62 protein-coding genes and 4 tRNA genes (1 of these 66 only partly in view) are annotated in these 55,071 nt (G+C 57.2%); 52 read left to right on the plus strand and 14 right to left on the minus strand.

Going from position 1 to position 55,071, the window contains the following annotated elements:
* Positions 1-184: 184 nt before the first annotated feature.
* The 49 genes from birA to bfr all read left to right on the plus strand — a co-directional run bounded on the left by birA (position 185) and on the right by bfr (position 35,508).
* Complete coding sequence (birA, locus tag QRN50_RS22105) at positions 185-1,144, plus strand: bifunctional biotin--[acetyl-CoA-carboxylase] ligase/biotin operon repressor BirA (RefSeq protein ID WP_003400450.1); 960 nt, start codon at positions 185-187, stop codon at positions 1,142-1,144.
* Positions 1,134-1,883: a pantothenate kinase gene (locus QRN50_RS22110; protein WP_003400448.1), complete on the plus strand. Its 750-nt coding sequence runs from the start codon at positions 1,134-1,136 to the stop codon at positions 1,881-1,883. The genes birA and QRN50_RS22110 overlap by 11 nt, the downstream gene beginning before the upstream one ends.
* A 7-nt stretch (positions 1,884-1,890) precedes the next feature.
* Entirely contained in the window at positions 1,891-2,319 is a 429-nt protein-coding gene (locus tag QRN50_RS22115; protein ID WP_003400446.1) for a hypothetical protein, read from the plus strand.
* Between the two features lie 142 nt (positions 2,320-2,461).
* Positions 2,462-2,546: transfer RNA gene (locus QRN50_RS22120), tRNA-Tyr, on the plus strand.
* Positions 2,547-2,570: 24 nt separating this feature from the next.
* Positions 2,571-2,644, plus strand: a tRNA-Gly gene (locus tag QRN50_RS22125).
* A 26-nt stretch (positions 2,645-2,670) separates the two neighbouring features.
* Positions 2,671-2,746 (plus strand) — tRNA-Thr (locus QRN50_RS22130).
* Positions 2,747-2,911: 165 nt separating this feature from the next.
* Positions 2,912-2,987: transfer RNA gene (locus tag QRN50_RS22135), tRNA-Trp, on the plus strand.
* Between the two features lie 46 nt (positions 2,988-3,033).
* Positions 3,034-3,402: a preprotein translocase subunit SecE gene (gene secE / locus QRN50_RS22140; RefSeq protein WP_024642454.1), complete on the plus strand. Its 369-nt coding sequence runs from the start codon at positions 3,034-3,036 to the stop codon at positions 3,400-3,402.
* Between the two features lie 9 nt (positions 3,403-3,411).
* Positions 3,412-3,945, plus strand: a complete 534-nt coding sequence (gene nusG / locus QRN50_RS22145) for a transcription termination/antitermination protein NusG (RefSeq protein ID WP_003317113.1) — start codon at positions 3,412-3,414, stop codon at positions 3,943-3,945.
* 118 nt (positions 3,946-4,063) lie between these two features.
* Positions 4,064-4,495, plus strand: a complete 432-nt coding sequence (rplK, locus tag QRN50_RS22150; RefSeq protein WP_002555500.1) for a 50S ribosomal protein L11 — start codon at positions 4,064-4,066, stop codon at positions 4,493-4,495.
* Entirely contained in the window at positions 4,495-5,190 is a 696-nt protein-coding gene (rplA, locus tag QRN50_RS22155; RefSeq protein WP_003400443.1) for a 50S ribosomal protein L1, read from the plus strand. Before rplK ends, rplA begins: the two co-directional genes overlap by 1 nt.
* A gap of 202 nt (positions 5,191-5,392) precedes the next feature.
* Complete coding sequence (gene rplJ / locus QRN50_RS22160) at positions 5,393-5,893, plus strand: 50S ribosomal protein L10 (RefSeq protein WP_002555498.1); 501 nt, start codon at positions 5,393-5,395, stop codon at positions 5,891-5,893.
* A gap of 79 nt (positions 5,894-5,972) precedes the next feature.
* Positions 5,973-6,338, plus strand: coding sequence for a 50S ribosomal protein L7/L12 (gene rplL / locus QRN50_RS22165; RefSeq protein ID WP_003400441.1), 366 nt, complete (start codon positions 5,973-5,975; stop codon positions 6,336-6,338).
* Positions 6,339-6,559: 221 nt separating this feature from the next.
* A complete protein-coding gene (rpoB, locus tag QRN50_RS22170; protein ID WP_003317110.1) occupies positions 6,560-10,633 on the plus strand; it encodes a DNA-directed RNA polymerase subunit beta in 4,074 nt (1,357 codons plus the stop codon).
* Positions 10,634-10,697: 64 nt separating this feature from the next.
* Positions 10,698-14,897 (plus strand): DNA-directed RNA polymerase subunit beta', encoded by a 4,200-nt coding sequence (gene rpoC, locus QRN50_RS22175; protein WP_003431814.1) that lies wholly within the window; start codon positions 10,698-10,700, stop codon positions 14,895-14,897.
* 199 nt (positions 14,898-15,096) lie between these two features.
* Positions 15,097-15,468, plus strand: a complete 372-nt coding sequence (rpsL, locus tag QRN50_RS22180; RefSeq protein ID WP_002555494.1) for a 30S ribosomal protein S12 — start codon at positions 15,097-15,099, stop codon at positions 15,466-15,468.
* A gap of 122 nt (positions 15,469-15,590) precedes the next feature.
* The gene (rpsG, locus tag QRN50_RS22185; RefSeq protein WP_003400433.1) at positions 15,591-16,061 is read left to right on the plus strand and encodes a 30S ribosomal protein S7; all 471 of its coding nucleotides are present in this window, start codon (positions 15,591-15,593) and stop codon (positions 16,059-16,061) included.
* Between the two features lie 30 nt (positions 16,062-16,091).
* Positions 16,092-18,197, plus strand: a complete 2,106-nt coding sequence (gene fusA, locus QRN50_RS22190) for an elongation factor G (protein ID WP_003400432.1) — start codon at positions 16,092-16,094, stop codon at positions 18,195-18,197.
* 31 nt (positions 18,198-18,228) lie between these two features.
* Positions 18,229-19,422 carry an elongation factor Tu gene (gene tuf / locus QRN50_RS22195; protein ID WP_003344210.1) on the plus strand — a complete coding sequence of 398 codons (1,194 nt, stop codon included), beginning with the start codon at positions 18,229-18,231 and terminating at the stop codon, positions 19,420-19,422.
* Positions 19,423-19,563: 141 nt separating this feature from the next.
* Positions 19,564-19,875, plus strand: coding sequence for a 30S ribosomal protein S10 (rpsJ, locus tag QRN50_RS22200; protein WP_002555491.1), 312 nt, complete (start codon positions 19,564-19,566; stop codon positions 19,873-19,875).
* 81 nt (positions 19,876-19,956) lie between these two features.
* Positions 19,957-20,592, plus strand: coding sequence for a 50S ribosomal protein L3 (gene rplC, locus QRN50_RS22205; protein WP_002555490.1), 636 nt, complete (start codon positions 19,957-19,959; stop codon positions 20,590-20,592).
* A 12-nt stretch (positions 20,593-20,604) separates the two neighbouring features.
* Positions 20,605-21,207, plus strand: coding sequence for a 50S ribosomal protein L4 (rplD, locus tag QRN50_RS22210; protein WP_002555489.1), 603 nt, complete (start codon positions 20,605-20,607; stop codon positions 21,205-21,207).
* Entirely contained in the window at positions 21,204-21,503 is a 300-nt protein-coding gene (gene rplW / locus QRN50_RS22215; protein WP_002555488.1) for a 50S ribosomal protein L23, read from the plus strand. The genes rplD and rplW overlap by 4 nt, the downstream gene beginning before the upstream one ends.
* 14 nt (positions 21,504-21,517) lie before the next feature.
* On the plus strand, positions 21,518-22,342 hold the full coding sequence (rplB, locus tag QRN50_RS22220) for a 50S ribosomal protein L2 (protein ID WP_003317104.1): 825 nt from the start codon (positions 21,518-21,520) through the stop codon (positions 22,340-22,342).
* A 16-nt stretch (positions 22,343-22,358) separates the two neighbouring features.
* Entirely contained in the window at positions 22,359-22,634 is a 276-nt protein-coding gene (gene rpsS, locus QRN50_RS22225; protein ID WP_002555486.1) for a 30S ribosomal protein S19, read from the plus strand.
* 13 nt (positions 22,635-22,647) lie between these two features.
* The gene (rplV, locus tag QRN50_RS22230) at positions 22,648-22,980 is read left to right on the plus strand and encodes a 50S ribosomal protein L22 (protein WP_002555485.1); all 333 of its coding nucleotides are present in this window, start codon (positions 22,648-22,650) and stop codon (positions 22,978-22,980) included.
* A 13-nt stretch (positions 22,981-22,993) separates the two neighbouring features.
* Complete coding sequence (gene rpsC / locus QRN50_RS22235) at positions 22,994-23,680, plus strand: 30S ribosomal protein S3 (RefSeq protein WP_003176422.1); 687 nt, start codon at positions 22,994-22,996, stop codon at positions 23,678-23,680.
* 12 nt (positions 23,681-23,692) lie between these two features.
* Positions 23,693-24,106, plus strand: a complete 414-nt coding sequence (gene rplP / locus QRN50_RS22240) for a 50S ribosomal protein L16 (RefSeq protein WP_002555482.1) — start codon at positions 23,693-23,695, stop codon at positions 24,104-24,106.
* Positions 24,106-24,297 carry a 50S ribosomal protein L29 gene (rpmC, locus tag QRN50_RS22245; protein WP_002555481.1) on the plus strand — a complete coding sequence of 64 codons (192 nt, stop codon included), beginning with the start codon at positions 24,106-24,108 and terminating at the stop codon, positions 24,295-24,297. Before rplP ends, rpmC begins: the two co-directional genes overlap by 1 nt.
* Before the next feature lie 2 nt (positions 24,298-24,299).
* Positions 24,300-24,566: a 30S ribosomal protein S17 gene (gene rpsQ, locus QRN50_RS22250; protein ID WP_002555480.1), complete on the plus strand. Its 267-nt coding sequence runs from the start codon at positions 24,300-24,302 to the stop codon at positions 24,564-24,566.
* A 23-nt stretch (positions 24,567-24,589) separates the two neighbouring features.
* Positions 24,590-24,958, plus strand: coding sequence for a 50S ribosomal protein L14 (gene rplN / locus QRN50_RS22255; protein WP_002555479.1), 369 nt, complete (start codon positions 24,590-24,592; stop codon positions 24,956-24,958).
* 11 nt (positions 24,959-24,969) lie between these two features.
* Positions 24,970-25,284, plus strand: a complete 315-nt coding sequence (gene rplX, locus QRN50_RS22260) for a 50S ribosomal protein L24 (RefSeq protein WP_003317102.1) — start codon at positions 24,970-24,972, stop codon at positions 25,282-25,284.
* A gap of 20 nt (positions 25,285-25,304) precedes the next feature.
* A complete protein-coding gene (gene rplE / locus QRN50_RS22265) occupies positions 25,305-25,844 on the plus strand; it encodes a 50S ribosomal protein L5 (protein ID WP_002555477.1) in 540 nt (179 codons plus the stop codon).
* Positions 25,845-25,857: 13 nt separating this feature from the next.
* A complete protein-coding gene (rpsN, locus tag QRN50_RS22270; RefSeq protein WP_003400428.1) occupies positions 25,858-26,163 on the plus strand; it encodes a 30S ribosomal protein S14 in 306 nt (101 codons plus the stop codon).
* 214 nt (positions 26,164-26,377) lie between these two features.
* Positions 26,378-26,770, plus strand: a complete 393-nt coding sequence (gene rpsH, locus QRN50_RS22275; RefSeq protein WP_002555475.1) for a 30S ribosomal protein S8 — start codon at positions 26,378-26,380, stop codon at positions 26,768-26,770.
* Between the two features lie 12 nt (positions 26,771-26,782).
* Positions 26,783-27,316: a 50S ribosomal protein L6 gene (gene rplF / locus QRN50_RS22280; RefSeq protein WP_002555474.1), complete on the plus strand. Its 534-nt coding sequence runs from the start codon at positions 26,783-26,785 to the stop codon at positions 27,314-27,316.
* A 10-nt stretch (positions 27,317-27,326) separates the two neighbouring features.
* On the plus strand, positions 27,327-27,677 hold the full coding sequence (gene rplR, locus QRN50_RS22285; RefSeq protein WP_002555473.1) for a 50S ribosomal protein L18: 351 nt from the start codon (positions 27,327-27,329) through the stop codon (positions 27,675-27,677).
* A gap of 3 nt (positions 27,678-27,680) precedes the next feature.
* Entirely contained in the window at positions 27,681-28,181 is a 501-nt protein-coding gene (gene rpsE, locus QRN50_RS22290; protein ID WP_003317099.1) for a 30S ribosomal protein S5, read from the plus strand.
* 2 nt (positions 28,182-28,183) lie between these two features.
* A complete protein-coding gene (gene rpmD / locus QRN50_RS22295; protein WP_002555471.1) occupies positions 28,184-28,360 on the plus strand; it encodes a 50S ribosomal protein L30 in 177 nt (58 codons plus the stop codon).
* 3 nt (positions 28,361-28,363) lie between these two features.
* A complete protein-coding gene (rplO, locus tag QRN50_RS22300) occupies positions 28,364-28,798 on the plus strand; it encodes a 50S ribosomal protein L15 (RefSeq protein ID WP_002555470.1) in 435 nt (144 codons plus the stop codon).
* Positions 28,799-30,133, plus strand: coding sequence for a preprotein translocase subunit SecY (gene secY / locus QRN50_RS22305; protein WP_002555469.1), 1,335 nt, complete (start codon positions 28,799-28,801; stop codon positions 30,131-30,133).
* A 28-nt stretch (positions 30,134-30,161) separates the two neighbouring features.
* Complete coding sequence (gene rpmJ / locus QRN50_RS22310) at positions 30,162-30,278, plus strand: 50S ribosomal protein L36 (protein ID WP_002555468.1); 117 nt, start codon at positions 30,162-30,164, stop codon at positions 30,276-30,278.
* 130 nt (positions 30,279-30,408) lie between these two features.
* Positions 30,409-30,765 (plus strand): 30S ribosomal protein S13, encoded by a 357-nt coding sequence (rpsM, locus tag QRN50_RS22315; protein ID WP_002555467.1) that lies wholly within the window; start codon positions 30,409-30,411, stop codon positions 30,763-30,765.
* 30 nt (positions 30,766-30,795) lie between these two features.
* A complete protein-coding gene (rpsK, locus tag QRN50_RS22320) occupies positions 30,796-31,185 on the plus strand; it encodes a 30S ribosomal protein S11 (protein WP_002555466.1) in 390 nt (129 codons plus the stop codon).
* 18 nt (positions 31,186-31,203) lie between these two features.
* Positions 31,204-31,824, plus strand: coding sequence for a 30S ribosomal protein S4 (gene rpsD / locus QRN50_RS22325; RefSeq protein ID WP_002555465.1), 621 nt, complete (start codon positions 31,204-31,206; stop codon positions 31,822-31,824).
* Positions 31,825-31,846: 22 nt separating this feature from the next.
* Positions 31,847-32,848, plus strand: a complete 1,002-nt coding sequence (locus QRN50_RS22330) for a DNA-directed RNA polymerase subunit alpha (RefSeq protein ID WP_002555464.1) — start codon at positions 31,847-31,849, stop codon at positions 32,846-32,848.
* 41 nt (positions 32,849-32,889) lie between these two features.
* Positions 32,890-33,276 carry a 50S ribosomal protein L17 gene (gene rplQ, locus QRN50_RS22335; RefSeq protein ID WP_003317096.1) on the plus strand — a complete coding sequence of 129 codons (387 nt, stop codon included), beginning with the start codon at positions 32,890-32,892 and terminating at the stop codon, positions 33,274-33,276.
* 167 nt (positions 33,277-33,443) lie between these two features.
* Complete coding sequence (locus QRN50_RS22340; protein ID WP_011269092.1) at positions 33,444-34,889, plus strand: catalase; 1,446 nt, start codon at positions 33,444-33,446, stop codon at positions 34,887-34,889.
* A 154-nt stretch (positions 34,890-35,043) separates the two neighbouring features.
* A complete protein-coding gene (gene bfr, locus QRN50_RS22345) occupies positions 35,044-35,508 on the plus strand; it encodes a bacterioferritin (RefSeq protein ID WP_003317095.1) in 465 nt (154 codons plus the stop codon).
* A gap of 94 nt (positions 35,509-35,602) precedes the next feature.
* Here bfr and uvrA read toward each other — a convergent pair whose 3' ends face one another.
* Positions 35,603-38,437: an excinuclease ABC subunit UvrA gene (gene uvrA, locus QRN50_RS22350; protein ID WP_054091769.1), complete on the minus strand. Its 2,835-nt coding sequence runs from the start codon at positions 38,435-38,437 to the stop codon at positions 35,603-35,605.
* Positions 38,438-38,566: 129 nt separating this feature from the next.
* On the opposite strand from uvrA, the gene QRN50_RS22355 reads away from it, so the two are divergent.
* Positions 38,567-39,961, plus strand: coding sequence for an MFS transporter (locus QRN50_RS22355; protein ID WP_096127167.1), 1,395 nt, complete (start codon positions 38,567-38,569; stop codon positions 39,959-39,961).
* A gap of 9 nt (positions 39,962-39,970) precedes the next feature.
* A complete protein-coding gene (locus tag QRN50_RS22360; RefSeq protein ID WP_024659933.1) occupies positions 39,971-40,522 on the plus strand; it encodes a single-stranded DNA-binding protein in 552 nt (183 codons plus the stop codon).
* 131 nt (positions 40,523-40,653) lie between these two features.
* Here the strand turns inward: QRN50_RS22360 and QRN50_RS22365 are convergent, their stop codons facing one another.
* Genes QRN50_RS22365 through QRN50_RS22395 form a run of 7 tightly spaced genes read right to left on the minus strand, consistent with a single transcriptional unit; the run spans position 40,654 to position 47,476 of the window.
* Positions 40,654-41,766, minus strand: a complete 1,113-nt coding sequence (locus QRN50_RS22365; protein WP_096127166.1) for an endo-1,4-beta-xylanase — start codon at positions 41,764-41,766, stop codon at positions 40,654-40,656.
* Positions 41,766-42,509, minus strand: a complete 744-nt coding sequence (locus tag QRN50_RS22370; RefSeq protein ID WP_003400414.1) for an inositol monophosphatase family protein — start codon at positions 42,507-42,509, stop codon at positions 41,766-41,768. The genes QRN50_RS22365 and QRN50_RS22370 overlap by 1 nt, the downstream gene beginning before the upstream one ends.
* Complete coding sequence (locus QRN50_RS22375; protein ID WP_096127165.1) at positions 42,506-43,267, minus strand: glycerophosphoryl diester phosphodiesterase; 762 nt, start codon at positions 43,265-43,267, stop codon at positions 42,506-42,508. Before QRN50_RS22375 ends, QRN50_RS22370 begins: the two co-directional genes overlap by 4 nt.
* Positions 43,268-43,273: 6 nt before the next feature.
* The gene (locus QRN50_RS22380; RefSeq protein WP_003400409.1) at positions 43,274-44,380 is read right to left on the minus strand and encodes an ABC transporter ATP-binding protein; all 1,107 of its coding nucleotides are present in this window, start codon (positions 44,378-44,380) and stop codon (positions 43,274-43,276) included.
* Positions 44,377-45,270, minus strand: coding sequence for an ABC transporter permease subunit (locus QRN50_RS22385; protein ID WP_024642447.1), 894 nt, complete (start codon positions 45,268-45,270; stop codon positions 44,377-44,379). Before QRN50_RS22385 ends, QRN50_RS22380 begins: the two co-directional genes overlap by 4 nt.
* Positions 45,267-46,160, minus strand: coding sequence for a carbohydrate ABC transporter permease (locus tag QRN50_RS22390; RefSeq protein ID WP_024659935.1), 894 nt, complete (start codon positions 46,158-46,160; stop codon positions 45,267-45,269). The genes QRN50_RS22385 and QRN50_RS22390 overlap by 4 nt, the downstream gene beginning before the upstream one ends.
* Positions 46,157-47,476: an extracellular solute-binding protein gene (locus tag QRN50_RS22395; RefSeq protein WP_057458060.1), complete on the minus strand. Its 1,320-nt coding sequence runs from the start codon at positions 47,474-47,476 to the stop codon at positions 46,157-46,159. Before QRN50_RS22395 ends, QRN50_RS22390 begins: the two co-directional genes overlap by 4 nt.
* A gap of 164 nt (positions 47,477-47,640) precedes the next feature.
* Here QRN50_RS22395 and QRN50_RS22400 point away from each other — a divergent pair, with 164 nt between their 5' ends.
* On the plus strand, positions 47,641-48,771 hold the full coding sequence (locus QRN50_RS22400) for an ROK family transcriptional regulator (protein ID WP_024642444.1): 1,131 nt from the start codon (positions 47,641-47,643) through the stop codon (positions 48,769-48,771).
* A gap of 78 nt (positions 48,772-48,849) precedes the next feature.
* Here QRN50_RS22400 and QRN50_RS22405 read toward each other — a convergent pair whose 3' ends face one another.
* From QRN50_RS22405 to QRN50_RS22430, 6 genes are all read right to left on the minus strand, one after another.
* Positions 48,850-50,115, minus strand: coding sequence for a histidine-type phosphatase (locus QRN50_RS22405; RefSeq protein ID WP_192873902.1), 1,266 nt, complete (start codon positions 50,113-50,115; stop codon positions 48,850-48,852).
* A 7-nt stretch (positions 50,116-50,122) separates the two neighbouring features.
* Positions 50,123-52,243, minus strand: coding sequence for a TonB-dependent receptor (locus QRN50_RS22410; protein ID WP_096127163.1), 2,121 nt, complete (start codon positions 52,241-52,243; stop codon positions 50,123-50,125).
* A 113-nt stretch (positions 52,244-52,356) separates the two neighbouring features.
* Positions 52,357-52,782, minus strand: a complete 426-nt coding sequence (locus tag QRN50_RS22415) for an ExbD/TolR family protein (protein ID WP_011269072.1) — start codon at positions 52,780-52,782, stop codon at positions 52,357-52,359.
* A complete protein-coding gene (locus QRN50_RS22420; RefSeq protein WP_011269071.1) occupies positions 52,782-53,510 on the minus strand; it encodes a MotA/TolQ/ExbB proton channel family protein in 729 nt (242 codons plus the stop codon). Before QRN50_RS22420 ends, QRN50_RS22415 begins: the two co-directional genes overlap by 1 nt.
* 83 nt (positions 53,511-53,593) lie before the next feature.
* Positions 53,594-54,307, minus strand: a complete 714-nt coding sequence (locus tag QRN50_RS22425) for an energy transducer TonB (protein WP_096127162.1) — start codon at positions 54,305-54,307, stop codon at positions 53,594-53,596.
* A 145-nt stretch (positions 54,308-54,452) separates the two neighbouring features.
* Positions 54,453-55,071 carry the 3' portion of a serine hydrolase domain-containing protein gene (locus QRN50_RS22430; protein WP_060405914.1) on the minus strand. Its footprint extends 371 nt past the window's final position, so the window shows 619 of its 990 coding nt (coding positions 372-990); its start codon lies beyond the right edge, outside the window — the gene reads right to left on this strand; its stop codon occupies positions 54,453-54,455.

The following is a 55,071-nucleotide window of genomic DNA, read 5'->3' on the forward strand; positions in this document are numbered from 1 at the left end:
GGGGTTTCCCCATGTGAGAGTAGGTCATCGTCAAGATTGAATTCCAGAAACCCTCATCGCTTACGCGTTGAGGGTTTTTGTTTGTCTGGTATCTGCAAAAAACCAACGTGAAAACACGTTTTCGTTTCTATGCATCATGCCTCTGCGTGGCTATGATGCGTGCCTTATTGCCAGGCGATTCCAAATGCTGACCTTGTTAAAGCTTCTTGCTGATGGTGCATTTCATTCCGGGCAGGTATTAGGCGATGCCCTCGGCATAAGTCGCAGTGCGGTCTGGAAGCAGCTACAGCAGCTTGAGGCGGACCTGGGCATAGATGTCCACAAGGTGCGCGGTCGTGGTTATAGACTCGCAACGCCCATTTCTCTTCTAAGTCCTGCTGACATCATGCAGTCAGGCTTTCCTGCCGGCTGGTCTGTACGTACTTACGACTCTATCGACTCAACCAATGCTGAGGCTGCGCGCCTGATTGCTCAAGGCGTTCCCATGCCTTTGTTGGTGGTGGCCGAGCAGCAGACCTCCGGAAGAGGGCGACGTGGTCGAAAGTGGATAAGTCCATTTGCTGAAAACCTGTATTACAGCCTGGTCCTGCGCATCGATGGCGGGATGCGTCAGTTGGAAGGCCTCAGCTTGTTGGTGGGGCTTGCGGTGATGAATGTGCTGCGTGATATGGGTGTCCAGGACGCAGGTCTTAAATGGCCCAATGACGTGCTCGTTGGCAGGCAGAAGATCGCCGGTATTTTGCTCGAGCTGATTGGCGATCCGGCGGACGTGTGTCACGTGATCATCGGGATAGGGGTGAACGTAAACATGCGTTCCTCCAGCGAGGTCGATCAGCTGTGGACGTCGGTGAGGCTCGAAACAGGCGGGCTGGTTGATCGCAATCAGGTCGCTGCTCGTATAAGCACCCAGCTTGAGGCGCTCATGGCGGTTCATCGCAAGGAAGGCTTTGCAGCATTTCAGAAAGAGTGGGAGCGCGGGCATGTGTGGCAGGGTGCTGCGGTCAAGTTGCTCTCGGGGGTAGAGGTCGTGGAGGGACTGGTGTTGGGGGTTGACTCGCTTGGAGCGCTGCGGTTGGAAGTCAATGGTGTGGAAAAAAGCTTTAGCGGTGGTGAGCTGAGCCTGAGGTTGCGAGATGATTCTTGAACTCGATTGTGGCAACAGCTTCATCAAGTGGCGCATTACCACCAAGAGCGATGCAGCAGTGGTCAGCGTCGGCGTTGTGGACTCTGACGCAGCCTTGTTGGAGCACTTGCGTAATCTATCTGACACAACGTTCAGCGACTGCCGTCTGGTAAGTGTTCGCAGCGCTGAAGAAACGGCGCGTCTGGTTTCTGTGCTGACGAACGCGTTCTCCGTCACCCCCGTCTGCGCAGTGCCTGCCCGTGAGCTTGGAGGGGTGGTGAATGGCTATGACGATTTCGAGCGCCTTGGCCTGGATCGCTGGCTGGCTTTTGTAGGTGCATACCATCTCGTCAAGCGTGCATGCCTGGTGATTGATCTGGGTACCGCCGTGACATCTGATTTCGTCGATGCGGGCGGCGCACATCTTGGTGGTTTTATCTGTCCAGGGATGCCCTTGATGCGCAATCAGTTGCGCACCCATACCCGCCGCATCAGATATGACGACACCGAGGCCGAAAGGGCTTTGGTTCGTCTTGTTCCCGGGCGTGCAACCGCAGAAGCGGTAGAGCGCGGCTGCTCGCTGATGCTTCGTGGGTTCGCATTGACTCAGGTCGAAATAGCCCGTGGGTATTGGGGCGACGACTTTGCTATTTTTGTGACTGGCGGCGACGCTGCTCTGGTTGCGGATGTGCTCCCAGGGGCCCGTATCGTTCCTGATCTGGTCTTCGTGGGGCTGGCCCTGGCCTGCCCTTTGCGTTGAGGTCTTTATGCGTTGGTTATTTCTTCTGCTGTTGATGCTTAATGCCTTTTATTACATCTGGCATCAGCAGGAGGCTCCGATCAGGGCCAAAGAGTTCATGCCCCTGTCGTTGCACCGTACTACTCAGCAGGATATTCGTCTGCTCAGCGAGTCTGATGCCGGGCGGGTGTCCAGCGATCCCGGCGCCAGGTGTCTGTACGTCGGTGGCTTTGCCAGGCAAGAGGATGCGCGCCTGGTCGAGCAGCGATTGAACAGCCTTGATATCCAGTCTCAATTTCAGCCAATCCAATCCAGCGGGGCTACCGCCTACTGGCTGAAAATCGCCCCGGAAAGTCGACGCCTTGTCGAAGCGGGCTTGATCAGTCAGCTGAGTCAGGATTTTCCGCAATTAAAAAATCAAATAATGTCGTGCGAGGGCATTGCAACTGCTGATTAGTTTACATAGAATGGCGCCCGCTTCGCAGTGAGGTGAAAGTCTCACGAACGAAGTGGTAGTAGTCAACGCATGTAACCTCAGGTTTTTACTGAGAAAAAGGTTGACAGAAGGGTAGCATGAGTTGAGAATGCTGCCTCGCTTAGGAGGGGTTCCCGAGCGGCCAAAGGGATCAGACTGTAAATCTGACGTCTACGACTTCGAAGGTTCGAATCCTTCCCCCTCCACCAGATTTAGCGCGAGCTGCAAGTTGTGCGGGTATAGTTTAGTGGTAGAACCTCAGCCTTCCAAGCTGATGATGCGGGTTCGATTCCCGCTACCCGCTCCAGGCTTGTGGTTCATGCGCAGTGTTTTGCTCTTGTAGCTCAGTTGGTAGAGCACACCCTTGGTAAGGGTGAGGTCAGCGGTTCAAATCCGCTCAAGAGCTCCATTGATAAAGGCAGATATGAAAATATCTGCCTTTGTTTTAGGCGGTTCCGCGCTGTGTGCGCCGCCTGAAGGTTGTTCGGGGTGTGTCGCCTGTTAGGTGCGATTCGAATAAGGTGTTGAAAAACTCTCGTCAGGTCCGCATAATGGTCGGCCTGATTTTGCTTTTAGGTCAGTAGCTCAATTGGCAGAGCGACGGTCTCCAAAACCGTAGGTTGGGGGTTCGATTCCCTCCTGACCTGCCAGATTCCCTAGATGTAATCTGGCTTTCTTTTCACAGGATCTCCGTAGATGAATCCCAAGGCTGAAGCATCAGACTCTCGCTTTGATATGCTGAAGTGGCTCATGGTAGTCGTTTTGGTTGTCGTGGGTGTTGTCGGCAATCAGTATTATTCTGCTGAGCCGATCCTGTATCGCGTTCTCGCTCTCCTTGTGATTGCCGCAGCTGCTGCATTTGTAGCGCTGCAGACAGGCAAAGGTAAGGCCTTCTTCGTTTTGGCGAAAGAAGCCCGTGCCGAGATCCGTAAAGTCGTATGGCCTACTCGCCAAGAAACCACTCAAACCACGTTGATCGTTGTGGCTGTTGTGCTGGTTATGGCGTTGCTGTTGTGGGGGCTTGATTCCCTGCTCGGCTGGCTTGTTTCCTTGATAGTTGGCTAAGGGTGTCCCGTGGCTAAGCGTTGGTACGTAGTGCATGCTTACTCGGGTTACGAGAAGCATGTCATGCGCTCGTTGGTCGAGCGTGTGAAGCTGGCAGGCATGGAAGATGGCTTCGGCGAAATTCTGGTTCCCACTGAAGAAGTGGTTGAAATGCGTAATGGCCAGAAGCGCAAAAGCGAACGCAAGTTCTTCCCTGGTTATGTGCTTGTTCAGATGGACATGAATGAGGGTACTTGGCACTTGGTCAAGGATACCCCGCGTGTCATGGGCTTCATCGGCGGTACCGCTGACAAGCCTGCCCCCATCACTGATAAAGAGGCAGAAGCGATTCTGCGTCGCGTTGCTGACGGTAGCGACAAACCGAAGCCGAAAACGCTGTTCGAGCCAGGTGAGGTTGTTCGCGTCACCGACGGCCCGTTCGCCGATTTCAATGGCACGGTCGAAGAAGTTAACTACGAAAAGAGCCGGATTCAAGTGGCGGTGCTCATTTTCGGACGCTCTACTCCGGTAGAGCTGGAGTTCAGTCAGGTCGAAAAGGCATAACTGAGCTGGAATCCCATACCCCGCAGCCCAAGGCTGTGGGGTTTTTTCGTCACTGGGATATACGCGTAAGTAACCGGGGAGCCTTTATTGGCGCTTGAACCCGTAATTGGAGTGCCTCATGGCCAAGAAGATAACCGCATACATCAAGCTGCAAGTGAAAGCCGCTCAGGCTAACCCAAGCCCGCCAGTTGGTCCTGCTCTGGGTCAGCACGGTGTGAACATCATGGAATTCTGCAAAGCGTTCAACGCCCGTACTCAGGGTATTGAGCCAGGCCTGCCGACTCCAGTGATCATCACTGTATACAGCGACCGTAGCTTCACTTTCGAAACAAAAAGTACCCCTGCATCGGTTCTGCTGAAGAAAGCTGCAGGCTTGACCAGCGGCTCGGCTCGCCCGAACACCGTTAAAGTTGGCACCGTGACTCGTGCTCAGCTGGAAGATATCGCTAAAGCAAAAAATGCGGATCTGACTGCAGCTGACATGGAAGCGGCCGTGCGTACCATCGCCGGTTCCGCTCGTAGCATGGGCCTTAACGTGGAGGGTGTGTAATGGCTAAGCTGACCAAGCGTCAAAAGGCAATCGCCGAAAAAATCGAAGCTGGCAAGTCTTACAATTTTGTAGACGCCGCTGCGTTGCTCACCGAGCTGTCGACTGTCAAGTTCAGCGAGTCCATCGACGTCGCTGTCAACCTGGGTGTTGATCCTCGTAAATCCGACCAGGTCGTACGTAGCGCTACTGTACTGCCGCACGGTACTGGCAAGACTGTACGCGTTGCAGTATTCACCCAGGGTCCTGCTGCTGAAGCTGCTCTGGCTGCCGGTGCTGACCGCGTGGGTATGGACGATCTGGCCGCTGAAATGAAAGCTGGCGATCTGAACTACGACGTCGTTATCGCTTCCCCTGATGCAATGCGCGTTGTGGGTCAGCTGGGTCAGGTTCTCGGTCCTCGTGGTCTGATGCCTAACCCGAAAGTCGGCACCGTTACTCCTGACGTCGCTAACGCCGTCAAGAACGCCAAGGCTGGTCAGGTTCGTTATCGCACCGACAAAAACGGCATCATCCACACTTCCGTTGGCAAGGTCGGTTTCGACGCTGTCAAGCTGAAGGAAAACGTTGAAGCCCTGATCGCTGATCTGAAGCGTATCAAGCCTGCTTCTTCGAAAGGTATTTACGTCAAGCGCATCACCCTGAGCACCACTATGGGCCCAGGCCTGGTTATCGACCAGGGTTCGTTGGAAGCGTAAGACAAAACGGTACGGTGATCGATTGCCGTACCGTTTGAAAGATTGGGGTCCCTGCCTGGCGGGGGCTATCCAAGACCGTAGGCGACGCAAGTCTTAAACCTCAAGCCTACGCAGATGGTGCTCCCGGTTCCTTACCGAATCAGACACCAAAACGACATCTGGCTCCGGTCCGATGAAACGGTAACAAGCAGGAGTTAAACCCGTGGCAATTAAACTCGAAGACAAGAAGGCCATCGTCGCTGAAGTCAACGAGGCTGCCAAAGCTGGTCTGTCCGCTGTCGTGGCTGATGCCCGTGGTGTGACGGTTGGCGCAATGACCGGACTCCGTAAAGAGGCTCGTGAAGCTGGCGTTTACGTACGTGTTGTACGTAACACCCTGCTCAAGCGCGCTGTTGCTGACACTGAATTCAGTGTTCTCAACGACGTGTTCACCGGCCCGACCTTGATCGCGTTCTCCAACGAACATCCTGGCGCTGCTGCCCGTCTGTTCAAGGAATTCGCTAAAGGTCAGGACAAGTTCGAGATCAAGGCAGCTGCGTTCGAGGGCAAGTTCCTCGCAGCTAATCAGATCGATGTACTGGCAAGCCTGCCGACCCGTAACGAAGCAATTTCTCAGCTGATGAGCGTGATTCAAGGCGCTACCAGCAAGTTGGCTCGTACTCTGGCGGCTGTTCGCGACCAAAAAGAAGCAGCTGCAGCCTAAGGCTGAGTCAGATCTTTTCGCGTATTTTTGTTTATTTTGATGGTCGCGTAGGCCGTCCCCCAATTCAGGAAATTGAGTCATGTCCATCTCTCAAGACGATATCCTTAACGCCGTATCTGAAATGTCCGTTCTGCAGGTTGTAGAGCTGATCAAGGCGTTCGAAGAGAAGTTTGGCGTCACCGCTGCTGCCGGCTCTGCTGGTCCAGCTGTTGCTGCTGCTGTTGTTGAAGAACAAACTGAATTCAACGTCATGCTGCTGGAAGCTGGCGAGAAGAAAGTTAACGTGATCAAGGCAGTACGTGAACTGACCGGTCTGGGCCTGAAAGAAGCCAAGGCAGTCGTTGACGGCGCCCCAGCAATGGTTCTGGAAGCTGTTGCCAAAGACGCAGCTGACAAAGCCAAAGCTACTCTGGAAGAAGCAGGCGCTAAAGTCGAGCTGAAATAAGCATCGATTTTGAGTGTCCAGCCCACGCGTTTAGCGAAAGGCTGATGGCTGGTGGCTTTTGCCACCGGCCTTTTTCCGTTATAGACGATTGGCGCTGTCAACGTCTGTAACGTGTGGTATCCACCGATGGCGGTGGCGCAAACCAAGGGGTTTGCAAGATTTTCTGGCTGCTTCCGTCGGGAGGGAGCCAAACAAGCAGGTGACCAAGCTGGGGAACGCTGATGGCTTACTCATATACTGAGAAAAAACGTATCCGCAAGGACTTTAGCAAGTTGCCGGACGTAATGGATGTGCCGTATCTCTTGGCCATCCAGCTGGATTCGTATCGCGAATTCCTGCAGGCGGGAGCGACCAAAGATCAGTTCCGCGACGTCGGTCTGCATGCAGCCTTCAAATCCGTTTTCCCGATCATCAGCTACTCCGGCAATGCTGCGCTGGAGTATGTAGGTTATCGCTTGGGCGAACCGGCATTTGATGTCAAGGAATGCGTGCTGCGCGGTGTGACTTACGCAGTACCTCTGCGAGTCAAGGTCCGTCTGATCATTTTCGACAAAGAATCGTCGAACAAAGCGATCAAGGACATCAAAGAGCAAGAAGTCTACATGGGTGAAATCCCCCTGATGACTGAGAACGGTACCTTTGTAATCAACGGCACCGAGCGCGTTATCGTGTCTCAGCTTCACCGTTCGCCTGGCGTATTCTTCGACCACGACCGTGGCAAGACGCACAGCTCCGGTAAGCTGCTGTACTCCGCTCGTATCATTCCTTACCGCGGTTCGTGGCTGGACTTCGAGTTCGATCCGAAAGACTGCGTATTCGTCCGTATCGACCGTCGTCGCAAGCTACCTGCGTCCGTACTTCTGCGCGCTCTGGGTTACACCACCGAGCAAGTGCTCGATGCGTTCTACACCACCAACGTATTCCATGTGCGCGGTGAAAACCTGAGCCTGGAACTGGTGCCTCAGCGCCTGCGTGGTGAAATTGCCGTTCTGGACATCCTGGACGACAAGGGCAAGGTCATTGTCGAGCAGGGTCGTCGTATCACTGCTCGTCACATCAACCAGCTGGAAAAGGCCGGGATCAAAGAGTTGGAAGTGCCTCTGGACTACGTCCTGGGTCGCACTACAGCCAAGGTCATCGTGCATCCGGCAACCGGTGAGATCATTGCCGAGTGCAACACCGAGCTGAACACTGAAATCCTGGCCAAGATCGCCAAGGCTCAGGTTGTTCGTATCGAAACGTTGTACACCAACGACATCGATTGTGGTCCGTTCGTCTCCGACACACTGAAGATCGACTCCACCAGCAACCAACTGGAAGCGCTGGTCGAGATCTATCGCATGATGCGTCCTGGCGAGCCGCCAACCAAGGATGCCGCTGAAACACTGTTCAACAACCTGTTCTTCAGCCCTGAGCGTTATGACCTGTCCGCTGTAGGTCGTATGAAGTTCAACCGTCGTATCGGTCGTACCGAAATCGAAGGTTCGGGCGTGCTGTGCAAGGAAGACATCGTAGCGGTCCTCAAGACCCTCGTTGATATCCGTAACGGCAAAGGCATCGTCGATGACATCGACCACCTCGGTAACCGTCGCGTTCGTTGCGTAGGCGAGATGGCCGAGAACCAGTTCCGTGTTGGTCTGGTCCGTGTCGAGCGCGCTGTCAAAGAGCGTCTGTCCATGGCAGAAAGCGAAGGCCTGATGCCTCAGGACCTGATCAACGCCAAACCTGTTGCGGCGGCGGTCAAGGAGTTCTTCGGTTCCAGCCAGCTTTCCCAGTTCATGGACCAGAACAACCCGCTGTCCGAGATCACGCACAAGCGTCGTGTTTCCGCACTCGGCCCTGGCGGTCTGACGCGTGAGCGCGCCGGCTTTGAAGTTCGAGACGTTCACCCGACTCACTACGGCCGTGTGTGCCCGATCGAGACGCCTGAAGGTCCGAACATCGGTCTGATCAACTCCCTGGCGGCCTATGCCCGCACCAACCAGTACGGCTTCCTCGAGAGCCCGTACCGTGTGGTCAAGGAAGGTCTGGTCACCGAAGAGATCGTGTTCCTTTCAGCGATCGAAGAAGCGGACCACGTCATTGCCCAGGCTTCGGCCGCAATGAACGACAAGCAAGAGCTGATCGACGAACTGGTTGCTGTGCGTCACTTGAACGAATTCACCGTCAAGGCGCCAGCCGATGTCACCCTGATGGACGTTTCGCCCAAGCAGGTTGTCTCGGTAGCTGCATCGCTGATTCCGTTCCTCGAGCACGATGACGCCAACCGTGCGTTGATGGGTTCGAACATGCAGCGTCAGGCTGTTCCTACTCTGCGCGCCGACAAGCCGCTGGTAGGTACTGGCATGGAGCGCAACGTTGCTCGCGACTCCGGCGTTTGCGTCGTGGCTCGTCGCGGTGGTGTGATCGACTCGGTTGACGCCAGCCGTATCGTTGTTCGCGTTGCCGATGATGAAGTTGAAACAGGTGAGGCGGGTGTAGACATCTACAACCTGACCAAATACACCCGTTCGAACCAGAACACCTGCATCAACCAGCGTCCGCTGGTCAGCAAGGGTGACCGTGTTCAGCGTAGCGACATCATGGCCGACGGCCCGTCCACCGATATGGGTGAACTGGCGCTGGGTCAGAACATGCGCATCGCGTTCATGGCCTGGAACGGTTTCAACTTCGAAGACTCCATCTGTCTTTCTGAGCGTGTTGTTCAGGAAGACCGTTTCACCACGATCCACATTCAGGAACTGACCTGTGTGGCGCGTGATACCAAGCTTGGGCCAGAGGAAATCACAGCTGACATCCCTAACGTGGGTGAAGCGGCTCTGAACAAGCTGGACGAAGCGGGTATCGTTTATGTAGGTGCCGAAGTCGGCGCCGGCGACATCCTGGTCGGTAAGGTCACTCCGAAAGGCGAGACCCAGCTGACTCCGGAAGAAAAACTGTTGCGCGCGATCTTCGGTGAGAAGGCCAGCGACGTTAAAGACACCTCCCTGCGCGTACCAACCGGTACCAAAGGTACTGTCATTGACGTTCAGGTCTTCACCCGTGATGGTGTCGAGCGTGATGCGCGTGCCCTGTCCATCGAGAAGTCGCAACTCGACGAGATCCGCAAGGATCTGAACGAAGAGTTCCGTATTGTCGAAGGCGCTACTTTCGAACGTCTGCGCTCTGCGCTGGTGGGTCGTGTAGCTGAAGGCGGCGCTGGCCTCAAGAAGGGCCAGGAAATCACCAACGAAGTGCTCGATGGTCTTGAGCATGGTCAGTGGTTCAAGCTGCGCATGGCTGAAGATGCTCTCAACGAGCAGCTCGAAAAAGCTCAGGCTTACATCGTTGATCGTCGCCGTCTTCTGGATGACAAGTTCGAAGACAAGAAACGCAAACTGCAGCAGGGCGATGACCTGGCTCCAGGCGTTCTGAAAATCGTCAAGGTCTACCTGGCAATCCGTCGCCGCATCCAGCCGGGCGACAAGATGGCCGGTCGTCACGGTAACAAGGGTGTGGTCTCTGTGATCATGCCGGTTGAAGACATGCCGCACGATGCCAATGGCACGCCGGTTGATATCGTCCTCAACCCGCTGGGCGTACCTTCGCGTATGAACGTTGGTCAGATTCTCGAAACCCACCTGGGCCTCGCGGCCAAAGGTCTGGGCGAGAAGATCAACCGCATGCTCGAAGAGCAGCGTAAAGTTGCTGAGCTGCGCAAGTTCCTCAACGAGATCTATAACGAAATCGGCGGTCGTCAGGAATCTCTGGAAGACCTCACCGACAACGAGATTCTGGACCTCGCGAAGAACCTGCGTAACGGCGTACCGATGGCTACCCCGGTTTTCGACGGTGCCAAGGAAAGCGAAATCAAGGCAATGCTCAAGCTGGCAGATATGCCGGAAAGCGGCCAGATGCAGCTGTTCGACGGTCGTACCGGCAACAAGTTTGAACGTGCTGTAACGGTTGGCTACATGTACATGCTGAAGCTGAACCACTTGGTGGACGACAAGATGCACGCGCGTTCCACTGGTTCGTACAGCCTGGTTACCCAGCAGCCGCTGGGTGGTAAGGCACAGTTCGGTGGTCAGCGTTTCGGGGAGATGGAAGTGTGGGCGCTGGAAGCATACGGCGCGGCGTACACTCTGCAGGAAATGCTCACAGTGAAGTCGGACGATGTGAACGGTCGTACCAAGATGTACAAAAACATCGTGGACGGCGATCACCGTATGGAGCCGGGCATGCCCGAGTCTTTCAACGTGTTGATCAAAGAAATCCGTTCGCTCGGTATCGATATCGATCTGGAAACCGAATAACACGTGACGCGAATCGGGGGCAGGGCGGTATTGCCTGCTCCCTGCTCCGCCAGGAGGAAAAGCCTTGAAAGACCTACTGAATTTGCTGAAAAACCAGGGTCAAGTCGAAGAGTTCGACGCAATCCGTATCGGACTTGCATCGCCTGAGATGATCCGCTCTTGGTCGTTCGGTGAAGTTAAAAAGCCGGAAACCATCAACTACCGTACGTTCAAGCCTGAGCGTGACGGTCTGTTCTGCGCCAAGATCTTTGGCCCGGTAAAAGATTACGAGTGCCTGTGCGGTAAGTACAAGCGCCTGAAGCACCGCGGTGTCATCTGCGAAAAGTGCGGTGTTGAAGTAGCACTGGCCAAGGTTCGTCGCGAGCGCATGGCTCACATCGAACTGGCTTCGCCGGTTGCCCACATCTGGTTCCTGAAATCGCTGCCGTCCCGTATCGGTTTGCTGATGGACATGACCCTGCGTGATATCGAACGTGTTCTCTACTTCGAGAGCTATGTCGTTATCGATCCAGGCATGACCACCCTTGAAAAAGGTCAGCTGCTGAACGACGAGCAGTACTTCGAAGCGCTCGAAGAGTTCGGTGACGACTTCGACGCCCGCATGGGTGCCGAGGCTGTCCGCGAGCTGCTGCACGCTATTGATCTGGAGCACGAAATTGGCCGTCTGCGTGAAGAAATTCCGCAAACCAATTCCGAGACCAAAATCAAGAAGCTGTCCAAGCGTCTGAAATTGATGGAAGCCTTCCAGGGTTCCGGCAACCTTCCTGAGTGGATGGTGCTGACCGTTCTGCCGGTTCTGCCGCCAGATCTGCGTCCTCTGGTTCCGCTTGACGGTGGCCGTTTCGCGACGTCCGACCTCAACGATCTGTATCGTCGAGTGATCAACCGTAACAACCGTCTGAAGCGCCTGCTGGATCTGTCCGCTCCCGATATCATCGTGCGCAACGAAAAGCGCATGCTGCAGGAAGCGGTCGATGCACTGCTCGACAACGGTCGTCGCGGTCGCGCGATCACGGGTTCGAACAAGCGTCCTCTGAAATCCCTGGCTGACATGATCAAGGGTAAGCAGGGTCGTTTCCGTCAGAACTTGCTCGGTAAGCGTGTTGACTACTCGGGTCGTTCGGTAATTACCGTAGGTCCGACTCTGCGTCTGCACCAGTGCGGTCTGCCGAAGAAGATGGCTCTCGAGCTGTTCAAGCCGTTCATTTTCGGCAAGCTGGAAATGCGTGGCCTGGCTACGACCATCAAAGCTGCCAAGAAGATGGTCGAGCGCGAGCTGCCAGAGGTCTGGGACGTTCTCGCTGAGGTGATTCGCGAACACCCGGTGCTTCTGAACCGTGCGCCGACACTTCACCGTCTGGGCATCCAGGCGTTTGAACCGGTACTGATCGAAGGTAAGGCCATTCAGCTGCACCCATTGGTTTGTGCTGCGTACAACGCCGACTTCGACGGTGACCAGATGGCCGTTCACGTGCCTCTGACGCTGGAAGCTCAGCTCGAAGCGCGCGCGCTGATGATGTCGACCAACAACATTCTGTCGCCAGCCAACGGTGAGCCAATCATCGTTCCTTCGCAGGACGTTGTACTGGGTCTGTACTACATGACTCGCGAAGCGATCAACGCCAAGGGCGAAGGTCGTGTATTTGCGGACCTGCAGGAAGTCGACCGCGTATTCCGCGCCGGCGAAGCGGCTCTGCACGCCAAGGTCAAGGTGCGTATCCACGAAACGGTCAACGACCGTGATGGTGGCAGCGTCAAGAACACCCGTATCGTCGACACCACTGTCGGCCGTGCGCTGCTGTTCCAGGTGGTTCCGGCCGGCCTGTCCTACGACGTCGTCAACCAGCCAATGAAGAAGAAAGCGATCTCCAAGCTGATCAACCAGTGCTATCGCGTGGTCGGCCTGAAAGAGACCGTTATTTTCGCTGACCAGTTGATGTACACCGGTTTTGCCTACTCGACCATTTCGGGTGTTTCCATCGGCGTTAACGACTTCGTTATCCCTGATGAAAAAGCTCGCATCATCGACGCGGCCACCGAAGAAGTTAAAGAGATCGAAAGTCAGTACGCCTCCGGCCTGGTAACCCAGGGCGAGAAGTACAACAAGGTAATCGACCTTTGGTCCAAGGCGAACGACGAAGTCTCGAAAGCGATGATGTCGAACCTGTCCAAAGAACGCGTTATCGACCGTCACGGCGTCGAAGTTGATCAGGAATCCTTCAACTCGATGTACATGATGGCTGACTCCGGGGCGCGTGGTTCTGCTGCCCAGATCCGTCAGCTGGCCGGTATGCGTGGTCTGATGGCCAAGCCTGACGGCTCCATCATCGAAACGCCGATCACTGCGAACTTCCGTGAAGGTTTGAGCGTACTTCAGTACTTCATCTCTACTCACGGTGCTCGTAAGGGTCTTGCGGATACCGCGTTGAAAACCGCTAACTCCGGTTATCTGACACGCCGTCTGGTAGACGTCGCTCAGGATCTGGTGGTTACCGAGGTTGATTGCGGTACCGAGCACGGTCTGCTGATGACTCCGCACATTGAAGGCGGTGACGTTGTAGAGCCGCTGGGTGAGCGCGTATTGGGTCGAGTCATTGCCCGTGACGTATTCAAGCCGGGCACGGAAGATGTCATCGTCCCTGCTGGCACGCTGGTAGACGAGAAGTGGGTCGAGTTCATCGAGCTGAACAGCATCGACGAAGTAATCGTTCGTTCGCCAATCAGCTGTGAAACCCGCTATGGCATCTGCGCCAAGTGCTACGGTCGCGACCTGGCACGCGGTCACCAGGTCAACATCGGTGAAGCTGTCGGCGTAATCGCTGCACAGTCGATCGGTGAGCCGGGTACCCAGCTGACAATGCGTACGTTCCACATCGGTGGTGCGGCAAGCCGGACCTCGGCAGCCGATAGCGTTCAGGTGAAGAATGGCGGTACTGTCCGCCTGCACAACCTGAAGCACGTCGAGCGTGTTGACGGTCACCTGGTTGCGGTATCCCGCTCCGGTGAACTGGCAATCGCAGATGACTTCGGTCGTGAGCGTGAGCGTTACAAGCTGCCATACGGTGCAGTGATTTCGGTGAAGGAAGGCGACAAGGTCGACGCTGGCTCTATCGTGGCCAAGTGGGATCCGCACACTCACCCAATCGTCACCGAGATGAAAGGTACTGTTACCTACGTAGGCATGGAAGAAGGCATCACGATCAAGCGTCAGACAGACGAATTGACCGGTATGACCAACATTGAAGTGCTCGACGCCAAAGATCGCCCGGCTGCCGGCAAGGACATCCGTCCTGCTGTGAAGATGGTTGGTCTGGATGGCAAGGATCTGCTGCTGCCAGGTACTGACGTACCGGCCCAGTACTTCCTGCCGGCTAACGCCCTTGTTGGTGTTGCTGACGGTGCGCAGATCGCGATCGGTGATGTTATCGCTCGTATTCCGCAGGAAACGTCGAAGACTCGTGACATCACCGGTGGTTTGCCGCGTGTTGCCGACCTGTTCGAAGCGCGTCGTCCGAAAGAGGCGTCGATCCTTGCAGAAGTCAGCGGTACCATCGCATTCGGTAAAGAGACCAAAGGCAAGCGCCGTCTGGTCATCACCCCGAACGACGGTAGCGATCCGTACGAGGAGCTGATTCCGAAGTGGCGTCACCTGAACGTCTTCGAAGGCGAGCAAGTGAACCGCGGCGAAGTTATCTCCGACGGCCCGAGCGATCCACACGACATCCTGCGTCTGCTGGGTGTGAGTGCGCTGGCCAAGTACATCGTCAACGAGATTCAGGACGTATACCGTCTGCAAGGCGTGAAGATCAACGACAAGCACATCGAGACGATTCTGCGTCAGATGCTGCGTAAGGTTGAAATTGCCGAGTCTGGCGATTCCAGTTTCATCAAGGGCGACCAGATGGAGCTGACTCACGTACTGGTAGAAAACGAGCGTCTGAGCACGGAAGACAAGTTTGTTTCCAAGTTCACTCGCGTGTTGCTGGGTATCACCAAGGCATCGCTGTCTACCGAGTCGTTCATCTCCGCGGCCTCCTTCCAGGAGACAACCCGCGTACTGACCGAAGCGGCTGTGACCGGCAAGCGCGATTACCTGCGCGGCCTGAAGGAAAACGTGGTCGTGGGTCGTCTGATCCCGGCCGGTACCGGTCTGGCTTATCACAGCGAGCGCAAGCGTCGTCGTGAAATGGACAAACCGACCCGTGTCAGCGCGAGCGAAGTAGAAGCGGCTCTGACGGAAGCGTTGAACTCCAGCGGTAATTGAGACCAGAGCCTCGGCATTTTTCACCTGGCAGACAGCACGTTTTCGTGTTGTTTGCCCGGTGAGGACGTCGGGGCTTTGTCTTGACTGGGGGCGGGATCCTCTTTAGACTCTTGTACCCCTAAATTTGGCGGGGCCTGTGCCCTGTCATTTGCTTTTCTTGTAAGACAATAGCGTCGCAAGACAACAGTGGAGCTAGTAGATGGCAACTATCAACCAGCTGGTACGTCAGCCGCGTAAGCGTATCGTCGAGAAATCCGACGTACCTGCGCTGCAGAACTGCCCGCAACGTCGCGGTGTGTGCACTCGTGTGTATACCACCACGCCGAAAAAACCTAACTCGGCATTGCGTAAAGTCTGCCGTGTGCGCCTGACCAACGGTTTCGAGGTTTCCTCGTACATCGGTGGTGAAGGTCACAACCTGCAAGAACACAGCGTGGTACTGATCCGTGGCGGTCGTGTAAAAGACTTGCCAGGTGTTCGTTACCACACCGTTCGTGGTTCTCTGGATACTTCCGGCGTTAAAGGCCGTAACCAGGGTCGCTCGAAATACGGTACCAAGAAGCCTAAGTAGTCTTTGGCCTCTGTTTGAAATTGCAGATTTCTATTTTTCTGAGTCGATAAGAGTAAGGTCGGGCGCATTCCTAACTGGATGGTGGTCCCGAGCTAACCTGAAGACCGTTTGAGGGCTTATCCATGCCAAGAAGACGCGTAGCAGCCAAGCGCGATGTGCTTGACGATCCAAAATACGGCAGCCAGATTCTGGCCAAGTTCATGAACCACGTGATGGAGAGCGGCAAGAAAGCCGTTGCCGAGCGTATCGTTTATGGCGCGCTGGAAAAGGTTAAAGAACGCAAGAACAGCGATCCTCTGGAAATCTTCGAGAAAGCTCTCGACGCCATCGCTCCGCTGGTCGAAGTAAAGTCGCGCCGTGTAGGCGGTGCTACTTACCAGGTTCCTGTTGAAGTTCGTCCGTCCCGTCGTAATGCTCTGGCAATGCGCTGGCTGGTAGACTTCGCGCGCAAGCGCGGTGAAAAGTCTATGGCTCTGCGTTTGGCCGGCGAGCTGATGGACGCCGCCGAAGGTAAAGGTGCTGCAGTCAAGAAGCGTGAAGACGTGCACCGTATGGCTGAAGCCAACAAGGCTTTCTCGCACTACCGCTTCTAATTTCAGCGTCACTAATTTTGCGAGGGCTTTATGGCTCGTACTACTCCGATTGGCCGCTACCGTAACATTGGTATCGTCGCTCACGTGGATGCTGGTAAAACCACCACCACCGAGCGCGTCCTTTTTTACACCGGCAAAAGCCACAAAATGGGCGAGGTGCATGATGGCGCCGCGACCACGGACTGGATGGTTCAGGAGCAGGAGCGTGGTATTACCATTACTTCTGCTGCTATTACTGCCTTCTGGCAGGGTTCCGAGAAGCAACACAAAGACCAATACCGCTTCAACGTCATTGACACCCCGGGCCACGTAGACTTCACCATTGAAGTTGAACGTTCCCTGCGTGTACTCGACGGCGCGGTCGTTGTGTTCTGTGGCACTTCTGGCGTAGAGCCGCAGTCCGAAACCGTATGGCGTCAAGCCAACAAGTACGGTGTTCCGCGTATCGTTTACGTGAACAAGATGGACCGTGCCGGCGCTAACTTTCTGCGCGTAATTGCTCAGATCAAGCAGCGTCTGGGTCACACTCCGGTGCCGATCCAGCTGGCTATCGGTGCTGAAGACAACTTCCAGGGTCAGATCGATCTGATGTCCATGGAAGCGGTCTACTGGAATGATGCCGACAAGGGCATGGTTCCAGTTCGCAAGCCTATCCCTGCCGAATTGCAGGAACTGGCTGACGAATGGCGCAGTAACATGGTTGAGGCTGCTGCTGAAGCCAACGAAGAGCTGATGAACAAGTACCTCGAAGGTGAAGAACTCACCAACAAGGAAATCAAGGATGCTCTGCGTCAGCGTACTATCGCTGGTGAGATCGTTCTTGCTGTTTGCGGTTCTTCCTTCAAGAACAAGGGTGTTCCCCTGGTTCTCGATGCCGTGATCGATTACCTGCCTGCTCCGACTGACATTCCAGCTATCAAGGGTTCCGATCCTGATAACGAAGAAGTTCTGATGGAGCGTCATGCAGACGACAACGAGCCGTTCTCGGCTCTGGCGTTCAAGATCGCTACCGACCCATTCGTGGGTACCTTGACGTTCGTCCGCGTTTACTCGGGCGTGTTGGCATCCGGCGACGGCGTGATCAACTCGGTCAAGGGCAAGAAAGAGCGTGTGGGTCGTATGGTGCAGATGCACGCAAACGCCCGTGAAGAAATCAAGGAAGTACGCGCTGGTGACATCGCGGCCTTGATCGGCATGAAGGACGTCACCACTGGTGAAACCTTGTGCAACGCTGACAAGCCAATCATCCTGGTTCGTATGGACTTCCCGGAGCCGGTTATTTCGGTTGCCGTTGAGCCAAAGACCAAGGATGACCAGGAAAAAATGGGTATCGCACTGGGCAAGCTTGCTCAGGAAGACCCGTCTTTCCGCGTCAAAACTGATGAAGAGACTGGTCAAACGATCATCTCTGGCATGGGCGAGCTCCACCTGGACATCCTGGTTGACCGGATGCGCCGTGAGTTCAACGTCGAAGCCAACATCGGCAAGCCTCAGGTTTCCTATCGTGAGCGCATCACGAAGAATTGTGAAATCGAAGGCAAGTTCGTTCGTCAATCCGGCGGTCGTGGCCAGTTCGGTCATTGCTGGATCCGTTTTGCACCTGCTGACGAAGGTCAGGAAGGTCTGCAATTCGTAAACGAAGTGGTAGGTGGTGTTGTTCCCAAGGAATACATCCCGGCTATCCAGAAGGGTATCGAAGAGCAGATGAAGAACGGCGTTGTTGCCGGTTATCCGCTGATCGGCCTGAAGGCTACCGTGTTTGATGGTTCCTACCATGACGTCGACTCGAACGAGATGGCGTTTAAGGTGGCTGCTTCCATGGCGACCAAGCAACTGGCCCAGAAGGGCGGTGGTGAGCTGCTTGAGCCGATCATGGCAGTAGAGGTTGTTACGCCTGAAGACTATATGGGTGACGTGATGGGCGACCTTAACCGCCGTCGCGGCATGATTCTGGGTATGGAAGATACGGTTTCCGGCAAGGTAATTCGTGCCGAGGTTCCGTTGGGTGAGATGTTCGGTTATGCGACCGACGTTCGCTCCATGTCTCAGGGTCGCGCAAGCTACTCTATGGAATTCAAAAAATACAATACAGCTCCGTCGCACATCGTCGAAACTGTAACCAAAAAACAAGGCTGATTCAGCGCCTTTAGGCTAGGAGTTATTTGTCGTGGCTAAAGAAAAATTTGATCGTTCCCTCCCGCACGTCAACGTTGGCACCATTGGTCACGTTGACCATGGTAAAACCACGCTGACCGCTGCTCTGACTCGCGTCTGCTCCGAAGTTTTCGGTTCGGCTGCTGTTGAATTCGACAAGATCGACAGCGCACCGGAAGAAAAGGCTCGTGGTATTACCATCAACACCGCGCACGTCGAATACAAATCGTTGATCCGTCACTATGCTCACGTTGACTGCCCAGGTCACGCTGACTACGTGAAGAACATGATCACTGGTGCTGCCCAGATGGACGGCGCGATTCTGGTTTGTTCGGCCGCTGATGGTCCGATGCCACAAACCCGTGAGCACATCCTGCTGTCCCGTCAGGTTGGCGTTCCGTACATCGTGGTCTTCCTGAACAAGGCTGACCTGGTAGACGACGCTGAGCTGCTGGAACTGGTCGAGATGGAAGTGCGCGATCTGCTGAGCACTTACGACTTCCCAGGCGACGACACTCCGATCATCATCGGTTCTGCTCGTATGGCTCTGGAAGGTAAAGACGACAACGAAATGGGCACCACTGCCGTTCGTAAACTGGTTGAAACACTGGACTCCTACATCCCAGAACCAGTTCGTGTTACCGACAAGCCGTTCCTGATGCCGATCGAAGACGTATTCTCGATCTCCGGTCGCGGTACTGTTGTGACTGGTCGTATTGAGCGCGGTATCGTCAAGGTTCAGGATCCACTGGAAATCGTTGGTCTGCGTGACACTACCGTCACCACCTGCACCGGTGTTGAAATGTTCCGCAAACTGCTCGACGAAGGTCGTGCTGGCGAGAACTGCGGCGTTCTGCTGCGCGGTACCAAGCGTGACGACGTTGAGCGTGGCCAGGTTCTGGTCAAGCCAGGCAGCGTCAAGCCGCACACTCAGTTCGAAGCTGAAATCTACGTTCTGAGCAAAGAAGAAGGCGGTCGTCACACTCCGTTCTTCAAAGGCTACCGTCCACAGTTCTACTTCCGTACTACCGACGTAACTGGTAGCTGCGAACTGCCGGAAGGCGTAGAAATGGTTATGCCAGGTGATAACGTTAAAGTTTCCGTTACCCTGATCAAGCCAATCGCAATGGAAGATGGTCTGCGTTTCGCAATCCGTGAAGGCGGTCGTACCGTCGGCGCTGGCGTCGTAGCCAAAATCATCGCTTAAGCGTTGAGTCCCAAAAAGAGCCCCCGCACTGCGGGGGCTTTTTTATTGGGTTGACACCTTGTTAGGTCGTCTATAGAATTGCGCCTCCTTTTAACGGGCGTATTGCGCTCGGTGGGAACAGCAATCTGGAGTCTGAATCCAATGCAAAACCAGCAAATCCGTATCAGGTTGAAGGCTTTTGACCATCGCCTGATCGACCAATCAACCCAGGAAATCGTGGAAACCGCGAAACGTACTGGTGCACAGGTGCGTGGTCCGATTCCACTGCCGACTCGTAAAGAGCGGTTCACCGTTCTGGTTTCTCCGCACGTCAACAAAGACGCGCGCGACCAGTATGAGATCCGTACTCACAAGCGTGTTCTGGACATTGTCCAGCCAACGGAAAAAACCGTTGATGCGCTTATGAAGCTTGATCTTGCGGCCGGTGTGGAAGTTCAGATCAGCCTCGGCTAAGACTTGGGTCTTAGTCGTGTAACGCTCTGAAATGGGCGGCCATAGCGGGTGAAAGCCCCGTACACTCATGAGGTTTACAACATGACTATTGGTGTAGTCGGTCGTAAATGCGGTATGACCCGTATTTTCACCGAAGAAGGTGTCTCCATTCCGGTCACGGTCATTGAGATCGAGCCGAATCGCGTCACTCAGTTCAAAACCGAAGAAACCGATGGCTATCGTGCAGTGCAAGTCACTGTCGGCGAGCGTCGCGCTTCGCGTGTTACAGCCGCTCAGGCTGGCCACTTCGCCAAAGCGAACGTTGCCGCCGGTCGTACTGTCATGGAATTTCGTCTTGAAGAAGGCGATTACCAGGCTGGCGATCAGATCAACGCTGAAATCTTCGCCGCTGGTCAACTGGTTGATGTAACCGGTCAGTCCAAGGGTAAAGGCTTCCAGGGTACGATCAAGCGTTGGAATTTCCGTGGTCAAGACAATACCCACGGTAACTCCGTCTCCCACCGCGTCCCGGGCTCTATCGGCCAGTGCCAGACTCCTGGTCGTGTATTCAAGGGCAAAAAAATGTCCGGTCATATGGGCGCTGAGCGCGTGACCGTGCAGTCCCTGGAAGTAGTGCGCGTGGACGCTGAACGCAATCTGTTGTTGGTCAAGGGTGCTGTTCCTGGCGCTACTGGCGGCAACCTGGTTGTACGTCCGGCAGCCAAGGCTCGCGGTTAAGGGGAAGCTGACATGCAATTAAATGTAAATGACGCTCAGGCAATCGAAGTTTCCGAACTGACATTTGGCGGCGAATTCAACGAGACGCTGGTTCACCAGGCAGTCGTGGCCTACATGGCTGGCGGTCGTCAGGGTAGCAAGCAGCAGAAGACCCGTTCCGACGTTCGTGGTGGCGGTAAGCGCCCTTGGCGTCAGAAAGGTACTGGCCGTGCTCGTGCCGGTACTATCCGTAGCCCAATCTGGCGTGGCGGCGGTACCACTTTCGCAGCTCGTCCTCAGGATCATACTCAGAAGCTCAACAAGAAGATGTATCGCGCTGCTCTGCGCTCCATCCTTGCTGAACTGGTTCGTACTGATCGTCTGGTCGTGGTTCAGGACTTCGCTGTTGAAGCACCGAAAACCAAAGATTTGCTGAACAAGCTGACTGGCATGGGCCTGACTGACGTCCTGATCGTGTCTGACGCTGTTGACCAGAATCTGTACCTGGCTGCTCGTAACCTGCCGCACGTTGATGTACGTGACGTTCAAGGTTCCGATCCAGTTAGTCTGATCGCATACGACAAAGTGTTGATCACTGTGTCGGCCGTGAAGAAATTCGAGGAGCTGCTGGGATGAACCAGGAACGCGTATTTAAAGTTCTGCTTGGCCCGCACGTTTCCGAGAAGGCTACGGTTCTTGCAGACAAAAAAGGTCAGTTCGTTTTCAAGGTTGCTACTGACGCAACCAAGCTGGAAATCAAGAAGGCCGTCGAAAGCCTGTTCAGCGTGAAAGTAGAGCGTGTTACTACCCTGAATGTTCTGGGTAAGAGCAAGCGCACTGCTCGCGGTCTGGGCAAGCGTAATGACTGGAAGAAGGCGGTTATCTCCCTTCAGCCAGGCCAAGATCTCGATTTCAGCAGCAGTGCTGAGTAAGGAAGGGGTGCATCATGGCAATCGTTAAATGCAAACCGACTTCCCCTGGCCGCCGTTTTGTGGTCAAGGTGGTCAACCAGGAGCTGCATAAAGGCGCTCCTCACGCACCGCTGCTCGAGAAAAAATCGAAGTCTGGTGGTCGTAACAACAATGGTCGTATTACTACCCGTCATATCGGTGGTGGCCATAAACAGCATTATCGTCTGGTCGACTTCCGTCGCAACGACAAGGATGGCATCGCTGCCACCGTCGAGCGTATCGAATACGATCCAAACCGTACTGCTCACATTGCTCTGCTGCTTTACGCAGACGGCGAGCGCCGCTACATCATCGCCCCTAAAGGCGTGAGTGCTGGCGACCAGCTAATTGCAGGTGCTCTGGCACCAATCAAGCCGGGCAACGCTCTTCAACTGCGCAACATTCCAGTTGGTAGCACCGTACACGGCATCGAACTGAAGCCAGGCAAAGGCGCACAGATCGCTCGTTCCGCTGGTGCCTCGGCACAGCTGATCGCTCGTGAAGGTGTGTACGTGACCCTGCGTCTTCGCTCCGGTGAAATGCGTAAAGTACTGTCTGAGTGCCGTGCAACGCTGGGCGAAGTCTCGAACTCCGAGCACAGCCTTCGTTCGCTGGGTAAAGCGGGTGCCAAACGCTGGCGTGGCGTTCGCCCAACCGTTCGTGGTGTTGCCATGAACCCGGTTGACCACCCACATGGTGGTGGTGAAGGTCGTACCTCTGGTGGTCGTCATCCGGTATCGCCGTGGGGCTTCCCGACTAAGGGCGCGAAGACTCGTGGTAATAAGCGTACCGACAAAATGATCGTCCGTCGTCGCAAGTAAATAGAGGGATACGACAGTGCCACGTTCTCTGAAAAAAGGTCCTTTTATTGATCTTCACCTACTGAAGAAGATCGAAGTGGCGGCGGAAAAGAACGATCGCAAACCAGTTAAGACCTGGTCGCGTCGTTCGATGATCCTGCCACAAATGGTCGGTTTGACCATTGCAGTGCATAACGGTCGCCAACATGTTCCAGTTCTCGTGAACGAAGACATGGTCGGCCATAAACTAGGCGAGTTTGCCGGTACCCGCACATATCGTGGGCACGTGGCAGACAAGAAAGCCAAGCGTTAAGGGGTAAGGAACGATGGAAGTAGCCGCTAAGTTGTCGGGCGCTCGAATCTCCGCCCAGAAAGCCCGCTTGGTCGCCGACCAGATCCGCGGGAAGAAGGTGGGCGAAGCGCTCAACCTGTTGGCTTTCAGCAGTAAGAAAGCCGCCGAGATCCTGAAGAAAGTGCTGGAGTCGGCTGTAGCCAACGCCGAGCATAACGAAGGCGCAGACGTTGATGACCTCAAGGTCTCCACCGTTTTCGTCAACGAAGGGCGTTCGCTGAAGCGCATCATGCCACGTGCTAAAGGCCGTGCTGATCGCATCGTCAAGCGGTCTTGCCATATCACTGTCAAGGTTGCTGACAAGTAACGGAGTCGAAGAGATGGGTCAGAAAGTACATCCCATTGGCATTCGCCTGGGAATCGTCAAGGAGCACACCTCCGTCTGGTACGCAGACGGTCGGACTTATGCGGACTATTTGTTCGCTGATCTGAAAGTGCGTGAGTACCTCCAAGACAAATTAAAAAGCGCGTCCGTCAGCCGTATCGATATCCATCGTCCGGCTCAGACAGCACGTATCACCATCCACACCGCTCGTCCAGGTATCGTTATCGGGAAGAAAGGTGAAGATGTTGAGAAACTGCGTCAGGACCTGACCAAGCAAATGGGTGTGCCTGTGCACATCAATATCGAAGAGATCCGTAAGCCGGAGCTCGACGGTATGCTGGTTGCGCAGAGCGTAGCTCAGCAGCTGGAGCGTCGCGTAATGTTCCGTCGCGCTATGAAGCGCGCTGTTCAGAACGCCATGCGCATTGGTGCCAAAGGCATCAAAATCCAAGTGAGCGGTCGTCTCGGCGGTGCTGAAATCGCACGTACTGAATGGTATCGCGAAGGTCGTGTGCCACTGCACACCCTGCGTGCCGACATCGACTATGCCAACTACGAAGCTCACACCACTTACGGTGTGATCGGTGTAAAGGTTTGGATCTTCAAAGGCGAAGTAATTGGTGGTCGCCAAGAAGAACTGAAACCACAAGCACCAGCGCCTCGTAAAAAAGCTGCTAAGTAAGGGGTACGCCAAATGTTGCAACCAAAGCGTACGAAGTTCCGCAAGCAGATGACCGGCCACAACCGTGGTCTGGCACTGCGCGGTAGCAAAGTCAGCTTCGGCGAGTTCGCGCTGAAGTCTGTAGCTCGTGGTCGTCTCACCGCTCGTCAGATCGAGTCAGCGCGTCGTGCTCTGACCCGTCACGTTAAACGTGGCGGCAAGATCTGGATCCGTGTGTTCCCGGACAAGCCTGTAACCAAAAAGCCACTCGAAGTTCGGATGGGTAAAGGTAAGGGTAACGTGGAGTACTGGGTTGCCCAGATTCAGCCAGGCAAAGTCCTGTATGAAATCGAGGGTGTTACTGAAGAGCTGGCGCGTGAGGCTTTCGCCCTGGCTGCTGCAAAGCTGCCGCTCGCCACCTCCTTTGTTAAGCGGACGGTGATGTGATGAAAGCGAATGAACTTCGTGAAAAATCAGCACAGCAGCTGAACGAGCAACTGCTCGGCCTGCTGCGCGACCAGTTCAATCTGCGTATGCAGAAGGCAACTGGCCAGTTGGGGCAGTCTCATCTGCTCTCGCAAGTTAAGCGTGACATCGCTCGCGTGAAAACTGTGCTCAACCAGCAGGCAGGTAAGTAATCATGGCTGAAGCCGAAAAAACTGTCCGTACGCTGACTGGCCGTGTTGTCAGCGACAAGATGGACAAGACCATCACCGTTCTGATCGAGCGTCGCGTAAAGCACCCGATCTACGGTAAATACGTTAAGCGTTCGACTAAGCTGCACGCGCACGACGAAACCAATCAATGCCATATCGGCGACAAGGTCACTATTCGTGAAACTCGTCCGGTAGCCAAGACCAAGTCTTGGGCGTTGGTTGATATCCTCGAACGCGCTGTGGAAGTCTAAGGGCTAGGGGTCGGAGAAATTATATGATTCAGACTCAATCCATGCTCGATGTGGCCGATAACAGCGGCGCACGCCGCGTTATGTGCATCAAGGTGCTGGGTGGCTCCCATCGTCGTTACGCTGGTATCGGTGACATCATCAAAGTAACCGTCAAGGAAGCAATTCCTCGCGGCAAGGTGAAGAAAGGCCAGGTGATGACTGCAGTTGTAGTCCGCACTCGCCACGGTGTTCGTCGTGCAGACGGCTCCATCATCCGCTTCGATGGCAACGCTGCTGTTCTGTTGAACAACAAGCAAGAGCCGATCGGTACCCGTATCTTTGGGCCAGTGACCCGTGAACTTCGTACTGAGAAGTTCATGAAGATCGTCTCGCTCGCCCCAGAAGTGCTCTAAGGAGATCCGACATGCAAAAGATTCGTCGTGACGACGAGATCATCGTGATCGCCGGCAAAGACAAAGGTAAGCGCGGTAAGGTGCTCAAGGTTCTCGCTGACGACCGTTTGGTCGTTGGTGGGATCAACCTGGTGAAGCGTCATACCAAGCCAAACCCGATGTCGGGCGTACAGGGCGGTATCGTCGAGAAAGAAGCGCCAATGCACGCTTCCAACGTCGCCATTTTCAACGGCGCAACCAACAAGGCTGACCGCGTTGGTTTCAAAGTTGAAGACGGCAAGAAAATTCGTGTCTTCAAGTCGACCCAAAAAGCGGTTGATGCTTGAACACTGCTAGGTAGAAGACCATGGCACGACTAAAAGAGATTTACCGGAAGGAAATCGCTCCGAAACTTAAGGAAGAACTTAAGCTTTCGAACGTGATGGAAGTTCCGCGCGTTACCAAAATCACCCTGAACATGGGTCTGGGCGAAGCGATCGGCGACAAGAAAGTCATCGAGCACGCTGTTGCTGACCTGGAAAAGATCACCGGTCAAAAAGTCGTTGTGACTTACGCTCGGAAATCCATCGCTGGCTTTAAAGTCCGTGAAGGTTGGCCGATCGGTGTCAAAGTGACTCTGCGCCGCGATCGTATGTACGAATTCCTGGATCGTCTGCTGTCGATCTCCCTGCCTCGGGTTCGCGACTTCCGCGGCCTGAATGCCAAGTCCTTCGATGGTCGTGGTAACTACAGCATGGGCGTCAAAGAGCAGATCATTTTCCCGGAAATTGACTACGACAAGATCGATGCTCTTCGCGGTCTGGACATCACCCTGACCACCACTGCCAAGAACGATGATGAAGGTCGCGCATTGCTGCGTGCTTTCAAATTCCCGTTCCGCAACTGATTGGAGTAGGACAATGGCCAAGATGAGCATGAAAAACCGTGAGCTGAAGCGTCAGCTCACTGTTGCCAAGTACGCCAAGAAGCGTGCAGAGCTGAAAGCTATCATCGTCGATCTGAACGCAAGTCCAGAAGCGCGTTGGGAAGCTACCGTAGCCCTGCAGAAGCAACCACGTGACGCAAGCGCTGCGCGCATGCGTAACCGTTGCCGCATCACTGGTCGTCCACACGGCGTCTACCGCAAGTTCGGCCTTGGCCGTAACAAGCTGCGTGAAGCAGCCATGCGTGGCGACGTTCCAGGTCTGGTCAAAGCCAGCTGGTAAGGCGACACCTCTCGCGCCCTCCCGCCGGTTACGCAAGTCACCGGTCGGGATGGAGCCTGAATTTGAATCAAGCCCCTATTGGGGCTTGATTCATTTCCGGCGTAGGACTAGAATTGCCGGCTCGCCTGAGCCCGTGTTTTTACTTGGCCGGAAGTTCTCGGCGATCAAGCTGTAGCCGCAAGGCTAATTATTTTGTTTTAGGAGCGTCTAGCCCATGAGTATGCAGGACCCGTTAGCGGACATGCTAACTCGTATCCGTAATGCCCAGATGGCTGAAAAGCCCGTCGTAAGCATGCCATCTTCCACGTTGAAGGTTGCTGTAGCAAAAGTCCTGAAGGACGAAGGCTACATTGCGGGTTATCAGATCAGCAGCGAAGTTAAATCCTCGCTGTCCATCGAGCTTAAGTACTTCGAAGGCCGTCCGGTCATCGAAGAGGTTAAGCGCGTCAGCCGCCCAGGCTTGCGTCAGTACAAGTCCTCCGATGATCTGCCGAAAGTTCGTGGCGGTCTTGGTGTGTCTATCGTCTCCACCAGTAAAGGTGTGATGACGGATCGTGCTGCGCGCGCTGCCGGTGTCGGTGGCGAAGTGCTTTGCACTGTGTTCTAAGGGGGGATAAGCATGTCACGCGTCGCTAAGAACCCCGTTAAGCTGCCATCCGGCGTCGAAGTCAAACTCGTCGGCCAGCTGCTTTCGGTGAAGGGTGCCAAGGGCACTCTAGAACTGAACATCCATTCGTCCGTTGAGATTGTTGAAGAAGCTGGTGAGCTGCGTTTCGCTGCTCGCAATGGCGATCAACAAACCCGCGCAATGGCAGGCACCACTCGTGCACTGGTAAACAACATGGTCCAAGGCGTAAGCCAAGGCTTCGAGCGCAAGCTCCAGCTGGTCGGTGTTGGTTACAAGGCGCAAGCAAAAGGCACGGTACTGAACCTTGCACTTGGCTTCTCGCACCCAGTGGACTACGAATTGCCGAATGGCATCACCGCTGAGACCCCCAGCCAGACCGATATCCTGATTCGCGGTATCGATAAGCAGTTGGTTGGTCAAGTGGCCGCTGAGATCCGCGACTTCCGCCGTCCTGAGCCTTACAAAGGCAAAGGTGTGCGTTACGCAGACGAAGTCGTCCGCCGTAAAGAAGCCAAGAAGAAGTAGGGCATAGCAAATGACCGTCAAAAAAGTTACCCGACTGCGTCGCGCTCGCAAAGCACGCCTGAAAATGCACGAGCTGGAAGTCGTGCGTCTCTGCGTGCACCGCTCTTCGCAGCACATTTATGCCCAGGTCATCTCGGCCGACGGCAGCAAAGTCCTGGCAAGCGCCTCGACTTTGGACAAAGAACTGCGTGATGGCGCCACTGGCAACATCGACGCGGCCACTAAGGTTGGCAAGCTGGTCGCCGAGCGCGCGAAAGCCGCGGGTGTATCGCAAGTCGCTTTCGACCGTTCTGGCTTCAAGTACCACGGCCGTGTCAAAGCGCTGGCTGATGCTGCTCGTGAAGGCGGGCTGGAGTTCTAAGTTATGTCAAATCACGACCAAAAACGCGACGAAGGCTACATCGAGAAGCTGGTTCAAGTTAACCGCGTGGCCAAAACCGTAAAAGGCGGCCGTATCTTCACTTTCACTGCGTTGACCGTAGTGGGTGATGGTAAAGGGCGCGTTGGCTTCGGCCGTGGCAAGTCACGTGAAGTGCCTGCTGCGATCCAGAAAGCGATGGAAGCTGCTCGTCGCAACATGATTCAGGTTGATCTGAACGGCACTACCCTGCAGTACGCAATGAAGTCTGCTCATGGCGCCTCCAAGGTGTACATGCAGCCTGCTTCTGAAGGTACCGGTATCATCGCTGGCGGCGCAATGCGCGCAGTGCTGGAAGTTGCTGGTGTCCAGAACGTATTGGCCAAGTGCTACGGTTCGACTAACCCGGTAAACGTGGTTCACGCTACGTTCAAGGGTTTGAAGGGCATGCAGTCTCCTGAGTCGATCGCTGCCAAACGTGGCAAGCGTGTTGAGGAGATCATCTGATCATGGCTACCGTTAAAGTAACGCTGATCAAAAGCATGACCGGCCGCATCCCTAATCACAGATTGTGCATTAAGGGTTTGGGTCTGCGTCGCATCGGTCACACTGTAGAAGTCCTGGATACTCCCGAAAATCGCGGGATGATCAACAAGGCTTACTACATGCTGCGAGTCGAGGGTTAATCGATGAAACTCAATGATCTGAGTCCAGCGCCGGGTTCCCGTCGCGAAAAGCATCGTCCGGGCCGTGGTATCGGTAGCGGTTTGGGCAAGACCGGTGGCCGTGGCCACAAAGGTCAAAGCTCCCGCTCCGGTGGCACCATTGCTCCGGGCTTTGAGGGCGGCCAACAGCCGCTGCATCGTCGCCTGCCAAAATTCGGTTTCGTTTCCCTGAAGGCCATGGATCGCGCAGAAGTGCGTTTGTCCGAGCTGGCTAAAGTGGAAGGCGACATCGTAACTGTGCAGTCCCTGAAAGATGCCAACGTGATTAACCAGAACGTTCAGCGTGTGAAAATCATGCTGTCGGGCGAAGTTACTCGCGCTGTCACTATCAAGGGTATCGCCGCCACCAAAGGTGCGCGTGCGGCTATCGAAGCAGCTGGCGGCAAGTTCGAGGAATAAATGGCTAAGCAAGGTGCTCTCTCAGCGCTCGGCAAAGGCGGTATGTCTGAACTCTGGGCTCGTCTGCGTTTTCTGTTCCTGGCGATTATCGTCTACCGAATAGGCGCACACATCCCGGTTCCAGGTATCAACCCGGACCGACTCGCAGAACTGTTTCGACAGAATGAGGGGACCATTCTTAGCTTGTTCAACATGTTTTCCGGTGGCGCGCTGGAACGGATGAGCATCTTTGCATTGGGGATCATGCCGTACATTTCGGCATCGATCATCATGCAGTTGATGACCGCCGTCAGCCCGCAGCTGGAGCAGTTGAAGAAGGAAGGTGAAGCTGGCCGTCGCAAGATAAGCCAGTACACCCGCTATGGCACCGTTGTCCTGGCTCTGGTCCAAGCTATCGGCATGTCCGTTGGTCTGGCGAGTCAGGGCGTCGCGTTTTCTGGGGACCTGGGTTTCCACTTTGTGGCCGTAACTACCTTCGTGGCAGGTGCGATGTTCATGATGTGGCTGGGCGAGCAGATCACCGAGCGCGGTGTCGGCAACGGTATCTCGATGTTGATTTTCGCAGGTATCGTCGCCGGTCTTCCGAGAGCAATAGGGCAGTCTTTCGAGTCTGCACGTCAGGGTGATATCAATATCTTCGCTCTGGTTGCAATCGGTTTGCTGGCGGTAGCGATCATCGGTTTTGTGGTGTTCATTGAGCGTGGTCAGCGTCGAATCGCCGTTCACTACGCCAAGCGTCAGCAGGGCCGCAAGGTCTTCGCTGCGCAGACAAGCCACTTGCCGCTGAAAGTGAACATGGCTGGTGTGATACCGGCCATTTTCGCGAGCAGCATTTTGCTGTTCCCGGCTTCGTTGGGGTCCTGGTTCGGTCAGTCTGAAGGTCTGGGCTGGTTGCAGGACATCTCGCAGTCGATCGCTCCTGGTCAGCCGTTGAATATTCTGCTGTTTAGTGCAGGGATTATTTTCTTCTGCTTCTTCTATACGGCGTTGATGTTCAATCCGAAAGACGTAGCGGAAAACCTGAAGAAGTCCGGTGCCTTTATTCCGGGTATTCGTCCAGGCGAGCAGTCGGCGCGCTACATTGATGGCGTTTTGACTCGCTTGACCATGTTCGGTGCTCTATATATGACGGCCGTGTGTCTGCTTCCCCAGTTTCTGGTGGTCGCGGCAAACGTACCGTTCTACCTTGGCGGGACCTCGTTGCTGATCGTGGTCGTGGTTGTGATGGACTTTATGTCGCAAGTGCAATCTCACCTCGTTTCGCACCAGTATGAATCCCTGATGAAGAAAGCCAACCTGAAGGGCTACGGTGGCAGCGGCGGTATGCTGCGCTGAAGCACCCCTAAGGTTCGAGGAGTTGGTGATGAAAGTTCGTGCATCGGTGAAAAAGCTGTGCCGTAACTGCAAGATTATCCGCCGCGAAGGTGTGGTTCGAGTAATTTGCAGCGCGGAACCACGTCATAAGCAGCGCCAAGGCTGATTGTGATTTGTGCTTAAGCCCAGCAGCTAGTGCGCTGCTGGGTTGATTATTTGTTACTACAGCGATATTATCTCGCGCCCTATTTCTTGGCTTCCGGGGCGTAGGTAGCTGTCAATTGGAGTCCCACTGAATGGCCCGTATTGCAGGCGTTAACATTCCAGATAACAAGCATACTGTTATCTCGTTGACCTACATCTATGGTGTTGGTCGCACCACCGCACAGAAAATTTGTGCAACCACCGGCGTAAATCCGGCGGTGAAAATCAAAGATCTGAGCGACGAGCAGATTGAACAGCTGCGTGGCGAAGTGGCGAAGTTCACCACTGAAGGTGACCTGCGTCGCGAAATCAACATGAAAATCAAGCGCTTGATGGACCTGGGCTGCTACCGCGGTCTGCGTCATCGTCGTGGTCTTCCAGTGCGCGGTCAGCGTACCAAGACCAACGCGCGTACTCGCAAAGGTCCGCGTAAGCCGATCCGCAAGTAATCGCACCAGCGCAACGACAGGAATTTAGTCATGGCAAAACCTGCTGCTCGTCCTCGTAAAAAAGTTAAAAAGACAGTGGTTGATGGCATCGCCCACATCCACGCGTCGTTTAACAACACAATCGTCACCATTACCGATCGTCAAGGTAACGCTCTTTCGTGGGCTACCTCCGGCGGTTCGGGTTTCCGTGGTTCGCGCAAGTCCACCCCGTTCGCTGCTCAAGTAGCTGCTGAACGTGCTGGTCAAGCTGCGCTGGAGTACGGTCTGAAGAACCTCGACGTCAATGTCAAGGGTCCAGGCCCAGGTCGTGAATCCGCTGTCCGTGCATTGAACGGCTGTGGCTATAAGATCGCCAGCATCACCGACGTGACGCCAATCCCGCACAACGGGTGCCGTCCGCCGAAGAAGCGCCGCGTGTAATCCAGGAGACTGTAAGAAATGGCTCGTTACATTGGTCCAAAATGCAAACTTGCTCGTCGTGAAGGCACCGATCTCTTTCTGAAGAGCGGCGTTCGCGCTATCGAATCCAAGTGCAACATCGAAGCAGCTCCAGGTATCCACGGCCAACGTCGTGGTCGCCAGTCCGATTACGGTACTCAGCTGCGTGAAAAGCAAAAAGTCCGTCGTATCTACGGCGTTCTCGAGCGTCAGTTCAGCGGCTACTACAAAGAAGCCGCCGGCAAGAAAGGTGCAACAGGCGAGAACCTGCTGCAACTGCTCGAATGCCGTCTGGACAACGTTGTATACCGCATGGGCTTCGGCTCGACGCGTGCCGAATCCCGTCAATTGGTTTCGCACAAGTCGGTCAGCGTAAACGGCAAAACCGTTAACGTTCCTTCTTATCAGGTTCGTGCTGGCGACGTTGTTGCTATCCGCGAAAAAGCTAAGAATCAGCTGCGTATTGTCCAGGCTCTCGATCTGTGTGCCCAACGTGGCCGCGTAGAATGGGTAGAAGTAGACACTGAGAAGAAATCGGGCGTTTTCAAGAACGTTCCAGCTCGCAGTGATCTATCCGCCGACATCAACGAAAGCCTGATTGTCGAGCTCTACTCCAAGTAAGGGCTAGAAAATAGGTGCATCCATGCAGATTTCGGTAAATGAGTTCCTGACACCCCGCCACATTGATGTGCAGGTTGTCAGTCCAACCCGCGCCAAAATCACTCTCGAGCCTCTCGAGCGTGGTTTCGGCCATACCCTGGGCAACGCGCTTCGCCGCATTTTGTTGTCCTCCATGCCCGGCTGTGCAGTAGTCGAGGCCGAGATTGACGGTGTACTCCATGAGTACAGCGCCATCGAAGGTGTACAGGAAGACGTCATTGAAATCCTGTTGAACCTTAAAGGTCTGGCTATCAAGCTGCACGGTCGAGACGAAGTTACGCTGACCTTGTCGAAGAAGGGTTCGGGGGTGGTTACCGCTGCCGATATTCAGCTGGATCATGATGTCGAGATCGTTAACCCCGATCACGTAATCGCTAACCTGGCGTCTAACGGCGTCTTGAACATGAAGCTCACTGTAGCTCGTGGTCGTGGTTATGAGCCGGCAGACTCGCGTCAAAGCGATGAAGACGAAAGCCGCAGCATTGGTCGCTTGCAGCTTGACTCTTCGTTCAGCCCGGTTCGCCGTATCGCATACGTGGTGGAAAACGCCCGTGTCGAACAGCGTACTAACCTGGACAAGCTGGTTATTGATCTGGAAACCAACGGTACTCTGGACCCTGAAGAGGCTATCCGTCGCGCTGCAACCATTCTGCAACAGCAGTTGGCTGCGTTCGTCGACCTCAAAGGCGACAGCGAACCAGTGGTAATCGAACAGGAAGACGAGATCGATCCGATCCTGCTTCGTCCGGTTGACGATTTGGAACTGACCGTGCGTTCGGCCAACTGCCTTAAGGCGGAGAACATCTACTACATCGGCGATCTGATTCAGCGCACCGAAGTAGAGCTGTTGAAGACTCCGAACCTGGGCAAGAAATCCTTGACCGAGATCAAGGACGTTCTGGCTTCTCGTGGTCTCTCCCTCGGCATGCGCCTCGACAACTGGCCGCCGGCAAGTCTTAAGAAGGACGACAAGGCTACGGCCTGATCGTCGTAATCACCGAACGCGAGTTTGGTAAGGAATGAACCATGCGTCATCGTAAAAGTGGACGTCACCTGAGCCGTACCAGCTCTCACCGCAAAGCCATGTTCCAAAACATGGCGGTGTCGCTGTTCGAGCACGAGCTGATCAAAACTACCCTGCCGAAAGCCAAGGAACTGCGCCGCGTTGCCGAGCCGCTGATCACCCTGGCCAAGGAAGACAGCGTTGCCAACCGTCGTCTGGCTTTCGACCGTACTCGTTCGAAAGAAATCGTCGGCAAACTGTTCAACGATCTGGGCAAGCGCTATGCAACCCGTCAGGGCGGCTACCTGCGCATCCTCAAGTGCGGTTTCCGCGCTGGCGACAACGCGCCAATGGCGTACGTCGAGCTGGTTGATCGTCCTATCGGTGGCTCTGTAGAAGCTGCTGAATAAGACATCAGTTTGAACATAAAACCGGGCCCAGTGCCCGGTTTTTTGTTTTCCGGAATTAAGAATTGCTATCGATAGTCATGATTTAATGAATTCGACGCTGCAATAGCTTTCGACAATACTTCTTCTCAAGCCGATCAGCCGGCTATACACACCAGAGGAAGATGTAGATGAGCCAGAAGACCCTTACGACCGCCAGCGGTGCCCCCGTCGCAGACAATCAGAACTCCCGTTCGGCAGGCCCACGTGGTCCTCTATTGCTCGATGATTTCCATCTGATCGAAAAGCTTGCCCACTTCAACCGTGAAAACATCCCGGAGCGTCGCGTGCACGCCAAGGGGTCGGGTGCTCATGGTACGTTCACCGTGACCCGCGACATCAGCCAATATACCAGCGCCAGGCTGTTCGACACGGTTGGCAAGCAGACGCCGATTTTCCTGCGCTTCTCCACCGTAGGCGGCGAGCGTGGTTCGGCTGATACCGAGCGTGACCCTCGTGGCTTTGCGATCAAGTTTTACACCGAGGAAGGTAACTGGGACATCGTCGGTAACAACACGCCGGTGTTTTTTATCCGTGACCCCCTGAAATTCCCTGATTTCATTCACACTCAGAAGCGCCTGCCGCAGACCAATCTGAAGAGCCCTCAGATGATGTGGGATTTCTGGTCGCACTCGCCTGAAGCGCTGCACCAGGTCACTATTCTGTTCTCCGATCGTGGCATTCCGGACGGCTACCGTCACATGCACGGCTTCGGCAGCCACACCTATAGCCTCATCAGTGCAGCAGGTGAGCGTCATTGGGTGAAGTGGCATTACAAGACCCGCCAGGGGATCAAGAATCTGACGCCCGCAGAGGCTGCGCGCATTGCCGGTACTGATCCTGATTACGCTCAGCGCGATCTGTTCACTGCCATCGAGAAGGGCGACTTCCCCAAGTGGCAGGTGTGCATCCAGTTGATGACCGAAGCTCAGGCGGCGAATCATCATGAAAACCCGTTCGACGTGACCAAGACCTGGTCGCAGAAAGAATACCCGCTGATCGAGGTGGGCGAGCTGGAGTTGAACCGTAACCCGCTCAACTACTTTGCCGAAGTCGAGCAGGCCGCGTTTGGCCCAAGCAACATGGTGCCAGGCGTTGGCCTTTCGCCAGACCGCATGTTGCAAGGGCGCGTATTTGCCTATGCTGATGCGCATCGCTATCGCGTAGGTACCAACCACCAGCAGTTGCCGATCAATGCGCCCAAGAGTCCGGTGCACAGCTATCAGCGTGACGGGGCGATGGCCTTCGGCACCAATGGCGGTGCGACGCCAAACTATGAACCGAACAGCTACTCGGATGCGCCGAAAGAGAATCCGCGCTACGCGGAGCCTGCGCTGTCTCTGAACGGTGCAGCAGATCGTCATGATCATCGAGTAGACGGCGATTACTACAGTCAGGCAGGCAAGTTGTTCAACCTGATGAGCGCTGATCAGCAAGCCCTGTTGATTGGCAATATTGCCGGCGCAATGGCAGGCGTTTCCAGTGATGTCGTGCAACGTCAGTTGCAGCATTTCTACAAAGCTGACCCTGCTTACGGCGAAGGCATTGCCCGCGCATTGGACGTAAAACTGGGCTGAGTCGAAGTGAGAAACAGAACCGCCCTCATTTGGGCGGTTTTTCGCTTCTTAACGGCGTAATTTCGCCACTTTTCGTCGGTTTATTGCGTTTTTCTAAGTGACCTCGCGCGGCGCTTGGTTCAAACTATCGTCTTTGAAGCAGGAGTCTGGTGCGATGCAAGGCCACCCCGAAGTAATCGATTATCTCAACACGTTGCTCACGGGCGAACTGGCAGCTCGTGACCAATATTTCGTTCACTCACGCATGTACGAAGACTGGGGCTTTTCGAAGCTCTACGAGCGTATCAATCATGAGATGGAAGAAGAGGCGCAACACGCTGATGCGTTGATGCGTCGTATCCTGATGCTGGAAGGCACGCCGCGCATGCGCCCGGACGACCTCGACGTCGGCACCACAGTGCCTGAGATGCTCGCCAGCGATCTGCGTCTCGAATACAAGGTACGTGCTGCCCTGTGCAAGGGTATCGAGCTCTGTGAGCTGCACAGCGACTACGTGACCCGAGAAATCCTGCGCGTGCAGCTGGCTGATACCGAAGAAGACCATACCTACTGGCTCGAACAGCAGATGGGGCTGATCAAGTCCATCGGCCTGCAGAACTACCTGCAATCGCAGTTCTGATTCGACCGCTCATAAAAAAGCTCCTGCACTTGCGTGACAGGAGCTTTTTTATATCCGGGTTCGACTGACGCCGAACCCGTTTTCGTCACACTCGTCAGGCTTTGTCTCTGGTCAACAGAGGTTTCAGGTAATGACCGGTGTAGGACTGTTCCATCTCGGCGACCTGTTCAGGTGTGCCCGTCGCAATGATCTGCCCACCTCGCGAACCGCCTTCCGGACCCAGGTCCACCAGCCAGTCGGCCGTCTTGATCACATCCAGGTTGTGCTCGATCACCACCACGGTATTGCCGTGGTCGCGCAGGCGATGCAATACATCCAGCAGCTGCTGAATATCCGCGAAGTGCAGGCCTGTGGTCGGCTCGTCGAGGATGTACAGCGTCTTGCCGGTGTCGCGCTTGGACAGCTCACGCGACAGCTTGACCCGCTGCGCTTCACCGCCTGACAAGGTCGTCGCCGATTGCCCTAGCTTGATATAGGAAAGTCCTACATCCATAAGGGTTTGCAGCTTGCGCGCCAGTGCCGGAACGGCGTCGAAGAACTCACGCGCTTCCTCGATGGTCATTTCCAGCACTTCGTGGACGTTCTTGCCCTTGTACTTGACCTCAAGCGTTTCGCGGTTGTAACGCTTGCTCTTGCACACGTCGCAGGGCACGTAGATGTCTGGCAAAAAGTGCATCTCGACCTTGATCAGCCCGTCGCCCTGGCACGCCTCGCAGCGGCCGCCCTTGACGTTGAACGAGAACCGCCCCGGACCATAGCCCCGCGAGCGTGATTCCGGAACCCCGGCGAACAGCTCGCGAATCGGCGTGAACAGCCCGGTGTAGGTCGCCGGGTTGGAGCGCGGCGTACGACCGATAGGGCTCTGGTCGATGTCCACCACCTTGTCCAGATGCTGCAGGCCGTTGATGCTGTCGTGCGTAGCCGCTTCCAGCGTCGTGGCGCCGTTCAGCGCCGTAGCGCTCAGCGGGAACAGCGTGTTGTTGATCAGCGTCGACTTGCCCGATCCGGAAACACCCGTCACGCAGGTCAGCAGGCCGATCGGGATGTCGAGATTGACGTTTTGCAGGTTGTTGCCACGCGCGCCCTTGAGGGTCAGCGAGAGCTTCTTGTTACGCGGGGTGCGCTTGGCGGGAACGGCAATCTTCACGCGCCCTGACAGGTATTTGCCGGTCAGCGAGTCGGGATGCGACATCACCTCGTCCGGCGTACCTTCGGCGACAATATGACCACCATGCACGCCGGCCCCCGGGCCGATGTCGACCACGTAGTCGGCCAGGCGAATCGCATCTTCATCGTGCTCGACCACAATCACCGTATTGCCGATGTCGCGCAGGTGCTTGAGTGTGCCCAGCAAACGATCGTTGTCGCGCTGGTGCAGACCGATGGACGGCTCATCGAGGATGTACATCACCCCGACCAGCCCCGCACCGATCTGGCTGGCCAGACGGATACGCTGTGCTTCGCCGCCGGACAGGGTGTCTGCGCTACGATCCAGGGTCAGGTAGTCCAGGCCCACGTTGACCAGAAACTGCAGACGCTCACGGATTTCCTTGAGAATCTTGTCGGCGATCTCGCCACGTCGTCCGGTCAGCTTGAGCGTTTCGAAGTAATGCGTCGCGTCGCCAATCGGCAGACTGGTGACTGCTGGCAGAGTCTTTTCACCCACCCACACATGGCGCGCTTCGCGACGCAGGCGAGTGCCTCGGCAGTCAGGGCAGGGCTGTGTGCCCAGGAACTTGGCCAGCTCTTCGCGGACCGTAGCCGATTCGGTTTCCCGATAGCGACGCTCCAGATTCGGCACGATGCCTTCAAACGGGTGCGCACGCTTGACGATATCGCCACGGTCATTGAGGTAGCGGAAATCGACACTCTGCGAGCCACTGCCGTTGAGCAGAATCTTCTGCATGTCGGCGGGGATCTGCTTGAATGGCATTTCCAGGCTGAAGCCATAGTGCTTGGAGAGCGAGCCGAGCATCTGGAAGTAATAGACATTACGCCTGTCCCAGCCTCGTATTGCGCCTTCGGCAAGCGTCAGTTCGGCATTCACCAGCCGCTTGATATCGAAGAACTGCTTCACGCCCAGACCGTCGCAGGTCGGGCAGGCGCCAGCCGGGTTGTTGAAGGAGAACAGCTTCGGTTCCAGCTCGCTGATCGCATGGCCACAGATAGGGCAGGCGAAGCGGGCAGAGAAGATCACTTCCTCGCCCGGCTCGTCGTCCATCGGCGCCACCAGGGCGATACCGTCGGCCAGCTTCAGGGCGGTCTCGAAGGACTCGGCCAGGCGCTGCTGCAGGTCGGCGCGGACCTTGAAACGGTCCACGACCACATCGATCGAGTGCTTCTTCTGCTTGTCCAGCTTCGGCAGCTCATCCAGCTCGCACAGCTTGCCGTTGACTCGCGCCCGGACAAAGCCTTGCGCGCGCAGCTCTTCGAAAACCGAAAGATGCTCACCCTTGCGCTCGCGGATAACCGGCGCAAGCAGCATCAATTTGCTGCCCTCAGGCTGACTCAGCACCAGGTCGACCATCTGGCTGACCGTCTGGGCTTCCAGCGGAATATCGTGGTCGGGGCAGCGAGGCTGGCCGACGCGCGCATACAAAAGACGCAGGTAGTCGTAAATTTCGGTAATCGTACCCACGGTCGAGCGCGGGTTATGTGAAGTAGACTTCTGCTCGATGGAAATCGCCGGCGACAGACCTTCGATCGTATCGACGTCCGGTTTTTCCATCATCGACAGAAACTGGCGGGCATAGGCCGACAGCGATTCGACATAGCGGCGTTGCCCTTCGGCGTACAGCGTATCGAAAGCCAGCGAAGACTTGCCTGAGCCGGAGAGCCCGGTGATAACGATCAGTTTGTCGCGGGGAAGTGTCAGGTCAATATTTTTCAGGTTGTGGGTTCGTGCCCCACGTATCAGGATCTTGTCCACTGCGGCCTCGCTTGGCGGGCATAAACGACGGAGTATACGGCTCCGAGCCATCACGCGGCAAAGCGTCGCGTATGTGCTGTACAACGATGGGACTGGTAGAATCGCCGCCGGTTCACACGAGGTTATTCCATGCACGATACCCACAGCGAGCGTATGAGTAGCGGCGAGACCCGCGCAGCAGGCGGTCTGGCCCTGGTGTTTGCGTTCCGCATGCTTGGCATGTTCATGGTCTTGCCGGTTCTGGCAACCTACGGCATGGACCTGGCAGGCGCGAGCCCTGCACTGATCGGTCTGGCGATTGGCGCCTACGGCCTGACCCAGGCGGTGTTGCAGATACCGTTCGGGATCATTTCCGACCGTATCGGCCGGCGACCGGTCATTTATTTCGGCTTGATCATCTTTGCGATCGGCAGCGTGGTGGCGGCGAACGCGGATTCGATCTGGGGAATCATTGCCGGACGTATCCTGCAGGGGGCTGGCGCCATTTCCGCGGCAGTCATGGCGCTGCTCTCCGACCTGACCCGCGAACAGCACCGCACCAAGGCCATGGCCATGATCGGCATGACCATTGGTCTGTCGTTCGCCATCGCCATGGTTGTCGGCCCGGTGATCACCGGCATGTTCGGGCTTTCCGGATTGTTCCTGGCCACCGGCGGCATGGCCTTGATAGGCGTTCTCATCGTCGCCTACGTGGTGCCCAAGGCCAGCGGGGCATTAATGCATCGCGAGTCCGGCGTCGCCAAACAGGCGCTGGGGGCGACGTTGCGTCATCCGGACCTGCTGCGCCTGGATTTGGGTATCTTCGTGTTGCATGCGATGCTCATGTCCAGCTTCGTGGCCTTGCCACTGGCGCTGGTCGAAAAAGCCGGTCTGCCCAAGGAAGAACACTGGTGGGTCTACCTGACTGCCTTGCTGGTTTCCTTCTTCGCGATGATCCCGTTCATCATCTATGGCGAGAAGAAACGTCAAATGAAGCGCGTTCTGCTGGGCGCCGTCACAGTTTTGATGCTGGCTGAGCTATTCTTCTGGGCCTACGGGGACACGTTGCGGGCACTGGTCGTCGGGACAGTGGTATTCTTCACCGCGTTCAACCTGCTGGAAGCATCCTTGCCGTCGTTGATCAGCAAGGTTTCACCGGCCGGCGGAAAAGGCACGGCAATGGGAGTTTATTCCACCAGCCAGTTTCTTGGATCGGCCGCAGGTGGGATACTGGGCGGCTGGTTGTTCCAGCACGGTGGGCTCGATGTGGTGTTCCTGGGTGGTGCAGCCATGGCCGCCGTCTGGCTCGCCTTCGCAGTGACCATGCGAGAACCGCCTTACGTGACCAGCCTACGTCTGCCGTTGTCGCCGCAGGCGCAGCGTGAAGCAGGCCTGGCAGAGCGTTTGATGTCCGTAGCAGGCGTGACAGATGCAGTGGTGGTTGCGGAAGAGGCAGCCATCTACATAAAACTCGACACAAAATTATTGGATCGTGCCTCTCTCGAAAAGCTGGTCAATCCAGCATCAGAAGCGTGCGAAGCCTAGGAGAACGTTATGGCCCGTGGGGTTAACAAAGTCATATTGGTCGGTACATGCGGCCAGGATCCCGAAGTTCGCTACTTGCCTAACGGTAACGCCGTGACCAACCTGAGTCTGGCCACCAGCGAACAATGGACTGACAAGCAGAGCGGCGAGAAAAAAGAAAAAACCGAATGGCACCGTGTTTCGATGTTCGGCAAGGTCGCGGAAATCGCCGGCGAATACCTGCGCAAGGGTTCGCAGGTCTACATCGAAGGCAAGCTGCAGACCCGCGAGTGGGAAAAAGACGGCATCAAGCGCTACACCACTGAAATCGTCGTCGACATGCAGGGCACCATGCAACTGCTGGGCGGCCGTCCACAGGGTGACGCTCAACAAGGTCAAGGCGGTGGTGGCAACTACAACCAGTCCGCGCCTCGTCCACAGCAGTCGCGCCCACAACAGTCGGCACCGCAGCAGAACTACAACCAGCAGCCGCCACAACGCGACTCGCGTCCAGCGCCGCAACAACAAGCGCCGCAGCCAGCTGCTGACTTTGATAGCTTTGATGATGATATTCCGTTCTAGCGCATACAGCTGGAACCCGTTGTTCAGGTCCAGAGCCGGAGCCCCCGTTTATCGGGGGCTTCGTCGTTTTCAGGCGTCAGAAAGCGCTGAACCACTCTGGTTGTACTGCTGCCGTGAAAGCCGCGGAGCATCTAAAACCGCGCATCCTTCTGTGTTTGCGCGTTTTCGAAACAATGTGCGATCACCCAGCTCGCCGGCTTCACCTCACCTCGTGGGCCAAACGCCAATGCCCGTTGTGCCAACGGTCCGTTGCTGGCCGTGGCGCCGGCAACATGCGGGTTGTCCCATACACCCCAGGTGATAACCGTCGACACCGAGCGCGTAGCGAGGATCAGGTCCAGATAGTGCTTATAGGTTTGCGCAACCTTCCCATCGCGTTCTGAGATGGACCCCTTCAAGTGGCTGTCATCGACGTCCAGTTCCGTGATGTGGATCGACAACCCCATATCCCGCACTGCCAGAATAAAGCGAGACAGGCCCGAACCAAAGGTGTCGCCTGCACGCAGGTGGGACTGAATGCCCAGGCCGTGTATCGGAATGCCCCGCTGCTTGAGACCGCGCAGCAGGGCGAGCACGGCAGTACGTCGGCTTTCGCCGTAATGGGTATCCTTTTCCAGGCCGTAATCGTTGTAGCAGAGCAGGGCGTCCGGGTCGGCCTTGTGCGCAGCGTTGAAGGCTATGTCCAGGTAGCGAGGCCCGAGCATCTGATACCAGAACGAATTGCGCAGCCCGTCAGGCTGGCCGTCCTCCAGTTGGATGGCTTCGTTGACGACGTCCCATGCGCTGATGAGGCCACGATAATGGCTGGCGACGGTACTGATGTGCGCAGTCAGCACCGCCTCGGCGTTCGTCGGCGTGACGGTACGGTGAACCCAGTCGGGTAAAGAACGATGCCAGCAGAAGGTGTGCCCGCGCATACGCTGGTCATGCGCTTCGGCAAACGCCGCGATCGCGTCGGCGGGCGCGAAGTTGTAACGCTCCGGTTCGGGGTGGACGGTCTGCCACTTCAAGGCGTTCTCTGGCACTACGATGCTGGCCTGACGGGCGACCAGTTCCCGGTAGGCCGCGTCGTCATTCAGCTTTGCCGGATCAATCGCAAAGCCGAACCGTATGCCTTTCCCGGCTGCAGGCTGGCGCAACGCGGTAAAGGTTTCTGCCGCCAGCAGCCTGCTGTTCACAAAGGGCAGGCACGCCAGCAGGCGGACAAACGCAGTCCGAAAACTGCGTCGACTAGCCCGGCGCATCACGCACCAAAAATCCCCATCAGCTCCTCACGGCCTACCATCACCGTCATCGAGCCTTGTTTCTGTTCGCCTTCAATCGTGCACAACAATCCGGCTTCCCGGCAAATCACTGCACCTGCTGCGATGTCCCACAGGCTGGTGAATTTCTCCATGTAGCCGTCCGTTTGCCCCAAAGCGGCGAACGCCAGGCCGATGGTGGCGCAGCGATAACCGGCAAGGCCCCAGCCCTGTCGGCGCAGGCTCAGGTGCAGTTTGCCCATCTCTTCGGCATCCCAGCGGGTGTTTTCACCGACGCCAGCGATGCGCAGGTGCTCGGGTGGTTGCGGGCGGACAAAGGGGACGCCGTTGCGCAGCAAGCCATCGCCCGTGCGGGCTGCCAGGGTGTAGCCCAGTGCCGGGTAGGCGACGACGCCGATTTCGGGCTCGCCTGCCGACATGTACGCCACCGCGATTCCCCACAATGGGGTGCCCCGCAGGTAGTTGCCGGTGCCGTCGATGGGATCGATGACCCAGCCATCGGTGATGAACTCGCCGCCCATTTCTTCGCCGAGGATTGTATCGTCGGGGAAGTGTTTGCTCAGTTCTGCACGCAGCAGTTGTTCCACTTCAAAGTCGGCGCGGGAGACGAGGTCTTGCGCGCTTTTGGTGGTGATGTCGAGGGTGTGGCGGTCGTTAAAATACGCCATGGCCAGGCCAGTGGCCTGTTCTACGGCGTGCATGGCGACGCTGAGTCGGTTGTTCATTGCAGACAGCCTCCGTTCGGCAGGTTCAACAAGTCCGGGTAATCACTGAGAATCGACTGTGCGCCATGTTCCAGCAGGTAGCGCGCACGTTTCGGGCTGTTGATGGTAGCCACGGCGAATTCGACGCCGCTGCTTTTCAGGCGAACAAGGTGATGGTCATCGAGCATATCGTCAAGTAAGTGAAGTATTCGGCAGTCATATTCGGCCAACAGCGCGACCGGGTCGGCAGGCGCCACCACCGAGGCAATAGCCAGTGGTACGTCGTTCCATAAGCGTCGGGCGGCCGTTAGCGAGCGCACCGAAAAGCTGGAGACGAACAACCGGTCGTTGTCGGCGGGCCACAGATTTTTGAGGATCGGCATCACCACTTCCGCCGTCTCGACATCGTCGCCAATGGTCGGCTTGAGTTCGACCTGCAGACCCAGGTTGAGGCGCAGCGCACAGGCCACGATCTCTTCAAAGGTCGGGACCTGCAAACCGGCGAATTCAGGCGCGAACCAGCTGCCCGCGTCCAGTGTGCGGATAGCTTTCAGATCATGCAGCACGACGGCGCCGCGCCCGTTGGTGGTGCGGTCCAGCAAGTCGTCATGAATCACGACAGGCTGGCCATCGCGGGTCAGCTTCACGTCGATCTCGACCCACTCGGCGCCGCATTCGGCAGCTTTTTCCAGGGCCAGCAGAGTGTTTTCCGGCACGTAAGCCTTGGCACCGCGATGGGCAATCAGGGGCGAGCGGACGAGGGGAGCAGGTTTGAGCATGGCGGGTCACTTGGTGGTGTGGGAAAAGGTCACGAGCTGGCGCTGGCCGGTCTCGATATCGAACAGCAAGGGCGTGGAATTGATCGCCAGTCGAACCTGGGTGCCGGGTATCTGGTGTTGCCGTCCGGCGAGGCTGACAACGCAGCGCGTTCCAGCCAGTTGGCAATACAGCAGCGTGTGGCTGCCCAGATTCTCTGAAGACTCCACTGTGGCAGTCACGCCTTGTTGATCGAGCATGAAGGTCTCGGGGCGCAGGCCCATCAGCCATTTGCCGGTCCGGTTGCTGGCAATGCCGAGCTTGATGGGCAGGCGTTGACCATCGGCGAGCATCAAGAGCTTGTCGTCCAGGCAGTGCACCGGCAGCAGGTTCATGGGCGGCGTGCCGATGAAGCTGGCGACGAATGTGCTGGCGGGTTGATCGTAGATCTGCGCAGGCGTGCCGATCTGCTCGACACGGCCTTTGTCGAGAATCACCACGCGCTCGGCGAGGGTCATGGCTTCGGTCTGATCGTGGGTGACATACAGGATCGTCGCGCCGGTCTGCCGGTGCAGGCTGCGAATCAACAGACGCATTTCATGACGCAGCGCGCTGTCCAGGTTGCACAGCGGCTCATCGAACAGCAGCACCGGCGGTTTGCGGATCAACGCCCGACCGATGGCGACGCGCTGGCGCTGGCCGCCGGAAAGCTCTCCGGGCTTGCGTTGCAGTAGCTCTTCCAGACCCAGCGAAGCGGCGCACTCGCGGATGCGCTGCTCGCGTTCCTTGCGTGCAACCCGCGCCAGCTTGAGCGCGTAGCCGATGTTGTCGGCCACGCTCATGTGCGGGTAGAGCGCGTAGTTCTGAAACACCATGGCGCAGCCGCGCTCCTTGGGAGGCAGGCGCGTGACGTCACGGCCACCCATGAGGATCTGCCCTTGGCTGACCTCTTCCAGCCCGGCCACCATGCGCAGCAGCGTGGACTTGCCACACCCGGACGGGCCGAGGATCACGTTAAGCTCACCCGCCTTGAAAACCAGGTCGAGCCCGTGAAGGATGCGCTCGGTGCCGTAGGTTTTGTGCAGGTCCGTGAGGATAATATCCGGCGCGCAGGTAATAGGGGTGAGCGCGTTCATTTACCGACTCCGATCAGGCCTTTGACAAACCAGCGCTGCATGAGCGCAATGACGAGGATGGGCGGCAGCATGCTGACCACAGCAGCGGCCATCAGCAGGTTCCACTCGGGGACCTGGGTTGCATCGGTCGGCAGAAAGCTGGCCACGCCCAGTACCAGCGTGCGCATGTCCTCGCGATTGGTTGCCACCAGCGGCCACAGGTAGTCCTTCCAGGCGCCGATGAACACCAGCGTGCCGAGCGCAGCAAAGTTGGTCTTCGACAGTGGCAGCAGGATGTCGATGAAAAACCGCCAGGGCCCTGCACCGTCCATGCGTGCGGCCTCGACCAGCTCGGCAGGCAGCGTCTGGTAGAACTGCCGAAACAGAAAGGTGCCGGTCGCCGAGGCAATCAGCGGCAGGGCGAGGCCGGGGTAGCTGTCGAGCAAATTGATGGTCGGCAGTGGCAGCCACTGAATGCCCAGCCAGTGCAACAGGCTGCGCACGGGGCCGAGCAGATCGCTGGCCACGGCATACGTGGGGATGATCCGTACTTCCAGCGGCAGCAGCAGCGCCCCCAGCACGGCGAAGAAAATCACCGAACTGTAGCGGCTGCGAAAGTACACCACGGCAAAGGCCGTCAGCGCCGAGAGCGCCAGCTTGCCGATCACCACCAGCGTGGCGACCAGCAGGCTGTTGCCCAGCAGGCGCAGCAGATCCAGACGCCGACTGACCCGCTGCAGATTCTCCAACAGTTGGTCGCCAGGGATCACCGCAAGACCGTGGGCGAACAATTGCGGGTTACTGACGGTCGCCGAGCAGACCGCTATGTACAGCGGCCCCAACGCGAACACCAGGCCAAGGGTCAGCAGCAGGTAAGCGCCTGCGTTGAACAGCCGGTTATGCTCGATCATGCTTTCACCCCACGACGCTGGAAGCGCGACAGGAGTGTGAATTGGGCGACGCTCAGCGCCACCACCGCCAGCAGCATGAGCACTGACAGGGTCGATGAGCCTGCCAGATCCAGCCCCATGAAACCGTCGGTGTAAATCTTGTAGGCCAGCACATTGGTAGTATCGCCAGGTCCGCCTTGGGTGAGGGTGTCGACCAGGCCGAAACTGTTCGACAGGCTTTCCAGCAGGTCGATGACAAACACGAACAGCAGATAAGGCGCGATCAGGGGCAGTTGTATGTCGAGCATGCGCCGCAAGGGACCTGCTCCATCCAGTGCAGCAGCGGCGAGGTAGTCGTCGGGCACCGATTTCAGGCTGGCGACCAGCATCACGAAGTTGAACGGCACCAGGCACCAGGCATACGCCACGATCAACAACAGCATGCTCTGTATCGGGCTGGCGTAGGGCGCCCAGGTGCCGGGTGCAATCGCGTTGAACCAGGCGAAGATGCCCATCACCGGATTGGCCAGCACATGAAAGACGATACCGATGGTGGCGCCCGATACCGCGTAGGGCCAGATCAGCAGGTTGCGAAACACGGCGTTGCCGCGCAGTTTCAGTTCCAGGCACAGCGCAAGCACCAGTGCGATAAGGATCGAAAGCACGACGCTCGACAAGCTGAACACCAGTGTCGAGCCCAGCGACGCCAGCACGCCTGGGTCCCTCAGCACCCGCCAGTAATTGCTCAGGCCAACGAAGATTTCATTACCGCCGAAGGGCGGCACCAGATGAAACGACCACCAGATGGCCTGGACCGCAGGCCAATAAAAGAACAGGCCGAGCGCCAGCAGTTGCGGCAGGGCAAACAGCAGCGCCAGACGTGGCTGTGGGAAATGAGCACGGGGTTTCATGGCGTGGCCTCGCTCGACTCGTTGCTGGCCTGGGCGCGGTGCATCTGTTGAAACAGACCCAGCAGCTCGTTGGCCCGTAGCGTCGTCTGGCGCAGGGCCAGATCGATGCTCTGGCGACCCGCGAGCGCGTTCTCCATTTCCTGCGACCAGATCAGGCGCATCAGCGTGATGAAACCGCAGCGCAAAGGCGCGGAAGGCTGACCGTCGATATCGTCCAGTGCTGTCAGTCCGACCGTGATTGCCGATGGCTCGCTGGCTGCGGATTGCAAACGTGCAGCGGCGGCCTGGGTAACGGGCAGGTAGCCCGTTCGGGCGCTGAATATCAACTGGTTGTCCGGTTGCAGCACGAACGCCAGAAATTCCGAGACCAGCCGGTAATCCCTGACGGAATGCCCGCGCATGACCCACAGCGAGGAACCTCCGGGAACGTTGGCACGTCGCTGGGTGGCCGCGTAAATCGGCAGTGCCGTGACCTGGATATCGGATTTGAGCGTGCTGTGTACAACATTCCACGCCCCGGTGGAGTCGAGCAGCATGGCGCAATCGTCGGTGGCGAACGCCAGCGCCTGCTGCCCGCTGCGGGTTGCATCCTCATGCACCACCAATCCTTCGGAGGTCCATTGCGCGAGGTCTTTCATGAGGCGCAGATGGGGGCCTTCGTCGAACTGATAGCGGTCACCGCCTGCGGAGCGAATCGCAACGTCGGTGCCTTGCGCTGCGCTGGTTTGCTCAAGCCAGATCCAGGGGGCAAAGGCGCTGACGAGCGGACATTGCTGACCGTTTTTCTTCAGGGCCCGCAAGGCATCCGCAAAGGCTTCCCAGGTGGCGGGTGGCTCGCTGATCCCGGCAGCGGCCAGCGCCTTCCGGTGTGTATAAAGCACGGCTGTGGACGCCGCAAAAGGCTGCGCCGCGAGCGTGCCGTGGTCGTCGGCGTAATAGCGCCGCAAGGCTGGCAGAAAGGTGTCGTCGGGATAGGCCCTGTGATGATCGGCCATGATCGCCTCGACAGGTCGGGTGGCACCGCCCAGCAGCATGTCAGGCGTGGCGACGTCGTAAATCTCCACCAGTGCCGGGCCTATGCCCGCCCGGTAAGCCGCTACGGTTTTCTGCAGCGTCTGCTCATAACTGCCCTGGCGGACACAGTGCAGGCGATCACCTTCCTCGCGTGGCGCATTGAAGCTTCTGCACAGATCCGCGATGGCACTCCCGGCCGCGCCACTGTGGCTGTACCAGAACTCGGCCGGTGCAGCGGCGAAGGCGTTTGCGGCGAGCGACAGCAGGGCCAGCACGGAAAACATCTTACGGATGGAAGGCATGAGGACACTCACAAGAACTCAATGCCATTTAATACAGGTTGTGTGTAGTATTTGTGACCTGCGCGACTTTTATTAAATTTTCATGATTGAAGTGTGCAATGGATGGTGGGCGATACACTGCTCCACACGCCGACTGTTTTAATCTCATTTGATTTGAAGACTCCATGCCTCTCGACCTCGACACGCCACTTGATTCGCACCAACCGTTGAGCCTCAATGAACGCAAGTTGCTGGACATCCTTCGTCGTCGAGGTGCGATCACCCGTGCTACGGTTTCGACCGAGATGGACCTGGCTCAGCAGTCAGTGCACCGGCTCATCGAAGAGCTGATCAGCCGTGGCCTGCTGCGCAGTGGTGAGCGCGTCAAGAACGGCCGCGGTCAGCCCAGCCCGCGCATCGAACTGGTCAATGAAGCGGTGTATGCCATCGGTGTATCGATCAACACCGACTCGGCGGTGGTCTGCGTCGCCGACCTGGGCTGCAATGTGCTGGAACAGGTCACCCTGCGCACGCCGCCGTTAAGCCGCAACAGCACCCTGGATTCACTGGAAAAGACCATCGAACGCATGCTTCAGCGCAACGGCATTGAAGCGCAACGCGTCGTCGGCATGGGCTTCGCGATTGCCGGCTTTTTTCTTGAAAACCGCCAGATCAATGCACCGGAACCGCTGCGCGACTGGTCATTGATGGATCTGCAACCGGTGCTGGAAGAACGTTTCGGCATGCCGGTCTGGCTGGAAAACAACGCCACCACCGCGGCCATCGGCGAAAGCCTGGTCGGCGTGGGCGCCTGGGCCAGCAACTTCATCTACCTGTCCTTCAACTTCGGTTTCGGCGCAGGCGTTGTCATCAACGGCAAACCGTATTTCGGCAGCCACGGCAATGCAGGCGAGATCACCCTCTACAACGACGAAGAATCGATAAACCGCCCGGCCTTGCGCTACTTGCTGGAAGACTTGCATCAGAACGGCGTGCAGGTCGACTCGATCGAAGACCTACGCCTGCGCTTCGACCCCGACTGGCCCGGTGTGGATACCTGGCTGACGCGCGTCAAGCTCACACTGGATCGCCTGATCAACGCACTGGCGGGCCTGTTCGATCCGCAGGCCGTGGTGTTTGGCGGGCAATTACCGCCCGAATTGGGAAAACGTCTGATCGCCGCGACGACCTTCTGGGGCACCCATCGCTACAACTCCCCACCGCCTCGGCCCCAGTTATTGCTGAGCGAAACGAATGGGGACGCGGCGGTTCTGGGGGCAGCGCTGGTGCCGTTGAAGGAGCGGTTTTTTGTTTGATTCGTTGGGCGTTGGGTGGACAGGTATTGGCGGTTTTTGGGTGGTGCTGTTGACTGTTGTTGGGCCAAAGCTGGTGTTTCAAGGGTTGTCGTAGTGCTGTACCTCAGTCGCAGACCGATCGATGCGCTTTTCCATGTCGGCAACAAACCCGTTCATTGGCATCAATTGCTCTCCTGCATACCCCGGGTACTGCACCTGATACGGCGGTTCACCGGACAAATTGCGTAACTGGTCCAGGCTCTGCGCCACATAGGCAACGCTGACAAACTGCGCGCCCGTGCGGTCGTTCGCCCAGCGTTCAAACACGATAGTGCCGCCTGGTGCTGCGTCATTCTCGGGGTATTCGGCGATTTTCCAGTCAAAACCCAGCAGCGTTCGCAACTGCGCGATGTTGCTGTCGTGGCCTACGTACGCCAACCATTTGCTACCCGGCGGGCTGCCCACGGATGTCGGTTGCAGAGCCAGGAGGATTTGTCCGAGCAATTGCGAAGCACCCCGCTGGGCGATGTAAGGTACGTGATTGCTCAGCGCGTATTTGCCCGAACGCAAGGCCATCAAGCGCGATACGTCTGCAGCGGTGCGCCCTTCGCCAAACGCCACCTGGTCCAGTGGCAAGCCTTCGGCGTATTGCATGCGGAAGGTTTCGCTCATGGCCGCGCCCACGCTCAACGGTCCGCTGAGCCTGGTGACGCCTGCCTTCTCTTTCAGCGCCCAGGGTTGCTTGCTCAAGGCACAGGTCTTTTTCCCGCAGTTCGTCGGCACGCCTACCAATTGCTGCATGGCCAGCAACGGCGCGGCAAAGCGCTCGCGAGCTGCGTCGACGCTGCCACCCATGGCTGCCAGCATCGCCGCCTGGGTGCGCGCCGGGTCCAGCGGTGCCAGGCCATTTTCGCCGCCGTGGAACAGCCGGTCTTCACTCTCACGCCCATGGTGTACTGCTATGTTGCAGCCCGGGAACATCCCCTCTACCAGCGCTGCACCGGTGGCCTGGGTTCGCGCTACCGGGCTGGACCACACGTAGGCATCCCCCGCCTGCGGGCACTGCCCCGTCTTGAACAGCCCGAGCGAATCCAGCGTGTGGCGTTGCCATTGGCCCAGCAGCACGGTGGCAGCGCGGCCATGCTCGGTCAACTGACCGTCGCGGGCACCAAACGCTGGCCAGGTCCTGGCCGACCAGCGTTGCAACTTGGCGGTGTCGGTAGCCGGGCGGATACCGTGGCGCATCACCAGTACCACCTTGTCCAGGCGCAGGCCGGTGGTGTCCAGAGGCGCGGCCACCGATGGAAGCGCCAGGCACACGCCCAGCGCCAACCCCGCATACTTCAACAAAGTCGATTTCATCATCACGGGCCTAGAAGTCATAGCGGGTATTGAGGCTTAACGTACGTGGCGAACCTGGTTGCAGGTAGTTTTCCTGATAGTAGGTCCAGTACTTTTTGTTGGCCAGGTTGGTGAGGTTGGCACCCAGGGTCAGCGCATGACCATCGCCCAGACGCAGACGATAGCCGCCCCCTGCATCGAACAGGCTGTAGGCCGGGAGGGTATGCACGTTGCCCGAATCCACCGCCATTTCGCCGATACGCTGGGCGCCGGTGTGCAGGAACATCCCGGGCACCACGGGCACACGATAGGTAACCTGGGTTGCGGCCTGATAGTGCGCCGCACCGGCTGCACGGTTTCCGTCCACACCGTCTCCCGCATCGTGGTAGGCCGAGTCCAGTGACATGACGCTACCTTCCACTGTCAGGTCCGGCGTGGCATCGACGCTGGCGTTCAGCTCCAGGCCCTGATAGCGGATGGTGCCGCTTTGCACGTAGACGTTGGCGTCGTTGGTGTACTCGGCGCCACGGTCGATGCGAAACGCTGCGGCGGTGGCACTCCAGTTACGCTGCTGGGCTTTCACGCCCACCTCGTATTGCTTGCTGAGCAGCGGGCTCAGGGTCTGGTCGGAGTTGACTGCGCTGCTGGGTGCGGTGCCGCCGCTTTCCAGAGATTCGACGTAACTGGCATACAGCGTCACGTCCTGGGTCGGCTTGTACATCAACGCAACGGTTGGGGTGGCCGGCCGGGCCTTGTACGGCGTCACAGCGGAGGTGGCGGAGTCGTGGGTTTGCTCACGGTAGTTTTCGTTGCGCAGGCCAGCCAGCAACGACCAGTGTTCGCCCAGGCCGATGGTGTCGCTGGCGAACACCGCGCTTTCCTTGACGTTGCCGTCACCGTAGGTACCGCCGCTGTAGTCGATGTTGTACACCGAGAAGATCGTCGGGTTGTACAGGTTGCCCTTGCCCACGGTGGTCTTCGGGGTGACCACGGATTTGTCCGAGTTCAGTTGGGAATAGCTGGCGCCCAGTACCACATCGTGAGTGAACCATCCCGTGGTGAATTTACCTTCCAGGGTGCCCATGGTGTCGTTGTAGTCGTAGGCGTGGTACTCGGACGTCACCTTGTCGGTGTACGCGCCGGCGTCGCTGGAAATCTGGTATTGGTCCTTCACATAACGGCGTGTCGAATCGGAGTAGCGGTAGGCCAGCTTGCCGGTCCAGTCGGGAGAAAACTTGTAGGTGGCGCTCACGGTCGACAGGCTGTAATCGACATCGGTGTAGGAGCCATTGCTGTACAGGCGCTTGCTGCCGTCAATAGGGCTGGGCAGGGCGTTCTTGGTGTTGACGATGATGTCGGTGCCACCGCTGGTATTGCGTTTCTGGTACAGAGTGTCGAAGTCAACGCTCAAGTCATCACTGAGCTGCGCGTTCAAAGCCACGCCGACTGCCGTGCGGTTGACCTTGGCGTCACCCGAAGCGGCATCGCCTTCCTCGTGCACCACGTTGACCCGGTAGCCGAAACGCGGGTCATCCAGACGCCCTCCGGCATCCAGATGTTCCTTATAGACGTTGTCGGACTGGTAGCCGGCATCAACGCTGAGGGTGGTCTTGTCGGTAGGCCGCTTGGTTACGTAGTTGACGATGCCGCCCGGGCTGCCGAAGCCATACATGAAGCCCGACAGGCCTTTAAGCACATCGACCCGCTCGAACATCTCAAGAGGCATTTCCACGCCGCGGTTGATGTTGGCCATGCCGTCGACTTTGTAGCCGTTCAGGTCATCGAGGGGCAGGCCGCGCACGGCCAGTGTGGCGGGGTGGGTGCCATAGCTCGAACTGATGGAGGTGACCGAGGCATCATACTTGACAGCCTCAGACAGGATGCCCGCCTGACGGGCCTGGATTTCGTCGCTGCCTACGCTCTTGAACGAAAACGGTGTGTCGATCACCGCGTGGCTGCCCAAGGCGCCGCTGTTGGTCTGCTGGTGCAGCGCCGGCTTGCGCTTGGTGGCCTTTACCGTGACTTGAGGCAACGTGGCCAATGTACTGTCGTCGATGGCCGGTGGTACATCGGCAGCAAACGATGGCAAGGCCAGGGAGAACGCTGCGAAACCGAGACCTGCACGCACATACAACGAGGATTTGCGAAACATGACTGCACCTTCGAAAACGGCCGTTCACGGCCTGGTTGATTTCTGTCGCGCGCACTTCGCCGTGGCCGGCTGTAACAGCCGGCCAAGGGGGTTGGAGGAAGGCGGCGCGGTTGTTAAGGCGTAACGGCCTTGGTCACGAAGCCGATCTTGTCCAGGCCACCGGACTGCGCCGCGGCCATTACCTGCACCACCTTTTCATACGGGGTGTTGCGTTCGGCGCGCAGGTGCAACTCCGGTACCGGCTGACGCGCGGCGGCCTCGGCGATCAGTGCCGGCAAGTCGCTGTCGCCGATGTCGCGGTCGTCCCAATGCAGGTGGCCTTCGTTGTCCAGTGCCAGATCCACGGACGGCGGCGGTTTGTTGTCCTGCTGCGCGGCGGCCTTGGGCAGGTCAATCTTCACCGTGTGCTGGATGGCCGGCACGGTGATGATGAAGATCACCAACAGCACCAGCATCACGTCCACCAGTGGCGTGGTGTTGATCTCGGGGTTAAAGCCGTCCTCTTCCAGTTCATCCTCGCCCAGCAATCCACTGGCCATCAGACGAACTCCGCCTGGGCGTTGAACGTGCTGCGCGCAGGCTGCCCGCCGCGAGGGGTCGCACGGGCGCCGATCACCAGCAGGTCGTGCAGTTCGAAGGCAAACTTGCCCAGTTCAGCGAGGGTCTGCTTGTTACTGCGCACCAGCAGGTTGTAGCCCAGGGTGGCCGGAATGGCCACGGCCAGTCCCAGAGCGGTCATGATCAGCGTTTCGCCGACGGGGCCTGCGACCTTGTCGATGCTCGCGTCGCCGGTCAGGCCGATCTTCATCAAGGCGTGATAGATGCCCCACACGGTGCCGAGCAAACCGACAAACGGGGCGCTGGAACCCACGGTGGCCAAAATCGCCATGCCGCCCTGTAACTGTCCGCCCACGGTCAGGGTGGCTTGGCGCAAGGCGCGGGTCAGCCATTCGCTGAAGGCCGGCGGGTGCATGTCGCCATTCAGCGCATCACGGTGCTGGCGTGCGGCGCTGACGCCGGCCTGGGTCAGTTCGGCGTAGGCACTATGATGTCCCAGTTGTTGCACGCCATCCTTGAGCGTCGGTGCGTTCCAGAACGCCTCCAGCAACTTCGGTGAACGCAGGCGATGCAGTGCCAGGCGCACCAGCTTGTCGACCATCACGTACCAGGACGCAATCGACATCACCAGCAACGTCAAGGCCACGCCACGGGTGACAACGTCGGCCTGTTGCCACAAAACATTCAAACCCAGTGTTCCGGTGTCCATATGTATTTCCTTTCTTTGAGGTGAGCACTGCCCTGACCGGGAGGCCCGTCGATAAAAGATGGTGGGTTACGCCTGCGTGAGTGCTAACTGTCGAGCTGGAATCGCAACGGCACGATCACGTACACCGACACCGCATGACCCTCCTCCAGATGAGGCTTGAACAGTGCGCCGCGCACAGCCGTCCTGCCCGCCTCGTCGAGGTTGCCAAAGCCTGAGGAGCGTACGATGTCCACCGCGCCGGGCTTGCCGTGCTCGTCCACCAGCACCCGCAGGATCACGGTGCCCTCGTGGCCCTCTTCACGCGCACTGTCGGGATAGTCGGGTTGTGGTTCATGCACGTATTCGACGCCACGGGTGAGGGTCTTGGGCTGCGGCGGTGGTGCGGGAGTTTGCGCAACTACCGGTGCGGCAGCCGCAGTGCTGATGGTCGCGGGGGCAGACGTTGCGGCGGCCACAACGGGGCGTTGCATCACCTGCGGTTTGGCCGCGGGCTTGTGCCGGGCCACCGGCTGAACGGCCACAGACGCTGGTGCCGGTACGACCGGGGCAACGGGAGGCGGTGGCGTGGGCGCGGCACTTGCGGCTGGCGCCGGAGTCGGTTCATTGATAACCGAGGCGTAAATAGTACGAGTCACCTGCGGCGCAAGCGCAGGGGTCGATGACCCGGTCACCATGCTCAATGCCAAAATATGCACCGCCACCACCAGCGTTATCGCGCATCCTCGGCGCAGCAATCGCGAGGCGCTGCCGGCAGGCAATGGCTGAAGGTGCAGCAGGGGTGTCAGCGTCGCATCCACGATTGATTTCCTCCAGGCCGGTAGGCCGGGCACATCGGGCGCATTCCCTGCGAAAGTTGGGTCCGAGGCCGGTACAGGCACCTCGTAACGCGTGTCGGAGGAATATAGGAGTGACGAGTGACAGATACGTGACAGAGAAGAATTATCAAGTAAGCAGTTTGTGACGATTGCATGGTCGCCAACAGGCGTGACCGCATAAGCGGTCATCCGGCCAACCATAAGGCCTACGGCTAACGGACTTTGATGCCCTCAGCCCCTGCCGCACACGTTGCATAAGTTGCCCGACAACGATGGCTTCAATAGCACCTTCACTGGCATTCGCCTCAAAAGCAGCGCAGCAAGCCGATGCGTCGCCGTCGCAGATGCGGTAGACAGCAATGACGCTGCCTGGCCCGCAGCCTGTGTGCCCGGATAGAGAATACCCACCGTCAATCGAACCTTGCATCAAGCCCAGGCCATAGCCCGGCGTGATCCATGGGCGCCCGGGAATCGGGCCGCCCAGTGTTCGTGCTGTCTGCATTTCCTGGAGCAGGCCCGTGGAGAGGAGGTCTGCGCAGAGAAGTCGATCCAGAAAGAGCGCTGCTTGCGAAATCGGGCCGATCAACAAACCGTGGTAAACCCAGGCGGGGTCATAATTCGAGGTACTTCCCTGATGGGTCGTTTGTAAATCGGCTCGTGTTTTAGCAAAGCGCACGTTCGAGATGCCCAGAGGCGAAAGAGCACGTTGAATCACCGCATCATCAAGCGTCAGATCAGTCAGCCGT

The organism is Pseudomonas sp. MEJ108, assembly GCF_030208985.1.
GTDB classification, from domain to species: domain Bacteria; phylum Pseudomonadota; class Gammaproteobacteria; order Pseudomonadales; family Pseudomonadaceae; genus Aquipseudomonas; species Aquipseudomonas fragariae.

Excerpts from the sequence above, each read along its gene's own strand:
- rpsJ (WP_002555491.1), top strand. The coding sequence starts at position 19,564 with ATGCAAAACCAGCAAATCCGTATCAGGTTGAAGGCTTTTGACCATCGC.
- rpoB (WP_003317110.1), top strand. The coding sequence starts at position 6,560 with ATGGCTTACTCATATACTGAGAAAAAACGTATCCGCAAGGACTTTAGC.
- QRN50_RS22420 (WP_011269071.1), bottom strand. The coding sequence starts at position 53,510 with ATGGACACCGGAACACTGGGTTTGAATGTTTTGTGGCAACAGGCCGAC.
- QRN50_RS22410 (WP_096127163.1), bottom strand. The coding sequence starts at position 52,243 with ATGTTTCGCAAATCCTCGTTGTATGTGCGTGCAGGTCTCGGTTTCGCA.
- QRN50_RS22375 (WP_096127165.1), bottom strand. The coding sequence starts at position 43,267 with ATGCTCAAACCTGCTCCCCTCGTCCGCTCGCCCCTGATTGCCCATCGC.
- fusA (WP_003400432.1), top strand. The coding sequence starts at position 16,092 with ATGGCTCGTACTACTCCGATTGGCCGCTACCGTAACATTGGTATCGTC.
- rpsE (WP_003317099.1), top strand. The coding sequence starts at position 27,681 with ATGTCAAATCACGACCAAAAACGCGACGAAGGCTACATCGAGAAGCTG.
- rplX (WP_003317102.1), top strand. The coding sequence starts at position 24,970 with ATGCAAAAGATTCGTCGTGACGACGAGATCATCGTGATCGCCGGCAAA.
- rpsQ (WP_002555480.1), top strand. The coding sequence starts at position 24,300 with ATGGCTGAAGCCGAAAAAACTGTCCGTACGCTGACTGGCCGTGTTGTC.
- QRN50_RS22395 (WP_057458060.1), bottom strand. The coding sequence starts at position 47,476 with ATGCCTTCCATCCGTAAGATGTTTTCCGTGCTGGCCCTGCTGTCGCTC.
- QRN50_RS22365 (WP_096127166.1), bottom strand. The coding sequence starts at position 41,766 with ATGCGCCGGGCTAGTCGACGCAGTTTTCGGACTGCGTTTGTCCGCCTG.
- rpsG (WP_003400433.1), top strand. The coding sequence starts at position 15,591 with ATGCCAAGAAGACGCGTAGCAGCCAAGCGCGATGTGCTTGACGATCCA.
- rpmJ (WP_002555468.1), top strand. The coding sequence starts at position 30,162 with ATGAAAGTTCGTGCATCGGTGAAAAAGCTGTGCCGTAACTGCAAGATT.
- rplV (WP_002555485.1), top strand. The coding sequence starts at position 22,648 with ATGGAAGTAGCCGCTAAGTTGTCGGGCGCTCGAATCTCCGCCCAGAAA.
- QRN50_RS22385 (WP_024642447.1), bottom strand. The coding sequence starts at position 45,270 with ATGATCGAGCATAACCGGCTGTTCAACGCAGGCGCTTACCTGCTGCTG.
- rplQ (WP_003317096.1), top strand. The coding sequence starts at position 32,890 with ATGCGTCATCGTAAAAGTGGACGTCACCTGAGCCGTACCAGCTCTCAC.
- rplR (WP_002555473.1), top strand. The coding sequence starts at position 27,327 with ATGACCGTCAAAAAAGTTACCCGACTGCGTCGCGCTCGCAAAGCACGC.
- rpsC (WP_003176422.1), top strand. The coding sequence starts at position 22,994 with ATGGGTCAGAAAGTACATCCCATTGGCATTCGCCTGGGAATCGTCAAG.
- rplD (WP_002555489.1), top strand. The coding sequence starts at position 20,605 with ATGCAATTAAATGTAAATGACGCTCAGGCAATCGAAGTTTCCGAACTG.
- secE (WP_024642454.1), top strand. The coding sequence starts at position 3,034 with ATGAATCCCAAGGCTGAAGCATCAGACTCTCGCTTTGATATGCTGAAG.
- QRN50_RS22400 (WP_024642444.1), top strand. The coding sequence starts at position 47,641 with ATGCCTCTCGACCTCGACACGCCACTTGATTCGCACCAACCGTTGAGC.
- rplP (WP_002555482.1), top strand. The coding sequence starts at position 23,693 with ATGTTGCAACCAAAGCGTACGAAGTTCCGCAAGCAGATGACCGGCCAC.
- QRN50_RS22415 (WP_011269072.1), bottom strand. The coding sequence starts at position 52,782 with ATGGCCAGTGGATTGCTGGGCGAGGATGAACTGGAAGAGGACGGCTTT.
- rplK (WP_002555500.1), top strand. The coding sequence starts at position 4,064 with ATGGCCAAGAAGATAACCGCATACATCAAGCTGCAAGTGAAAGCCGCT.
- rplB (WP_003317104.1), top strand. The coding sequence starts at position 21,518 with ATGGCAATCGTTAAATGCAAACCGACTTCCCCTGGCCGCCGTTTTGTG.
- rplC (WP_002555490.1), top strand. The coding sequence starts at position 19,957 with ATGACTATTGGTGTAGTCGGTCGTAAATGCGGTATGACCCGTATTTTC.
- rpsH (WP_002555475.1), top strand. The coding sequence starts at position 26,378 with ATGAGTATGCAGGACCCGTTAGCGGACATGCTAACTCGTATCCGTAAT.
- rplL (WP_003400441.1), top strand. The coding sequence starts at position 5,973 with ATGTCCATCTCTCAAGACGATATCCTTAACGCCGTATCTGAAATGTCC.
- secY (WP_002555469.1), top strand. The coding sequence starts at position 28,799 with ATGGCTAAGCAAGGTGCTCTCTCAGCGCTCGGCAAAGGCGGTATGTCT.
- QRN50_RS22390 (WP_024659935.1), bottom strand. The coding sequence starts at position 46,160 with ATGAAACCCCGTGCTCATTTCCCACAGCCACGTCTGGCGCTGCTGTTT.
- bfr (WP_003317095.1), top strand. The coding sequence starts at position 35,044 with ATGCAAGGCCACCCCGAAGTAATCGATTATCTCAACACGTTGCTCACG.
- rpsN (WP_003400428.1), top strand. The coding sequence starts at position 25,858 with ATGGCCAAGATGAGCATGAAAAACCGTGAGCTGAAGCGTCAGCTCACT.
- QRN50_RS22340 (WP_011269092.1), top strand. The coding sequence starts at position 33,444 with ATGAGCCAGAAGACCCTTACGACCGCCAGCGGTGCCCCCGTCGCAGAC.
- QRN50_RS22330 (WP_002555464.1), top strand. The coding sequence starts at position 31,847 with ATGCAGATTTCGGTAAATGAGTTCCTGACACCCCGCCACATTGATGTG.
- QRN50_RS22115 (WP_003400446.1), top strand. The coding sequence starts at position 1,891 with ATGCGTTGGTTATTTCTTCTGCTGTTGATGCTTAATGCCTTTTATTAC.
- rplN (WP_002555479.1), top strand. The coding sequence starts at position 24,590 with ATGATTCAGACTCAATCCATGCTCGATGTGGCCGATAACAGCGGCGCA.
- rplE (WP_002555477.1), top strand. The coding sequence starts at position 25,305 with ATGGCACGACTAAAAGAGATTTACCGGAAGGAAATCGCTCCGAAACTT.
- QRN50_RS22370 (WP_003400414.1), bottom strand. The coding sequence starts at position 42,509 with ATGAACAACCGACTCAGCGTCGCCATGCACGCCGTAGAACAGGCCACT.
- QRN50_RS22360 (WP_024659933.1), top strand. The coding sequence starts at position 39,971 with ATGGCCCGTGGGGTTAACAAAGTCATATTGGTCGGTACATGCGGCCAG.
- rplF (WP_002555474.1), top strand. The coding sequence starts at position 26,783 with ATGTCACGCGTCGCTAAGAACCCCGTTAAGCTGCCATCCGGCGTCGAA.
- rpsL (WP_002555494.1), top strand. The coding sequence starts at position 15,097 with ATGGCAACTATCAACCAGCTGGTACGTCAGCCGCGTAAGCGTATCGTC.
- rpsK (WP_002555466.1), top strand. The coding sequence starts at position 30,796 with ATGGCAAAACCTGCTGCTCGTCCTCGTAAAAAAGTTAAAAAGACAGTG.
- rplA (WP_003400443.1), top strand. The coding sequence starts at position 4,495 with ATGGCTAAGCTGACCAAGCGTCAAAAGGCAATCGCCGAAAAAATCGAA.
- rplO (WP_002555470.1), top strand. The coding sequence starts at position 28,364 with ATGAAACTCAATGATCTGAGTCCAGCGCCGGGTTCCCGTCGCGAAAAG.
- rpmD (WP_002555471.1), top strand. The coding sequence starts at position 28,184 with ATGGCTACCGTTAAAGTAACGCTGATCAAAAGCATGACCGGCCGCATC.
- QRN50_RS22110 (WP_003400448.1), top strand. The coding sequence starts at position 1,134 with ATGATTCTTGAACTCGATTGTGGCAACAGCTTCATCAAGTGGCGCATT.
- rplW (WP_002555488.1), top strand. The coding sequence starts at position 21,204 with ATGAACCAGGAACGCGTATTTAAAGTTCTGCTTGGCCCGCACGTTTCC.
- rpsD (WP_002555465.1), top strand. The coding sequence starts at position 31,204 with ATGGCTCGTTACATTGGTCCAAAATGCAAACTTGCTCGTCGTGAAGGC.
- birA (WP_003400450.1), top strand. The coding sequence starts at position 185 with ATGCTGACCTTGTTAAAGCTTCTTGCTGATGGTGCATTTCATTCCGGG.
- QRN50_RS22355 (WP_096127167.1), top strand. The coding sequence starts at position 38,567 with ATGCACGATACCCACAGCGAGCGTATGAGTAGCGGCGAGACCCGCGCA.
- rpmC (WP_002555481.1), top strand. The coding sequence starts at position 24,106 with ATGAAAGCGAATGAACTTCGTGAAAAATCAGCACAGCAGCTGAACGAG.
- QRN50_RS22380 (WP_003400409.1), bottom strand. The coding sequence starts at position 44,380 with ATGAACGCGCTCACCCCTATTACCTGCGCGCCGGATATTATCCTCACG.
- QRN50_RS22405 (WP_192873902.1), bottom strand. The coding sequence starts at position 50,115 with ATGATGAAATCGACTTTGTTGAAGTATGCGGGGTTGGCGCTGGGCGTG.
- rpsM (WP_002555467.1), top strand. The coding sequence starts at position 30,409 with ATGGCCCGTATTGCAGGCGTTAACATTCCAGATAACAAGCATACTGTT.